This window comes from Pseudomonas syringae, assembly GCF_000737245.1.
Taxonomy (GTDB): domain Bacteria; phylum Pseudomonadota; class Gammaproteobacteria; order Pseudomonadales; family Pseudomonadaceae; genus Aquipseudomonas; species Aquipseudomonas syringae_J.
Map to the genome: position 1 here is coordinate 1 of NZ_JPQU01000015.1, position 57671 is coordinate 57671.

The window sequence follows — 57671 nt, forward strand, 5'->3', positions numbered from 1 at the left end:
CTTGCCCGCGATAAGGGCCGAAGGACCTTCGTTGCCTGACGCACCGCAATCGCGGGCAAGCGCGCTCCTACAAAATCAAAAGCAAAATGAGAACAGAAGACCCAGCATGCGCACACTAACCATCGAGCCGTTGACCAAGCAGGCGTTCGCCCCTTTCGGTGATGTCATCGAAACCGACGGCAGCGATCACTTCATGATCAATAACGGTTCGACCCAGCGCTTTCATCGTCTGGCCGAGGTGCAAACGGCGACGCCGGATGATAAGGCGATCATCAGTATTTTCCGCGCCGAGGCGCTGCAGATGCCGTTGATCATCAGCATGCTGGAGCGCCATCCGCTGGGGAGTCAGGCCTTCGTGCCGCTGCTCGGCAACCCCTTTCTGATCGTGGTTGCGCCCATTGGCGATGAACCCGAATCAGAGTTGGTCCGCGCCTTCCTCTCCAACGGCAGGCAGGGCGTAAATTACCATCGCGGCGTCTGGCACCACCCGGTGCTGACGATCGAAAAGCGGGATGACTTCCTGGTGGTTGATCGCAGTGGCGCAGGCCAAAACTGCGATGAGCATTTCTTCGCTGAGCACCAGAAACTGGTTCTCGATCCCCACCAGTAAGGACCTGAATGTCCGTGTAGTGACGACAGGTAAAAGGTAACAACCGTGGAAGCACATTTGATGGAATGGCTGAATCTCAGCGTGCGCTGGATTCACATGATTGTCGGCATCGCCTGGATCGGCGCCTCGTTTTACTTTGTCTGGCTGGAAAACAATCTCAACCGGGTTAACCCTCGTGATGGTTTGTCCGGGGATTTGTGGGCCATTCATGGCGGGGGCATTTACCACCTGGAGAAATACAAACTCGCCCCGCCGACCATGCCTGACAACCTGCACTGGTTCAAATGGGAAGCGTATTTCACCTGGCTGTCGGGAGTGGCGCTGCTGTGCGTGGTGTTCTACGCCAATCCGACCCTGTATCTGCTGGCGCCGGGCAGCAGCCTGTCGGGCGTTGAAGGGGTGGCACTGGGGTTTGGCTCGTTGTTCGTGGGCTGGTTTGTTTACAGTTTTCTTTGCGACTCGGCGCTGGGCAAACGTCCCGGGCTGTTGGGTTTGATCCTGTTCGTACTGGTCATCGCCGCGGCTTATGGCTTCAGCAAAGTGTTCAGCGGGCGCGGTGCGTATCTGCACGTCGGCGCAATCATCGGCACCATCATGGTCGGCAATGTCTTCCGCATCATCATGCCGGCGCAACGGGCACTGGTGGCCGCCATCGCCGAGAACCGCACACCGGACCCATCGCTGCCAGCCAAAGGCCTGCTGCGCTCGCGACATAACAACTACTTTACCCTGCCCGTGCTGTTCATCATGATCAGCAACCACTTCCCGAGCACTTATGGCAGCCCTTACAACTGGCTGATCCTGGCCGGAATCGGCGTATTGGCCGTGTTGGTCCGCCACTACTTCAATACCCGGCACAACAGCCATAAGTTTGCCTGGACGTTGCCCGTTGCGGCGCTGGGCATGATTTGCCTGGCCTACGTCACCGGCCCTGCCGCGCCGCCTGCGCCACCCGGCCCGGCGAAGATCGAATACCAGCCACTGCCGGGTACGGCGATTGGCGGCTATCGGCATGACGAAGCCAAACCAGCACACACGCCGGAGCCCGTCGTGGCGAAGGTAGATGCCGTTGATTTCGAGAAAGTCCACAACGTGATCCAGCAACGCTGTACGGTCTGTCATTCCGCCAGACCCACCAGCCAACTTTTCAGCACTGCGCCAGCTGGAGTGATGTTTGACACTGCAGAGCAGATCAAGCAACTGGCCCCGCGCATTCAGGCCCAGGCCGTCACCTCGCAAATCATGCCGCTGGGCAACATCACTCAGATGACTCAGCAGGAAAGAGAGCTGATTGGTGCCTGGGTAACCTCGGGCGCGCAGACTAACTAACACAGGTTGCTGGGGAAACGCCCTGTGGGAGCGAATTTATTCGCGAAGAGGCCGGTACATCCGATAGATCTTCTTTGTCAGAACTATCTATTCGCGAATGAATTCGCTCCCACAGGGTCAGCCCTCAAAGACGCACACTGCTAGACCACAATCACCTCCCCCTGCCCCGTCCCAGAGCACTTGAGCGAAGTAACTCAAGCCAGTATCCTCCGCCGCCGCAGTAAAACCCGTCTGTTTTGAATCCTGACTGACCGGCCAACTTGCTGACCGAGCAGTCAACTGTCGAGTTTCCGCAAAAAAACCCTCAATCGGCCGCGAAAAATCGTCGCCGATAGAACTTTCGTGTTTTTTTTAAGGCCTTGGCGCAGCTCTTGCTATGTAGATAAAGCTGACCAAACAGACATGTTTTAACTGCGCAAAAAAAAGTGCCCATAAAGAGCACCAGAACTAACCAAAAGTATCCATCAGGGGAGCAATGAATGAACCGTATTATTTCCAGCGCGATAGTTGCAGGCAGCCTTCTGGCATCCGGCCAAAGCATGGCCGACGGCCTGCTGCAATGGCAGAGCAACAGCCTGACTTACCTTAACGGTCGCGACTTCGCAGTCAACCCGTCAAATCAGCAGACGTTCACTTTCGAACACGCTGATGGCTGGAAATACGGCGATAACTTTGTATTCATCGACAAGATCTTCTACAACGGCAAAGGCGACGCCACCAACGGCGATAACACCTACTACGGTGAAATCTCCCCGCGTCTTTCCATGGGCAAGATATTCGGCCAGAAGTTTGAGTTCGGCCCGATCTCCGATGTATTGATCGCTGCCACCTATGAGTTTGGCGAAGGCGACAGCGAGTCGTACCTGATCGGCCCGGCTGTGGACCTGAAAATCCCCGGCTTCGACTACTTCCAGCTGAACTTCTACAAGCGCTACACCGATGGGCACCGTGCGGGCTACGGCGCTTGGCAGGTCACTCCAGTCTGGTCCTATACCATTCCAGTGGGCAAATCCGACATCCTGATCGACGGCTTTATCGACTGGGTCGTGGACAACAAATCCGATCGCAACGGCGACTACAAATCCAACGTGCACTTCAACCCACAAATCAAATACGACCTGGGTAAAGCCATCAACTTGCCTGAGCGACAGTTGTATGTAGGTATTGAGTACGATTACTGGTCCGACAAATACGGCATTGAAGACACCAAGTACTTCGATACCAACCAGAACACGGCGAGTTTGTTGGTGAAAGTGTTTTTCTGATTGCGTCGAGGCGTGTGGGACGCGGGCCAATTTGGCCCGCGCCTCAGAATGGCTTATACAGCGTACCGCTTATCGGATAAGAATTTTGGTTCTTTCCAGTTAGGTCCTTTTGCAGCGATTATATTGTCGCCAGGTGCCAATACCCCCTCATCAAATAACCGCCTGTAGACTCTTAAAAACTCACCACTAATAATCACTTCACGCCTATACCTACTGAACATCATATCCAGTGAAGGCAAACCTTTATTCAAGGCGAACAAGGTAAGGACGTCCTCCACGGACTCATTCTTAACTATCTGCTCGACAATACTCACTCGAATGCTCCTTTCAATAAATCGTTATAAAAATCTTCGTCCTGCTTATCGCGAGCTGCCATTGCTTCCGGCGAATATAACAACTCCTCAGTACTTTCAAGCTTATAGTCTTCAAGCGTCGCGGTGTGCGCATTATTCCACACAGTCTCCTTGAGATGCTCCGCCACGGGGCCATCCTGCATCCCAATCTCCCGATACCTCTCCAACTCTCGAATCTCGTGAGTGTAATAACGCTTGTCAGTATCGGTAATCACCAACTCGCCTTTCAAAATCTTCTCCAACCGTTCAATCATCACGTCGTTGGCCGCTGAATGGTCCAGGCGTCCGGTATGCAGTTTCACAAGGTCAATTCCCGCTTGTGTAATGGTCGTATCCTGCCAGCTCAGATCTTGTATCGGTCCGCCAGCCTTCTCTGGATTATAGTTCCGACCGCTGTGTTCGCCAGTGGTAGTGGCGTCCTCATAGGGGGTGCTATATACGGTAAAAATCGGCGCAATCCCTGAATCTGCCGGGAATACAGTGATCAAACCATGCAGTGAAGGCGGAGCTACCGGAGTGCTCGGGAGTTCGATTTCAACGGGTGCCGGGGCACTTCCCGTGTAGGTCTGTTCAATCGCAGGTTGAGCCGGTAGCGCTGTGGAACTGCTCTCGGGAATAGCGATCGGAGTCCAGGTCAAAATAATTGAGGGATTATTCGGCAATGTGACGCTGTAGACGTTTGTCTCTGCCACATACACAGCCTCCCTGACCTGAACGGGTGCCGCGGCTTCAATCACTAAAGGATCCAGTGGTACCAGTGAAGACAGATCAGCACCGTCCAGCAACGGTCCCCACCCCGGCAGAGCAACCTCGCCCTCGGCCCCAGCGATATTCGTTAAATCTTGACCGTTGCCCGGCAAAACATCTGCAGCGGGCACGCTGGCCGAAAAGAAGTCACTGTTAGCCAACGTCGAAGGTATCAACAGCGATGAAAAAACCTTGGCAACCTGGCTTGCCGCCTCGATACCAAATTGCCGTGAAGACTGGAGAAATGATTCAACAGCGCCTTTCAATGCTGACATCGCTCTGGCGGCCGCAGCACTGAGCTGCCCGGCGTTAGCAACGGCGGATACTGCACCAATCCGTCCAAACGACGCAGGACCAAAAGTCCCATGTACTTTCAAGTTAGAAACGGGAACTGAATTGGCACTCTCAGCGGCGGCGTCACTCTCAGCTTTCGCAGCGGCTTCAGCAACACGCTGGGCCTCCTGTTCTGCCGCTACTCGCTCCCGCTCCTTTGCCTCCCTTTCAGCCTGCTGCTGGGCTGCAAGACGCTGCTCTTCCGCAACTCGCTGAGCTTCGCGTTCAGCTTGCAAACGCTGCTGCTCTGCAACCGCCTGCTGTTGCTGCACATTTGCGTGCTCAACGTTGTAGCTGTGTTCAAACTCTCTCAGCTGTTGAGCAAGATGTTCTTTCGCCCGTTCAAGCAGGATGACATTATGAAATTCCACTACAGATTCGTGCCAAACTTGAAAGGGTGACCGCTCGCCGCTTTTGGGGTTATAGCGTTCCATCCTGTCCATGTAGTCAGAGAAGTTTTTCTGACTGTTATCGCTAAAAGCGGTGTTAGCGCGACTGCGCGCGTTTGTTTGCTCGTTATTTTTGTTCCAGTAAATCTGATGCACAGCCGATATTTTTGCACCCAGCCTCTGAAGCAAGCTTTGGTGATAGGCAGGGCTGCGTTGCGCGAAGCTTTCTACCTCCGCCTTCATCACGGTCGGGACATTTCGAAGATTAGTCTGGTGGGTGGCCTTTATAGTATCGACACTTTCATGAAAGCAGCCAATCAGCATATTCAAAGCAAACTGATTGGCTGGAGTATCTGGGCCGAATGGATCAATAACGTTCGTCATACCCATCCCTAGATTACTCAGCGGATACGCACCTCCGTCTGAATACGCTGTTATCGACAGCGGATCTCTTCGATCTGGCCACGTCTCACAAAGAAATGTGGGAGCAATTTCTAGATAACTCAAAATAACATCCTATTTTTTAGATTTATTTTTAGTTCAGATACAGCTGATAGCCTTTCGCCAATCAACTCCGAACTCATCCATGAGCACTACCGCTCACGGATAAAAATACAAAAATAAAAACCTAAATAGGACATACATAAATATATGCCTTTCTTTTTTAAATATGATTAACTAAAGTTGTCGAACACACACGTTATCGATGCGAACTCAAAGGCCAAAAGTCTTCGAGAAGCCTCGAAGAAATTTAGCCTCTAGGAGCCGCAGAAAAGCGGTGCAATAACGTTCGCGGGCAAGCCTCGCTCCAACAGACCGGAGCCGTGCCCCCTACTCCCAAGGCAACCGTTTACCCGACCGCACTTTCGCATTGATCAAACGCAATAATTGCAATGGATCACTGTCAGCGCGGGCGTGACTTTGTTCGTCGACCCAGGCCGATACCTGTTTACGATCCAGGTTGGGTCGCAAGTGCAGTATTTCTGCCAGCTGGCGCTCGCACTGTTGGGCGTAGGCGACCACGCTGGAAAACAGGGGACTGTTCATGAGGGTCAACTCGCCTGTCAGGCCTTGATGAGTTTCCAGATTTTGCCCGCTATCGTGACCACTAGCAGGACCAACGCACCGGCAATAATACCGGCGATGGCGTCCAGCAGTGTAGGCACGACCATCGAAAAACCGCCGACAGCTTGCGCCGCATGTTCAGTCACGCCTTCGATCCAGTGATGGATCAGTGGCACACCGTGGGTAAGAATCCCGCCGCCGACCATGAACATTGCCGCAGTCCCTACGATGGAAAGAATTTTCATCAACACTGGCGCCAACCACAACAAGCCTGAACCGATGCCCTGGGCCGCCGAGCTGGCGCTCTTTTTCAAGTACAGCCCCAAATCATCCAGCTTGACGATGCCGGCAACCAGACCATAAACGCCGATGGTGATCAGCACTGCGACGATCACCAGCACACCGACCTGATCCAGAAACGGCCGGGTGGCAACAACCCCCAACGCCAGCACAATAATCTCCGCCGAGAGAATGAAGTCGGTGCGAATGGCACCTTTGATGCGCTCTTTCTCGAAGGCCACCATGTCGACGTTCTGGTCACTGGCCGCGCGCTTGCGTTCCTGACGCTCCTGCTCGGTCTCCGGATGTAGCCATTTATGGGAGATTTTCTCAAAGCCCTCGAAACACAGAAATGCGCCGCCAATCATCAGCAGAGGCAGAATCGCCCAGTCCGCGAACGCACTGATCAACAGCGCCGCTGGCACCAGAATCGCTTTGTTGATCAGCGACCCTTTGGCCACCGCCCACACCACCGGCAGCTCGCGATCAGCCGAAACCCCTGTGACTTGCTGTGCATTGAGGGCCAGGTCGTCCCCTAGCACACCTGCGGTTTTCTTCGCCGCCAGCGATACGTCGTCGAGCAGTGTTGCGATGTCATCCAACAGGGTCAGCAAGCTTCCAGCAGCCACGGGCAATATCCTTGAGCAGTCGTACGGGTGGATTATCAGAGCACAGTAGATGCCGCGAAGCGTCATTGATTCCAGGCAGGCATCGCGGATGAGGGCAATCTTGAGCGGTTCGGGAGGCCGGTGCTACCATGCGCCACCGCCGACCGGGCAAGGAAACCTCTGGTTTATGAGCAGTATTCGCGAGCGCAATAAAGAGCTGATCCTGCGCGCAGCCAGTGAAGAATTCGCCTACAAAGGCTTTGCTGCGACCAAGACCAGTGACATCGCTGCCAAAGCAGGGGTGCCCAAGCCCAACGTCTATTACTACTTCAAGTCCAAGGAAGATCTCTATCGCGAGGTGCTTGAAAGCATCATCGAGCCGATCTTGCAGGCCTCGACGCCCTTCAATCGCGACGGCGTGCCCGCCGAGGTGCTCAGCGCTTACATTCGCTCGAAGATTGTCATTTCCCGGGATCTGCCGTTCGCGTCGAAAGTATTCGCCAGCGAAATCATGCACGGCGCGCCGCACCTCACGCCGGAGCAGGTCGATCAGCTCAACGCTCAGGCCCGGCACAACATCGAGTGCGTTCAGTCCTGGATCGACAGCGGCCAGATCGCCCCAATAGACCCCCACCATCTCATCTTCACCATCTGGGCGGCGACTCAGACCTATGCCGACTTCGACTGGCAGATTTCTACAGTGACCGGCAAGACGAAGCTGGACGACAGCGATTACGAAGCGGCGACCCAGACGATTATCCGGTTGGTGCTTAAAGGGTGTGCGCCGGATATTGCTTGACCACTGTAGGCGTAAATGGACCTGTGGGAGCGAGCTTGCTCGCGAAGGCAATGTTCCTGCCGGCAGAAATATATCGGATGTCCCGGCCCCTTCGCGAGCAAGCTCGCTCAAACAAGGTATCTCGATCTTTTCTAAAACAACAAAAAACCCGCCGAAGCGGGTTTTTTGTTGACCATCCGACATCCTGTCAGCAGCCGTCCTGGCGGTGGTCAATCATCCTTGATTCCGAAGCACTTCCTTTGCTGCGGGGTTGGATCCAATGTACTGAGCAAATGTGACAGAACATAGAGCGGATTTCTCCTCTCGGTGTAAGCCTTTGGCTATACCGCAAGATATTCCGAGAATCGTCCTACTGTGCCCTCAGGTTTATCCATTCAGCGCCGACATCCACTTTAGTAGCGTCAGGCTAGACGACTACCATCAAAGGGCTATTATCGGGGCGAGACTGAACCCGGTGGTGAATCCAGCGGCGCACAGCGCTCGGGACATAAAAAAAATAATACGGAGCAAGCAGTCATGACCATGCGCAGTTTTTCCATCAGCCGCCGCCTCTGGCTGATCCTCATCGTCTCCGTACTGATGCTGTTCATCCTCGCAGCTGCCATGCTCAAGCAGGTGAACACGGATCTCTATGCCGCCAAGGCCGAGAAAACCATGCACGTGGTGCAAAGCACCAGCGGCATTCTGGACTACTACCATGGCCTGGAGACCGCCGGCACGCTGACGACCGAACAGGCGCAAAAACAGGCGCTGGATACCATTCGCGGCCTGCGCTACAACCAGAGCGACTATTTCTGGATCAATGATTTGCGCCCGGTGATGATCATGCACCCGGTGAGCGTCAAGTTGAACGGCCAGGACCTCTCGGCCATCAAGGACCCGGACGGTTTCGCCGTCTTCAATGAAATGGTCACCCTGGCCAAGGCCAAAGGCGCCGGGATGGTTCAATACCGTTGGCCCAAACCAGGCGCGGCTGACCCGGTGCCGAAAATCTCCTACGTCCAGTTGTTCGCACCCTGGGGCTGGATTGTCGGCTCCGGCGTCTATGTGGACGACGTGCAGGCAGAGTTTAAGCAGCAGATGCTCAATGCGGCCCTGTTCAGCCTGGCAATCATCGCCGTCATGGCGCTGCTGGTGATTCTCATCGCTCGCAGTATCGTGCAGCCGCTGCGTGAGTCGGTGCAGGCCATGGCGGACATCGCCAGTGGTGAAAGCGATCTGACCCGCACCTTGCAAACCCACGGCAATGATGAAGTCACGCAACTGGCCCGGCACTTCAACGCCTTCACCGCCAAACTGCGCGGTGTCGTCACCCAACTGCAGGTCTCCGCGTCAGGCTTGGAAACAGCGTCTTCGGAGCTTGGCAGCAGCGCAGATCAGGCTCAGGCCCGCAGCCAGCAGCAGTCGCAGCAGATGGAATTGGTTGCCACCGCAGTCAACGAGGTGACTTACGGCGTGCAGGACGTGGCGAAAAACGCCGAGCATGCGGCCAAGGAAATGCGCGATGCCGAATCTCAGGCCCACCAGGGTCAGGCCAACATTGACAGCAGCCTGCGCCAGATTGATCACCTGTCTGGGACCATCGGCCAAGCGGTGGAAGTGATCCGCACGCTGGCAGCGGAAAGCACGCAGATTGGCGGCGTCCTCGAAGTGATCAGCTCCATCGCTGAACAGACCAACCTGCTGGCCCTCAATGCGGCCATTGAAGCGGCCCGGGCTGGAGAACAGGGTCGCGGATTTGCCGTGGTGGCCGATGAAGTCAGGCTGCTGGCGCAACGCACCCAGAAGTCCACGGCTGAAATCCAGGGCATGATCGAGCGCTTGCAAAAGCATTCCGATGCGGCCGTGAAAGTCATCGCCGACAGCAGCCACTCGTCGCAGTTGACCATTGAGCAAGCCAATCAGGCAGGGCAAAGCCTGACCTCAATCAGTCAGGCGTTGCGCAACCTCAACAGCCTCAACGCCTCGATTGCCAGCGCTACCCTGCAACAATCCCATGTGGTGGAAGATATCAACCAGAACGTCACCCAAGCCGCGCAACTGTCGCAAAGCACCGCGCTGGCTGCGGTGCATTCCAGCGAGGCCAGCCTGCATTTGCGCGGGTTGAGTGAACAGTTGAATGGGTTGTTGCGGCAGTTCAGGGTTTAGATCAGGAATAAAGCCCTGTGGGCGGCTTAGGTGGGAGCGAGCCTTATCGCGGGCAAGCCTCGCTCCCACAGGGTCCACGCTTGGCAGTCCTGCCGCCCAAACCTGCGTAAACTGTCCCGATCTTCGATCCGGATACCACCATGGACAGCAACATCAGCCGCCGCGAACAGTTACGCATCGTCATCTTTCAGACCGACACCCCCAAAGGCCGACGCTTCGACCAGATTCTGCTGGCGGTCATTCTGCTCAGCCTGATCGTGGTCATACTCGACAGCATCCCCTCGGTTCACATCAACTACGGTGATCTGCTGGCGTATATCGAATGGGGCTTCACGGCCATTTTCATCGTCGAATATGGCTTGCGCCTGTACTGTTCCCCTCGCCCACTGCAGTACGCCTTCAGCTTCTACGGCCTGGTAGATTTGCTGGCCATCGTGCCCAGCATACTGGGGATCTATTACAGCGATGCGCAGTACCTGTTGATCGTGCGGGTCATTCGCATGCTGCGGATTTTCCGGGTGCTCAAACTCAGCCCGTATCTCAAACAGGCCAATTACCTGCTGTCGGCACTGCGCGGCAGCAAACAGAAAATCATCGTGTTTCTGGTCAGCGTATCGACCCTGGTCGTGGTGTTTGGCACGCTGATGTACGTGATCGAAGGCCCGGAGCATGGTTTCACCAGCATCCCCACCGGTATCTATTGGGCAATCGTGACCCTCACCACCGTGGGTTTCGGCGACATCGTGCCCAAGACGCCGCTGGGGCAGATGCTCTCTTCGCTGGTGATGATTACCGGCTACTCGATCATTGCCGTGCCCACCGGGATTTTCACCGCTGAACTGGCCAACGCGATGCGCGGCGAACAGCTGCAACACGACTGCCCGGTCTGCTCGAAGAAGAATCACGAACATGGTGCAGCGTTCTGTTCGCGCTGCGGTAACGCGCTTTTTCCGCGAGTAGAAAATAAGGCATAAGCAAATGCCTTTTTAGTCTTTAAGCGCTTATCCCAGCCCGGCTATAGTCGCCAGCATTAAGCCATCAACTTTGAACCATGAGTCGCCCACAAAAAGGAATTGCGTAGTGAACAAACTTTTCGCCGCTTCGTTACTGGCCGCTGGCCTGGCTTTCGGCAGCGCGGCAAATGCCGCCCCGACCCTGCTCAACGTGTCGTATGACGTGATGCGTGACTTCTACAAGGATTACAACGCTGCGTTCCAGAAGCACTGGCAAGCCGAGCATAAAGAAAACATCACCGTGCAGATGTCATTCGGCGGCTCCAGCAAGCAAGCCCGTTCGGTCATCGACGGACTGCCTGCAGACGTGATCACCATGAACATGGCCACCGACATCAACGCCCTGGCGGATAACGGCAAACTGATCCCTGACAACTGGGTGACGCGTCTGCCAAACAACAGCGCTCCGTTCACTTCCGCGACCGTGTTCATTGTGCGCAAGGGCAACCCCAAGGCGCTGAAAGACTGGCCCGATCTGATCAAAGACGGCGTTGAAGTCATCGTGCCAAACCCGAAAACCTCGGGTAATGGCCGCTACACCTACCTCTCGGCCTGGGGATACACCCTGAAAAACGGTGGCGATGAAGCCGCTGCCAAGCAGTTCGTGGGCAGCCTGTTCAAACACGTACCCGTGCTGGATACCGGCGGCCGTGGCGCAACCACCACTTTCATGACCAACCAGATCGGCGACGTTTTGATCACCTTCGAGAACGAAGCGGAAATGATCGCCCGTGAGTTCGGCCGTGATCAGTTTGAAGTGGTCTACCCTACCGTATCCGCCGAAGCCGAGCCGCCAGTAAGCGTGGTCGACAAAGTCGTCGACAAGAAAAAAAGCCGCGCCGCCGCCGAGGAATACCTGAAATACCTGTGGTCCCCGGAAGGCCAGGAAATCGCCGCCGCCAACTATCTACGCCCGCGCGACCCGGCCATCCTGGCTAAATACACCGACCGCTTCCCGAAAGTAGATTTCCTTTCGGTAGAGAAAACCTTCGGCGACTGGCGCACCGTGCAGAAAACCCACTTCAATGATGGTGGGGTGTTTGATCAGATTTATCCGGGTAAGTGATTTGACCTGAGCAATACAAGACGGCGCCCGAGAGGTCGCCGTTTTTTATTGCCCATGAAAAACTTAATGCCCCTGCCCCAGCAAGCTTCCCAGCCGCTCACCAATGATCACGCACGGCGCCATGGTGTTGCCGGTCGTCACTCGGGGCATGATCGAGGCGTCTGCAATTCTGAGACCGTCGATGCCGTAGACGCGCAACTGGGCGTCCACCACTGACATGGCGTCCCTGCCCATTTTTGCAGTGCATGACTGGTGCCAGACTGTCGACGCCGTGTTGCGCACAAATGACTCCAGCGCCTCGCCGCGTAAGGGTCCGGGCATCACTTCTCGGCGCGCAAAGCTGCGCATGATCGAGCTGTTGCCGATTTCCCGACACAGCTGAACCGCTCGCACCAGTGCCTGCAAATCTTCGGGTTCCGCCAGGGCCGCGCTGTCGATGTTTAACGGGTCCATGGCACTGGCGCCGGTCAAGGTGATAGAACCTCGACTTTTGGGCCTCACCAGGCCTGGCAACAGTGACCATGCTGCTGCGGGGGGATTGAAGGTTGCTTGTGCCTCAGGCGTGGCGATAGGGATTTCCGCGAGAAAGGTCTGGATGTCGGGCAATTCGAGTGCCGGGTCGCTTTTCCAGAAAAATGTCGACTCCCCTGCGTTATTGCGAGGTGCCTGCGCCTGCTCGTATTCCCAGATGCACCCGGACACCATGATGTGGTCCTGATAATTCTGACCGACGCCGGGCAGATCCTGCACCACAGGGATGCCGTGCCTGACCAGCTGTCGCGCATCGCCGATTCCGGAAAGCATCAGGATTTTGGGCGTATTGATTGCGCCTGTCGAAAGCACCACCTCGTGCCGTGCTTTGAAATTCATGACCTTGCCGTCATGAATGACCTCGACACCGACAGCGCGCTTGCCCTCCAACAGAACCCGTAAAACATGGGTATCAGTCAGTACGGTGAGGTTGGGCTGGGCCATCACCGGATACACATAGCCGCGAAATATCGAGCGGCGGCGTCCATTGCTCAGGCAAACATTGGTCAGCGCCGCACCGCCGGGCCCTTCCATCAAGGCGCCGTTCTGATCATCGTAAACAGCCATGCCCTGCTCGGCGGCGGCGCGCAGCATGGCTGGCGCAACGGGGTTAGGGTCTGGGGCTGGCTGAACAAACACCGGCCCGCCAGTACCCCGGCGAACTGGATCCGGCGTACCGCGCCAGTTTTCTATGCGGCGATAGGTGGCCAGGGTGGATTGGTAATTCCAGGCCGGGTCGCCTGACTCACTGGCAAAAAAGTCCCAGTCGCTGCTATGTCCGCGAGACCAGACCATGACGTTGATTGATGATCCACCGCCTAGCACTTTGCCCATCGACAGCGGCATGATTCGATTGTTGAGGTGCGGGTTGGGCCGCGCCTGGAATTGCCAGTCACGTTCACTGCCCAGGTTGGTGAACCAGATGCTGGCATCGTCAACGCTGGGCACGTCATCACTGCCGCCCGCTTCCAGGAGCAGCACCCTTACATCCTGATTCTCCGCCAAGCGCCGGGCGACAACCGACCCGGACGTGCCTGAGCCACACACGATGAAGTCGTAGGAGCTCTGCAAATGGGTTCTCAGGTGCAGCTGGTTTTCTGCAACACGACGTGCAAAGTCTGCACCGTCAGTTGCGCCGATAAAGTTTTCCATAGAGATGCCTGTGCAAACTTCCGTACACCGCCAGCGCAATCAGCACGCACTAAGCGACGGAAATCGATAACGTTTGTGGTTTAACTGGCGCAAATAACTGCGCAGCAGTCATGGCGTGGATCAGTCAATGAATGACGTGATCAAGTCTATGGCGGGGGTTGGCGATAGCTGTTATCTGCAAGGCGCTTGCTGCATGTCCATAAGGCGCTATATCAGCCGGTTAAACTCGGACTTGCGAGGGGCAAATATCAAAGTGCGCTCGGTAGGCGCGACTGAAATGTGCCGCCGTGGCAAAACCGCATTGCCAGGCCACATCCTGAACACTCAGGCCTGGCCCACGGCCGGAACTGAGCAACTGTTGTGCGAGCTCAAGGCGCATGGTCCAGACATGGCGCATGACTGTCGTGTTACGCGCCCTGAACAGACGTTGCAGGTGCTTGACCGAGACATGCGCTGCGCCAGCCACCGCAGCACTGTCCAGATCGGAATTGCCCAGATTCAAGTGGATGTAACGCTTGGCACGCAACAGCACGACTTCAGCGCTGCGTGGCATTAACGTGTCACCGGCACCACCGAGTATGGCATCCACCAACTCCAGCAACTGCCGTCCCATCAAGTTACGAATAACCGGACTGGGCGCAACATGCTGCTGGGCGATGCAGTAAATCAGGTCACGGGTCGCGCACATATCGGGCGAGTTCATATCAGCAGTGACGAGATCGGCCAACGAATGCCTCAAACCACGATCACGTAATGCAGCCTTAGGAATACGCAGCACGGTCATCTGCCCGCGCTCCGTAAAAGACTCCTGAAATGACCAGGCCGGGTCGATCACGAACATGCTGCCGGCTTTAAAGCGGCGCTGCTGCCCGGCTTGGGAAATATCCACCTGTCCGCCGGTCATCAGTTTCAGGTAAAGCCATTCGCCTTGCCAGGAAGCGCGCTCTTCGCCGACAGGCGTCAACGCCAGAGACGACAGATCCGCCAAGGTCACGCCAACCTCCCCTAGACTCCAGCTTTGCGCGGTGGAGTTGATGGAGCGTGCTTCATCGAAATGACAGTACATCCCGTGATGCTCAAGCATCACATCGGACCAGACAGCACCAGAGTCAGAGGCGAGATCAAAATTTATACCGTGAGCGTCGAAACCCCGTGGCGTGACGATTGGCATTGCCGAATTGGCCGCACTGGAATGGCTCATGGACGATGGAGTCCTGCGCTACAGAAGTCAGAAGCCGGTGAGCGTACCCCGTTTCGGCGGGGTTTGTCGGTTGTCAGCGGCAAATCCGACGGATACCCAATTGTTTTTGCGCGTCACACCTGTTCGGAAGTCTCTATCGGTTTGCAGCCCATACTGCTATCCAGATTCTTCAGGCGACGCAATGAGGCTGGGCTGAAATGAAAAACGGCGACCCTTGGGTCGCCTTTATTGTGTGCGGTCATTTTTGTAGGAGCTGCCGAAGGCTGCGAAAACGGCGCATCTGACACACCGCTTCGTGACGGTCGTGACCTCCGATTGCTCCATCAAACACGAAATAACTCCCTGACCTGGAATGCTTTTTTGTAGGAGCGCGCTTGCCCGCGATAGCGTCAGGTCAGGCAACACATTTTTTGCTGAAATACCGCATCGCGGGCAAGCGCGCTCCTACGGGCTCCGTGTTCTCTGCACAACAGCGCGGCTTGCGCACGACGAGCACACTTCTACAGAATTCGAGCTACTTCAATCAATTCCCGAACTGCTTCCCCAGCCCAGCCGGCACACCACTGGAATCAGTCTCCTGCCAAGGCCCGTTACGGCTGGTGGACCAGGTCCAGCCGTTGTTCCAGCGGTAATAGGTGCGCTGGCGGTAGAAGGTGTCGGTCTGGTCGTCCAGCACGTGCACACCCAGTTTGGCGTCCCAGTGGCTATTGCCACCCGGTGGCGGCGCGAAGTTGGTGGAGGTTTTCGGGCCTGCTGCCGGGGCCTTCGGCGTAACCGGGGCTGAGGGTTTGCCCGGTGCGGGCTTGCCGGGCAGTGTCTGGATTGGCTCCTGGCTGCGCGGCCCGGTGGGCTGGACCGCACAAGCACTCAAGCCTAGAACCAGACCCAACAAGGTAATACGTGCGGCTGCGCGGTACATAAGCGTGCTCTCTACTGATCGGGGCTGTCGATGGTCAGCGCTTGCAAGGCCGTGGTGTTGCTCGCCAGCGGCTTGCTGCGGCCGATCCACTCGCCGGTGGTCGGCTGACCTGCGCGGGATATCCGCGCCACGAGTTGGACTTCCGGAAAGTTCGACAGTTTCAGTTGCGGCATCATTGCGTCGACATCGCCCAACTCGACCTCAGCGGGCAAGTCAGCCACGGTTAGCCGTTTGACCGCCAACGGCGCTGGCGGGCCGCCCACCGAACGGGCGAAGACAAATACGCTGTCGCCGGGTGCCACTTTGGCCTTGAGCTCAGCAGCCAGGTCCACCCGGACTTTGATCGTTGCGCCCTTGGTCACGACGGCTACAGGTTTTTCAGGACTGCCACCGAGTTTTTCGCTGGCTCGGGCAATGCCGCCCTCCAGCGCTGAACGGGAAGGATCCTGAGGCGGCAGCACGGCCAGCAAGCGCTTCCAGTACTCCACCGCTTGCTGATAACGCTCACTTTCAAATGCGGCAATGCCCAGCAGACCCAGGCTGGTGACTTCTTTCGGATCCCCTTGCAGGGCTTCGGCGGTCAACGCCTGGACTTGTGCGGTGAATTGCTTGTTGCTGGCGAAATACAACGCCTGGGCCCATTGGCCGAGCAACTCGGGCTGTCGTCCTGCCAGGGCAACCGCACGCTCGAACATCGCGGCCGCATCACGCGGGCGGTCCTGAGCCATGTAGGTACGCGCCAGAAAGTAGAAACCTTCCGCCGAGTCAGGCTGGGCTTTGACGGCACGCTCAAGGCGATCAGTCATCTCTGCGATAGAGCCCGGTGGTTGGGAAAATTCCCGGGTCAACTCGACCTTGTCACTGGCACCGAAATGCAGATACACGCCAAGGCCCAGCACTGGCACTAGAAGCGCCGCCAGCAATGGCAAGGTTTTGCCCAGCCTTGAAGTGCGCAATTGCCCGGCACCTTCAGTGTCGGCGAGCAATTCGCGGGCTGCTTCAGATCGGCCGCTGTCCAGTTGCTCGGCACTCAACACGCCTTCCGCCTGCTGGGTTTGCAGTTCGGCGACGCGCTCCTGATACAGCGCAACGTTGAGAGCGGTTCGGTCTTCTTCGCTTTGGGCACGACGACCGCGCAACACGGGGATCAGCAGGAAACTCATGGCCACTAGCAACAGCAGGCCGGCAGCTAGCCAGAAATCAATCATTCGCGGTTTTTATCCAGCAGATTTGCGAGGCGCTGACGCTCCTCGTCGGAAAGCGCATCGTTTTCCTCGCGACCCTGGCCACGACGACGCACGACAATCACACCAATCACCAACAGACCACCCACCAGCAGCCCGGCAGGGCCGAACCAGAGCAGCCAGGTCTTGGCGCTCAGAGCCGGCTTATAGCGCACGAAATCGCCGTAGCGATCGACCATGAAGTCGATGATCTGCTGATTGCTACGACCCTCGCCGAGCATGCGGAAAATCTCTTTGCGCAGGTCGGCTGCAATCGGCGCGTTGGAGTCGGCGATGTCCTGATTCTGACACTTGGGGCAACGTAGCTCTTTGGTCAGCTCCGCATAACGCGCCCGCTCGGCATCGTCGCGAAACTCGTAGGCGTCGATGGCGGCGTGGGCCAGCGTGGCAATGCCGAGAGTGAGAGCGACAGCGGCTAACAAACGTTTCATTGCTTCGCCTCGTCGACAAGACCCTGATACAACCCGGCTAATTGTTCGCGCCATACAGTCTCATCCACCACACCGACAAACTTGTGCCGGATGATGCCTTTGCTGTCGATCAGGAAGGTTTCCGGCGCGCCATAGACACCCAGGTTCAAGCCCAGGCTGCCTTCGTCGTCGCGGATATTGAGCTGATAAGGATTATGGAAATCCTTGAGCCACTTCAAGGCGTCAGCGTTGACGTCCTTGTAGTTGATGCCGTAGATCACCACACCCTGCTGGGCCAGCTTGTTCAGGACTGGATGTTCAACCCGGCAGGCCACGCACCAGGTACCCCAGACGTTGACCAGCGCCGGTTTGCCCAGCAGATCGGCCCGGGTAATGAGCCTGTCGCTTTGCACATCGCGCAGGGAAAATTCCGGGAACGGCTTGTCGATCAGCGCCGAAGGCAGTTCGGCCGGATCAAGGTACAAACCGCGATACAGGAACACCGCGACGCCCAGAAAAATCACCAGCGGCAGGAGCAGAATCCAGCGCTTCATACGGCAGCCTCCAGGCCCAAGGCATCACGCACCTTGCTTTTGACCTTGACCCGATAACGCTTGTCCAGCGCCGCCAGCACACCGCCAAGCGCAGTGATCAAGCCGCCGAACCAGATCCAGCGAACGAAGGGTTTGACGTGGACGCGCACCGCCCAGGCACCGTTGCCCAGGGGTTCACCCAGCGCGACATACAAATCACGGGTGAAACCGGCGTCGATACCCGCTTCGGTCATCATCGATTGCTGCACGGTGTACAGGCGTTTTTCCGGGTGCAGGATGGTCACTTGTTTGCCGTCTTCCAGAACGCGAACGGTGCCGCGATCAGAGGTAAAGTTCGGCCCCTGATAATGCTGCGCGCCTTCGAAAACGAACATGTAGCCGCCCAGCTCCATGGATTCGCCGGGGGCCAGACGCAGATCGCGCTCGGCGCTGTTCTGGCTGGACAACACCACACCCAGTGCGCAGACGGCTATGCCGATATGCGCCAGCTGCATGCCCCAGTAACTGCGGGTCATGCTTCGAGAACCCTTGATCAGGCCTTTGTGGCGTGTCTTGTCCAGCAAATCGCGAACGCCGGCCAGCAACACCCAGGCTGCCAGCATGAAGGTAGCCATGACTGCCCAATGGAAATCATTCATCGCCAGCCCGGCAACGACCGCCAGGACCGCACTGCCGATCAGCACCGGGGCAAGCATACCCGCCAGCCACTTCACGGGAGTGTCTTTCCAGCGCACCAGCACGCCAACGGCCATGACCGCCATGAGCAACGCCATCAAGGGCACGAACATGGCATTGAAGTACGGCGGGCCGACCGACATCTTCGCCCCGCTGAGGGCATCCAGCACCAGCGGATACAAGGTGCCCAGCAGGATCATCGAAGCCGCCACCACCAGCACCAGGTTGTTACCCAGCAGCAGGGTTTCACGAGACCACAAACCGAAGCCGACATGGCTCTTCACCACCGGCGCACGGAAGGCGAACAGGGTCAGGGAACCGCCGACCACGAACAGCAGAAAAATAAGGATGAACACGCCGCGCTCTGGATCGGAAGCGAACGCATGCACCGAAGTCAGCACGCCGGAACGCACCAGGAATGTACCCAGCAGGCTCAGGGAAAATGCGGCGATAGCCAGCAGCACTGTCCAGCTTTTGAACACGCCGCGTTTTTCGGTGACCGCCAGTGAGTGAATCAGCGCAGTGCCTACCAGCCATGGCATGAAGGATGCGTTTTCCACCGGGTCCCAGAACCACCAGCCGCCCCAGCCAAGCTCGTAATAGGCCCACCATGAGCCCAACGTGATGCCGACACCGAGAAACGCCCAGGCTGCGATGGTCCATGGACGCGACCAGCGTGCCCAAGCTGCATCAAGGCGCCCGCCCAACAGCGCCGCGATGGCAAAGGCGAAGGCTACCGAGAAGCCGACATAGCCCATGTACAGCATCGGCGGATGGACGATCAGACCGATGTCCTGCAACAGCGGATTGAGATCACGGCCGTTGGCGGGCACTTGGGGGAGAATGCGCGAGAACGGGTTGGACGTGAGGATCAGGAACAGCAAGAAGCCGACGCTGATCATGCCCATCACCGCCAGTACCCGGGCCAACATCACCTGGGGTAACTGCCGGGAAAAAATTGATACGGCGAAGGTCCAGGCGCCAAGAATCAAGGCCCAGAGCAGCAGCGAGCCTTCATGAGCACCCCATACCGCGCTGAACTTGTAATACCAGGGCAACGCACTGTTTGAGTTTCCGGCGACGTAGGCCACGGAAAAGTCGTCAGTCATGAAGGCGTAAGTCAGGCAGCCAAAGGCAAAAATCAGGAAGCTGAATTGCCCCCAGGCTGCCGGTTGCGCCAAGCCCATCCACATCCTGTCGCCACGCCAGGCGCCGACCAAGGGGACGGAGGCCTGCACGACAGCGAAGCACAGGGCCAGAATCATGGCCAGATGGCCGAGTTCAGGAATCATGGTTCAACCTTGCTTCGAGGGTGTTGAGGAAGGAGCCGGCGCGGCCTGACCACTTTCCTTGAGCGCCTTGGTGACTTCCGGCGGCATGTATTTTTCATCGTGCTTGGCCAGCACTTCATCGGCGACCACTACGCCGTCGGCGTTGAGCTTGCCGAGGGCGACGATGCCCTGCCCTTCGCGAAACAGGTCCGGGAGGATGCCGCGGTAGGTGATGGTCACGGACTTGTTGAAATCGGTGACGATGAATTTCACATCCAGAGAATCCGCCGAGCGCTGCAATGAGCCTTTCTCCACCATGCCACCGGCACGAATACGTGTGTCATGGGGCGCTTCGCCGCTGGCGATCTGGGTTGGGGTGTAAAACAGATTGATGTTTTCTTTGAGGGCGCTCAAGGCCAGAGTCACGGCGATGCTGACACCAGCGAGAATCGCCACGATGATCAACAGACGCTTCTTACGCAGCGGATTCACTTCTGGTTCTCCCAGCGCAGGCGTCGCGCCTCTTGTTGCAGGTAACGCCTGCGCGCCAGCAAAGGCAGCGCAACATTGATGGCCAGGCCCAGAAAACAGATCCCATAGGCCGACCAGACGAACAGGCCATGATGCCCCATGGCCAGAAAATCGCTGAATGAATCAAATTTCACTGTACGTTCTCCTTCGCGGGCACCTGACCGAGGCTTTTCAGCACTTCGGCCTTGACCCAACTGGCCCGTGCCTCACGCTTGAGTACTTCCAGACGCATGCGCAGCAGCAACACCGCGCCAAAGAAGCAGTAGAAACCCAGCACCGTGAACAGCAACGGCAGCCACATTTCAGCGGGCATGGCCGGTTTCTCGGTCAGGCTAAAGGTCGCGCCCTGATGCAGGGTGTTCCACCACTCCACCGAGTACTTGATGATCGGGATATTGATCACACCAACGATAGCCAATACCGCGCAGGCCTTGGCGGCGCTGTCGCGATTGCTGATGGCGTTGCCCAGAGCGATCAGACCGAAATACAGAAACAGCAGGATCAGCATCGACGTCAGCCGCGCATCCCAGACCCACCACGAACCCCAGGTGGGTTTGCCCCAGATGGCACCGCTGATCAAGGCAATCGCGGTCATCCAGGCACCGATGGGCGCGGCGCTTTGCAGGGCGACATCGGCCAGTTTCATTTTCCACACCAGGCCGACCACCCCACAGACCGCCAGCATCACGTAGCAGGACTGGGCGAGCATGGCGGCTGGCACATGGATATAAATGATCCGGAAGCTGTTGCCTTGCTGATAGTCCGGCGGCGCGAACGCCAGGCCCCAGACCACGCCGATGCCGATCAGCAAGACGGCCGCGATACTCAGCCATGGCAACAAGCGCCCGCTGATACCGTAAAACCATTTGGGTGAGCCAAGCTTGTGGAACCAGGCCCAACTCACCCCGCGTTTAGCGTTGTCTTTCATCACGCTGCCTTTCATCAAGCTGCCTTCTCACGGTGTAGCTCGGGTTTTGCCGCTGAGTGATCACAGTCAGTCGGACAGAACCTCATTTATTCGCCGACGCTGATCTTCAGGCCAGCTGCTATGGCAAAGGGTGTCAGGGTGACCGCAAGGGCGGTCAGGCTACCGAGCCAGAGCAAGTAGCCGGTGGCGGGCATGCCTTGCAGTGCTGCCTGCAACGCGCCACTGCCAAGGATCAATACCGGGATATACAACGGCAGGATCAACAAGGCCAGCAGCAAACCACCACGCTTCAAACCGACGGTCAATGCCGCGCCGACCGCGCCAAGCAGGCTCAATATCGGCGTACCCAGCAGCAAGGACAACAACAGCACGGGCAAGCAATGGCTCGGCAAACCGAGCATCAAGGCCAGAAGCGGCGCCAACAATACCAGTGCCAGTCCGGAAAAAGCCCAATGTGCCAGCACTTTGGCCAAAACCAGCAACGACAGCGGATGGGCTGACAATACCCACTGCTCCAGCGAGCCATCTTCGAAATCGCTGCGAAACAGGCCGTCGAGGGAGAGCAGGACCGACAACAAGGCTGCTACCCAGACTAACCCCGGCGACAGGGTTTGCAATAACTGCATCTCGGGGCCGACCGCCAGCGGGAACAGCGCGATGACGATCGCGAAGAACACCAGTGGGTTGGCCAGCTCCGCCGGACGCCGGAATAAAAGACGAGCCTCGCGGGCGACGAGCAGGGTAAACACATGACTCATACGGCCCATTGCCCCAGATCAATATCGCGATAACCGGCCGGTGTGCGGCTCAGGGTGTGGTGGGTGGTCAATACGATCATGCCACCCCGTTCGCAATGCTCCGCCAGATGAGACTCCAGCTGCGCGACGCCTTGCTTGTCCAGCGCCGTAAAGGGTTCATCGAGAATCCAGATCGGCGGGCTGTCCAGATACAACCGCGCCAAAGCGACCCTTCGTTGTTGCCCGGCCGACAACGTGTGGCACGGCACATCTTCAAAGCCGCGCAGGCCAACAGCTTGCAGGGCCTGCCAGATCGCCGAGGATTCAGCCGGACGGTGCAGCGCACACAGCCATGTGAGGTTTTCCAGGGGTGTCAGCAGGTCCTTGATGCCAGCGGCATGACCGATCCAGAGCAGATTGCGGGCAAGCTCCACCCGTTGTTCGCTCAGGGGCTGGCCGTTGATCAGCACCTGTCCGGCCGTGGGCTGCATGAGGCCCGACAACAAGCGCAACAGGCTGGTTTTACCGCTCCCGTTGGGCCCGCTGATCTGCAGCATGTCACCGGCGTGCAATTGCAGGTCGAGATGTTCGAAGAGCATCCGCCAATCGCGCTCGCACGCCAGGCCATCGGCTTGCAGAAGAGGTGTAGAACGAGTCATCCAGGGTTCCCAGTCGCATCAGAACACAGCCAACGAGGCATGGTCTGAAGAAATGGCAGTTCAAGTCAGCTTTAAAACAGCCGTTATATGGGTGCAACTTCACTGCTTTTATGGCCCCCTATGACGGGGCGGCATTATACATGTCATGTCCCGCTGCAAGAGGGCATTTTCAACAGGTCGCGATTCCATGACAGGTGACATCACCAACCTTCAACCGGTTGCCAATTCCGCAGCGCTGGCCCGAGTCGGGGTTTCCCCGGCGCAGGTGCTCAAAATGCTGCAAGCGGTGGACAACCTCGTGCCCCCCGGTGAAACCGTGGAAGCCGAGGTGGTCAGCCTCAAGCAGTTGCAGCAAAACTTTCAGTTGTTGATCAAGCTTGCCCTGAGCAATGGCGGCCAGACCAGCATCAACGTGACCACTCCCCTGCCCCTCACGCCGGGCACCACGGTGATGGTGTCGCAAGCATCGCCCAATACGCTGACCATGAGCCTGCAGCAGATCAATGCGGCGTTGAATAACGTGCAAACCAGCATCGACACGGAACAATTACCGGTTGGCACGATGCTGCAAGGGCGAGTATTGACCTCACAAGTGGTGGCCGATGTTCTGGATCAACTGACGGGTAAAGCCGCCTCGCAACCAGGCACAGGGGCAGGACAGCCGGCAGCACAACCAGCGCTCTACCGCTCGATCGTGATCCTGCTCAATACCGCGCTGGTCGGCACCAGCCTGACCATCGAAAGCCCGCAGCCGCTGAGCCCTGGCGCTCTACTCAGTGCCCAGGTGCAAGGCAAACAGGCGCTGAACTTCGTACCGCTGCCGAACAACCTGGACCAGTTGGCGGTTACCCAACAACTGACGACTCAGCAAAACCGTCAGGGCTCACTGGATGTGCTGATCAACGCCCTGCGCAATCTGCCCCAGAGCAGCCCGACGATTCCTGCGCCCTTGCAAGCCAGCATCAACCAGTTACTGGCAGACCTGCCCGACATCGCACAAATGACAACAGCTCGAGGAGTCGCCCAAGCGATCAACGGCAGCGGCCTGTTCCTGGAATCCAGGCTATTGACCGGCTTCAACCCGGCCACGATGCCCGACCTGAAAGCCAATCTGCTGCAAGTCATCGCGCAGCTGTTGCCGGGCTTGCCAACCAGCGCGAGTTACAACGCTGCGGCGGCCTCCAACATGCTGACCCGCACCATGCCCGGAGTTTTGCGCAGTGCGCTAGGCACGCTGGGACTGGTCGCGCCACCCGCGCTGCCGATCAACTTTCCCCTGCCTTCGCGCTCGGTGAAAGGCGGCGGCAAGGACGACGATCTGGAAATCCTGCTCAAGCTGGCAGCCGGTGCTATCTCCCGCTTGCAAAGCCATCAGCTCGGCAGCCTGGAACAGACCCGCAGCACGTCCGAAGGCAACCTGCAGACCACCTGGCAACTGGAAATACCGGTGCGTTACGGTCAGGACATCATGCCGCTGCAGGTCAAGGTGCAGCGCGAGGACACGCCTGAAGAGGACAAGGCTGAAGAAAATAACAGCAGCGAGATCAAAGAGAGCCGAGAGAAATTCTGGAAGATCGAGCTGGCCTTTGATATGGAGCCGCTGGGTGCCTTGCAGGTCCAGGCCCAGTTGATTCGTGGCAGCCTGTCGAGCCAACTCTGGGCCGAACGCCCGGAGAGCGCCGAGTTGATCAATCAGGAGCTGGATTACTTGCGCGAGCGACTGGTGGCGTCCGGCCTGGAAGTGGGCGAACTGGCCTGCAACCACGGCGCCCCGCCCCAGGGCAAGCGCACGACCCTTGAACAACGCTGGATAGACGAGAACGCCTGATGAGCCAAGCCGAGGAAACACCGCGTCAGGCGATTGCCCTGACCTACGATGGTCAGCACACACCGACCTTGAGCGCCAAAGGTGACGATCAACTGGCCGAGGCGATTCTAGCGATTGCCCGTGAGTATGAAGTGCCTATCTATGAAAACGCCGAGCTGGTGAAGCTGCTGGCGAGGATGGAGCTGGGCGATAGCATTCCAGAGCCGCTGTATCGGACGATTGCGGAGATCATTGCGTTTGCCTGGCATTTGAAGGGCAAGTTTCCGGTGGGTCAGGATCCGGATGCGCCGCCGGTGGAGCGGGATATTACGCCGAAGTGGTAAATGGGGTAATCATGGGCTCTGACTCCGTGTACATATCCGTTGCTGCGGTCACGGCCGCTATGGGTTGCGCCCTTACGGCGCCTCACTTTTGAGAAGCGCAAAAGTAAGCAAAACGCTCTTGCCCCACCACTCGGTCCCTCGCCTAGGCTCGGCATGCCCGCAATCCGACATTGATTCGGCGGGCCGCCGCGAAGGGCCATCCCTGGCCCAGCGCGGCTAAACCGGCATCCATGCCGGTTTGCCCGCCGCCTCAATGTCGAATTCCGGCCAGCGTGGTTTGACGGGGCGCCCAAGATCAAAAGCAGATCAAAAGCCAGATCAAAAGCAGATCAAAAGCAGATCAAAAGCCGGGACTTATTCTGTAAGCGCTGCATTGACTGCACTGACCTCATCGCGAGCAAGCTCGCTCCTACAGTTCACCGTATTCCCCTGTAGGAGCGAGCTTGCTCGCGATAGCGATGTCATGGTCACCAGGGATGAATCTGGCTTACCGCAATTTTGGACGAGTGCAGATGTGACTCAGCCAGGATCGGCGGTGAGTCAGAGGATTTGGTTTGTTTTAACCGACGCCTCGCGGGCAAGCGCGCTCCTACGTTTGAAATGCGATCCAACCGTAGAACAGGTCGGCTATCAGGCCGCCTCGTTCGCTTTTGATTTTGATCTTAGGCGCCCCGTTAAACCACGCTGGCCGAACGTAGGCCTTGAACCGTGGGCAACCCGGCAGGACGCCGGGTTAGCCGCGCTGGGCCAAGGATGGCCCTTCGCGGCGGCCCACGGTTCAAGGTCTGCGGGCGGGCACACCGAGCCAAGGCGAGGTGCCGAGTGGTGGGGCAAGAGCGTTTTGCTTACTTTTGCGCTTTTTTCAAAAGTGAGGCGCCGTAAGGGCGCAACCTGAAGTGGCCGTTACCGCAGCAATGGATATGTACACAACCCCATCACTGCCTCCCCTCACCCCTGATTATGCCCATGCAACTTGCTCATCAACTGAGCCTCTGCCTGGGTCAAACCACACGCTTGGGTGAGTTCGTCGACGCTGGCACCCATGCCGACCAAACGGGCGGCCTGGGCGAAGGACAGGCTGGCGGGGTCTCGCTGCTCAAGGGCAGTGAGTTTGTCAGGCAGCGGAGCAACAATCGCCCGCAGTTCATGCAACGCCTCCCCCATCTTGACGGTGCCGTTCTGAAAGTTATCCACCCGCCGAAGCAGCTCGCGGAGCCGCTGATCACGTACCTTGTCAGCGGCCTCTCGCTCCAGATCCAGCGCTCGCTGGCGCTTGGTATGCGCCAGGAACAGGCCCAGGGTCACCACCCAGGCAACTCCCAGGAAGGCGACTGCTACCTCAAAAATCAATCAGATGTTCTCCAGCTCGGACCACTCTTCTTCAGACATCATTTTGTCCAGCTCGACGAGGATCAACAATTCGCCGTTTTTGTTGCACACGCCTTGAATGAACTTGGCGGACTCGTCGTTACCAACGTTAGGCGCAGTTTCCACTTCCGACTGACGCAGGTAAACCACTTCAGCAACGCTGTCGACCAGAATCCCGACCACTTGCTTGTCGGCTTCGATGATGACGATACGCGTGTTATCGCTGACTTCCACCGGGTCCAGACCGAAGCGCTGACGGGTGTCGATCACCGTCACGACGTTGCCGCGCAGGTTGATGATCCCCAGCACATAGCTTGGCGCACCCGGGACCGGGGCGATTTCGGTGTAGCGCAGCACTTCCTGAACCTGCATCACGTTGATGCCGTAAGACTCGTTATCCAGGCGGAAAGTAACCCACTGCAGAATAGGATCTTCGGAACCTTGTGCGGACGACTTCTTCATAACCCCAACCCCTCGCGTGTGTGCTGTGCAGGGGGCGTGTTCCACGCCCCCTCATGATTATTTGGTTTTCTGCATCTGCTTGACCGCGCCACTGGCAATCAGCTCGGCCAACTCTGAAACATCCAGCAAGGCGCACATGTGTTCAATCACTGTGCCCGCCAACCAGGGACGCTGACCACGCTGGGTACGCCACTTGATCTCGTTGGGGTCAAGGCGCAGGGAACGGCTGACCTGATGCACCGCCAGCCCCCACTCGTAGCCTTGAACCGAAATTACATACTGCAACCCTTGTCGGAAATCATCGCGATAGCGATCCGGCATGATCCAGCGTGCCGTATCCAGCACCTTCAGGTTGCCGCTCTGGCTCGGCAGTATCCCGAGGAACCAGTCCGGCTGACCGAACAGCGGTGTCAGATCATGGCCTGCCAGTGGATAAATCGACCCAAGGCATACCAGCGGTACTGCCAGGGTCAGGCCCGCGACATCAAACAACAGGCACTCGAACGGTTCTTCTGCCCACGCTGGCCGACCGTCAGTGGCTGGTGGCGGTGTCGGATTGCGTTGCGCAGTCTGCAGGTGAACATCTGCGACCGACTCGACGAGATCCACAACGGGCACCGAAACTTCGGGCACTACCTCAACTTCAACCCGAGCCACCACCGGCGGAGCAACCACCGGAGCTGCTACGGCAACCGGTACAGCGACGGGCGCTGGCGCAGCGACTGCTACAGCAATCGGCGCCGCCGCTGCCAGCATCCGCGCGTCGTGAGCCTGCTCCTCAAGGACAGCTGCCTGGAAATCATCCAGAACCACTGGCTCCGGCTCAGACGCAAGAATCGTGGGCAAGACTTCGGGCAAATCTTCAGTGGCATCCTGAAGCAGCGCATCCAGATATGACTGCAGCGCCACTTGCGGTCGTGTTGCTATCTCTACAGGCCGATTCAGGTTCATACAGGTGCCACACAATGAATAACGCGATTACCGCTTGAAAGAGTTATCGGCCGCTGTGACGCCCGACTTGAGGGGTTCTGTGTGCCCATGGAAAATAAACCCGTCGCGCACATATCAGGCCACCTGCGCCACAAGCTGCTCGGACAGCAAATGCTTGAGCAGCGCCCGATAAGCGAGCACCGCCCGACTCTTGTTGTCGAACTGTGAAGGGGTCACCCCAGCCCGACTGGCGTCACGCAATCGCGTGTCCACCGGCACATAGGCCTTCCAGACATGCTCGGGAAAACTGTCGCGCAAAAGCTTCAAGGTGCCCATCGAAGCCTGGGTCCGGCGGTCGAACAGGGTCGGCACGATGGTGTAGGGCAATGGCACTTTACGCGAGCGGTTGATCATCGCCAGGGTGTTGACCATGCGCTCCAGGCCTTTGACCGCAAGGAACTCGGTCTGCACCGGGATCACTAGCTGCTGGCTTGCTGCCAACGCATTGACCATCAGCACACCCAACAAGGGCGGACTGTCGATCAGTGCGTAATCAAAATCCTGCCAGAGCTGCGCCAGGCTTTTGGCGATTACCAAGCCCAACCCGTTCTGACCAGGAGATTGACGCTCAAGGGTTGCCAGCGCGGTGCTCGACGGCAGCAGCGAAATACGCTGGTCGCTGGTAGGCAGCAGAAGTTGGCCGGGAAGTCCGTCCGGGATGCTGCCTTTGTGCAGGAACAGGTCAAAAACGCTGTGTTCGAGCAGATCCGGGTCATGCCCGAAATAGCTGGTCATCGAGCCATGGGGGTCGAGATCGACCACGACCACGCGCTTGCCCGCTTCGGCCAATAGCCCGGCTAACGCGATGGTGGAGGTGGTCTTACCGACGCCACCTTTTTGATTGGCTACTGCCCAGACTCTCATTGTGTTTTTTCCTCCCGCCATGGCGGTGGCCATACCGAGAAATGACTAACGTGCGGATGACGAAGAATTGACGCTATTACCCCGGGGAGCCGGGCTGACTGCCGACGGTGCAGTTTGTGTGCCAGCACGGCGCATGGCTGAATCCGGTTGTGCATTGGAAGTACCGGTCGCGGTGAGGCTGCGGCGCACATCCAGATTTCGAGAGATCACCAGCACCACTCGACGATTGCGCCCGCGGCCATCCGCCGTGGTGTTGGAAGCCACTGGCTGGAATTCGCCATAGCCCACCGAGGCCATGCGCGCCGGGTTGATACCTTCCATTGCGAGCATGCGCACGATACTCGCAGCACGGGCCGAGGACAGTTCCCAGTTGGTCGGGTACTGCGCGGTGCTGATCGGCTGGTCGTCGGTAAAGCCTTCAACATGGATCGGGTTGTCGAAGGGTTTGATGATGGTTGCGACTTTCTCGATGATGCTGAAGGCCTTGTCGCTTGGCATGGCGTCGCCGCTGCCGAACAACATGCTGGATTTCAGCTCGATTTCGATCCACAGTTCGTTGCCGCGTACCGTCATCTGGTTGGAACTGATCAGGTCGCCGAAGCCAGCACGCACGTCGTCGGCAATGGTCTTGAGCGGATCATTGACGTTCTGGCCGATGCCGGCATCGGTCTGGTCACTGTCCTTGACCAACGGCTGCGCAGGCTTGACGGTGACCGGGCGCTGTTCACCGATGGTGATGGGCTTCATGCTTTTTTCGGGGTCGTTGAACACCCCCACCAAGGCTTCGGACAGGATTTTGTACTTGCCTTCGTTCACGGAGGAAATGGAGTACATCACCACGAAGAAGGCGAACAGCAGCGTGATGAAGTCCGCGTAGGACACCAGCCAGCGTTCATGATTTTCGTGCTCTTCGGGTCGACGACGTCGAGCCATGGCGTATTACTCCATGAAGCCTTGCAGCTTGAGTTCGATGGAGCGCGGGTTTTCGCCCTCGGCGATGGACAGCAGACCTTCGAGAACCATTTCGCGATAACGCGATTGGCGCATCGCAATGCCCTTGAGCTTGTTGGCGACCGGCAGCAGGATCAGGTTGGCAGAGGCCACGCCGTAGATGGTCGCCACGAAAGCCACCGCGATGCCACTGCCCAACTGGCTCGGATCGGCCAGGTTGCCCATGACGTGAATCAGGCCCATGACCGCACCGATAATGCCCACCGTCGGCGCATAACCGCCCATGCTTTCGTAGACTTTGGCGGCCTGGATATCGCGGGTTTCCTGAGTCAGGAAATCCACCTCGAGAATGCTCCGGATGGCCTGGGGTTCAGCACCGTCGACCAGCAACTGCAAGCCTTTGCGGGAATAACTGTCCGGCTCGGAATCAGCCACGGTCTCAAGGCCCAGCAAGCCTTCTTTGCGGGCGATCATGCTCCAGTTGATGACCCGGTCGATGCCACCTGGCAGATCGATGCGCGGCGGAAACAAAATCCATCCGGCAATCTGTACAGCACGTTTGAAGGCACTCATCGGCGATTGCAGCATTGAAGCTGCCAAGGTGCCGCCAAGCACGATCAGGGCCGCAGGACCATTGAGCAGCGCGGCAAGATGCCCACCTTCCAGATAGTTACCACCGATGATCGCGACGAACGCGAGGATCAGACCAATCAGACTCAAAACATCCATCAGATGCACGCCTCCACCAGGTGCTTGCCGATGTCATCCAGACTGTAAATCGCGTCCGCCAGATCAGCCTTGACGATCGCCATGGGCATCCCGTAGATCACGCAACTGGCCTCATCCTGAGCCCAGATGTGGCTGCCGCCCTGCTTGAGCAGACGCGCACCTTCGCGACCGTCGGCACCCATGCCGGTCAACACCACGGCCAGCACTTTATCGCCATAGGATTTGGCCGCTGAACCGAAGGTGATGTCCACGCAAGGCTTGTAATTGAGGCGCTCGTCCCCCGGCAGAATCTTCACTGCACCGCGGCCGTCGACCATCATTTGCTTGCCGCCCGGTGCCAGCAACGCTAGGCCCGGACGCAAGATGTCACCGTCTTCGGCTTCCTTGACGCTGATCTGACACAGCTTATCCAGGCGCTCGGCGAACGCCTTGGTGAAAGCGGCGGGCATGTGCTGAACCAACACGATCGGTGCCGGAAAATTGGCAGGCAGTTGGGTCAATACCCGTTGCAAAGCGACCGGGCCGCCCGTGGATGTGCCAATGGCAACCAGCTTGTAGGCTTTGCGCTTCGGCGCAGGTGACAGTGCAGCGTGGGCGCTACGCTCGGCAGGTGCAGGCGTCGCACGAGGTGGCAAGCTGCGGGTCGGCGCTGGCGCCGGCGCGGGGCTCGTGGAACGACTGGACACTGGAGCCGCGCTGACTGCCGGAGTTGGCGCAGATGCAGGCGCGGGCGTACTGAAGCTGCCCATCCGGCGATTACTACGAGCAATGCTGTGGACTTTTTCGCACAGCAACTGCTTGACCTTGTCAGGGTTGCGCGAAATGTCTTCGAAATTCTTGGGCAGGAAGTCCACCGCGCCGGCGTCCAGTGCATCCAGCGTGACGCGGGCGCCTTCGTGTGTCAGCGAGGAGAACATCAGCACCGGAGTCGGGCTGCGCTGCATGATATGACGCACGGCCGTAATGCCGTCCATCATCGGCATTTCGTAGTCCATGGTAATGACATCTGGCTTGAGGGACAGCGCCAGATCAATTGCTTCCTTGCCATTGGTTGCGGTACCCACAACCTTGATGTTCGGATCTGAAGAAAGAATTTCCGTGACGCGACGGCGGAAGAAACCGGAGTCATCCACCACCAATACCTTGACTACCATAAACACTCCATTAGAGGCTGCACGCAAACCACTGAGCCCTGCAACGCCCGGGACTCATCGCTTTTTAACGCAGCCTGATCAGGCGCCGCAGGCAGCTGACTGCCCGCGGCACCAGGATCAAATACGCCGTGCGGCGTAGCGCTTGAGCATGCTCGGCACATCGAGAATCAATGCGATGCGACCGTCACCAGTGATGGTTGCGCCCGACATCCCTGGAGTACCTTGCAACATCTTGCCCAGCGGCTTGATGACCACTTCTTCCTGACCCACCAACTGGTCGACCACGAAGCCGATACGCTGGGTGCCTACGGAGAGAATCACTACATGCCCTTCGCGCTGTTCTTCATGCGCGGCAGAACTGACCAGCCAGCGCTTGAGGTAAAACAGCGGCAATGCCTTGTCCCGCACGATGACCACTTCCTGACCATCGACGACGTTGGTGGTCGACAGGTCCAGGTGGAAGATCTCGTTGACGTTGACCAGCGGGAAAGCAAAGGCCTGGTTGCCCAGCATGACCATCAAGGTCGGCATGATCGCCAGGGTCAAAGGCACCTTGATGACGATCTTCGAACCCTGGCCCTTGGTCGAGTAGATGTTGATCGTACCGTTGAGCTGGGCGATCTTGGTTTTCACCACGTCCATGCCCACACCACGACCCGACACATCGGAAATCTCGGTCTTGGTCGAGAACCCCGGTGCAAAGATCAGGTTATAGCAATCGGTGTCACTCAGACGGTCAGCGGCATCCTTGTCCATCACACCGCGTTTGACGGCAATGGAGCGCAGCACGTTAGGATCCATACCCTTGCCGTCATCGGAAATCGACAGCAGGATGTGGTCGCCTTCCTGTTCAGCAGACAGAATCACGCGCCCGCCACGGGACTTGCCCGTCGCCTCGCGCTCTTCCGGGGTTTCAATACCGTGGTCGACCGCGTTGCGCACCAAGTGGACCAGTGGATCGGCAAGCGCCTCTACGAGGTTTTTGTCGAGGTCGGTTTCTTCACCCACCAGCTCCAGGTTGATTTCTTTCTTGAGCTGACGCGCCAGGTCGCGAACCAGTCGCGGGAAGCGACCGAACACTTTCTTGATCGGCTGCATCCGGGTCTTCATCACCGCGGTCTGCAAGTCGGCTGTCACTACGTCAAGGTTTGAAACCGCCTTTGACATGGCTTCATCGCCGCTATTGAGACCCAGGCGCACCAGACGGTTACGCACCAATACCAGCTCGCCGACCATGTTCATGATCTCGTCCAGCCGTGCGGTATCAACCCGTACGGTGGTTTCTGCTTCTGAGGCAACAGGCTTCTCGCCCGTAGCAGCAGGGGCTTTGGCCGGCGCAGGTGCAGGTGCAGGCGCGGCAGGCTTGGCAGCTACCGGCGCCGCTGCCGGCTTGGCCACTGCGGCTGGTGCAGCTGCGGGCTTGCCGGCGGGCGCAGCTGCAGATTTTGCAACAGCAGCCGATGCGGCGGCAGCCACTTCAGGCTCGAATTTGCCTTTGCCATGCAGCTCATCCAGCAAGGCTTCAAATTCGTTATCGGTGATCTCGTCGCCCTTTCCAGCAGCAGCCGAGGCTGCCACGGGTGCTACCGCTGCAGGTGCCGCAGCTACAGGTGCTGCCGTGGCGTTGGCATCGAACGAGCCTTTGCCATGCAATTGATCCAGCAAAGCTTCGAATTCATCGTCGGTAATATCACCGCTTTCAGCCTTGCCAGCGGCAGCGACAGGCGCGGCTGCAGGCGCGGCTTTGGCATCGACAGCAAACTGCCCCTTGCCGTGCAACTGGTCGAGTAGCGATTCAAATTCCGAGTCGGTGATCTCATCGCTCGACGCGGCACTGGCCGCGGCTGCCACGGGAGCACTGGCAGGTGCTGCCTGTTCCTTCGCAGCATTGAGCGAGTCGAGCAGTGCTTCGAATTCGGTGTCGGTAATTTCATCGGACGCGGCTGTCGCCACGACTTCTGCAGGCGTCTCTTCGACAACAGCTTCTTCGACCACAACATCGGCCGAAGCAGGTTCCGCCAGACGGGCCAGTGCAGCCAGCAACTCAGGCGTAGCCGGAGTCACTTCACTGCGCTCACGCACCTGGGTGAACATGCCGTTAACCGCATCCAGCGCTTCCAGGACCACGTCCATCAATTCCGAATCAACGCGACGCTCACCCTTGCGCAGGATGTCGAAGACGTTCTCGGCGATGTGGCAGCACTCCACCAGCTCATGGAGCTGGAGGAAGCCGGCGCCCCCTTTTACAGTGTGAAAACCGCGAAAAATTGCATTGAGCAAGTCAGCATCATCAGGTCGGCTTTCTAGCTCGACCAGCTGTTCAGACAATTGCTCGAGAATTTCGCCGGCCTCTACCAGAAAATCCTGAAGGATTTCTTCATCGGCGCCGAAGCTCATTGGGGTGCTCCCTAAAATTAAACGTCAACAGACCTAGAAGCCCAGGCTCGATAGCAGATCGTCTACATCGTCCTGTCCGGACACAACGTCTTCACGTTTATCGGCATGAATCTGCGGACCTTCACCCTGCTTGACATGTTTTTCTGGATCTTTTTCTGCGCGGATGGATTCTTCGTCATGCTGGATGCCTGCAAAGCGGTCTACATGACTGGCCATGAGCACCAGTTTGAGCAAATTGCTCTCAACTTCCGTGACCAACTGCGTGACACGTTTGATCACCTGGCCGGTCAGATCCTGGAAGTCCTGCGCCAAAAGAATGTCGTTCAGATGGGTAGCAACCTGATGACTGTCTTTCTCGGTACGACTCAGAAAACCTTCGACGTTGCGGGCCAGCTCACGAAACTCATCAGCGCCCACTTCGCGACGCATGAAGCGTCCCCAGTCGGCGCTCAATGCTTTGGCATCGTTGCTCAAACCATTCATCAAAGGAGTGCTTTCTTCAACCAGGTCCATGGTGCGGTTCGCCGCACCTTCCGTGAGCCTGACAACATACGACAGGCGTTCGGTGGCATCGGTGATCTGGGACACTTCTTCAGCTTGTGGCATGTTCGGGTCAATCTGGAAGTTGACGATCGCGCTGTGTAACTCGCGGGTCAGCTTGCCGATTTCCTGATACAGGCCGCGATCCCGCGCCTGGTTGAGCTCATGAATCAATTGCACCGCATCGCCGAAACGACCTTTTTCAAGGCTCGCTACCAGCTCATTGGCATGTTTTTTCAGGGTCGATTCAAACTCGCCCATTGACGTATCGTCGTTCTCCATAGCGCCCTCACGGCATACATCAGCTATTGACGCGTTCAAAGATCTTTTCGATCTTTTCTTTCAGCGCCTGAGCCGTGAATGGCTTGACCACATAACCGTTAACCCCAGCTTGTGCAGCCTCGATGATCTGGTCACGTTTGGCTTCAGCGGTCACCATCAGCACCGGCAGGTGCTTAAGGCGCTCATCGGCGCGCACTTTGCGAAGCAGGTCGATACCGGTCATCCCGGGCATGTTCCAGTCCGTCACCAAAAAGTCAAAGGAGCCACTTTCCAGCATCGGCAACGCGGTAAGTCCGTCATCGGCTTCGGACGTGTTGGTGAAACCCAGATCACGCAGCAGGTTTTTAATGATCCGCCGCATCGTTGAGAAGTCATCAACGATGAGGATTTTCATGTTCTTGTCCAATTCGACCTCCAAGCAGTCTTTGACGCGTTCAGCACCTGAACGCGCTGTTCAATCAATACCGGCACAGCTCACATCGGCTGCACGAAAAACGACGACGGGCTTGGTAATCAACAGATATTGAAACCACACAGTAAATCCACAGACCGAATGAAAGTCATTTGCCCTTTCAACAGTCCGTGGAATAAATGCCCGTACGGCTCCAGCCTTGTCCACTGTCCCACGTAACGCTTTGCACAGCCGGCTTATACACGATCCCAACCAGCAACGGTTGCGCTTCGCATATCAACGCGCTCGCCACTCTCCCAAACGCCCTCGCAAACGAGCTGCGCACTGGCTGTGTAACTGGCTGACTCGCGACTCGCTGACCCCCAGGACCTCACCGATTTCCTTGAGGTTCAGCTCCTCGTCATAGTACAGCGCCAATACCAGACGCTCGCGCTCCGGCAAATTGGCAATGGCATCTGCCAACGCAGCCTGGAAACGCTCATCTTCCAGATCACGCGACGGCTCAAGCGAACCGCTTGCGCCATCCTCATGCAGCCCTTCATGTTCGCCGTCCTGTAAAAGGTCGTCAAAACTGAACAACCGGCTACCCAAGGTATCGTTCAAAATCCCGTAATAATCATCGAGACTCAATTGGAGTTCGGCCGCAACCTCGTGATCTTTAGCGTCACGGCCTGTTTTAGCTTCAATTGTTCGAATTGCGTCACTGACCATGCGCGTATTGCGGTGTACCGAACGGGGTGCCCAGTCGCCCTTGCGCACTTCGTCGAGCATCGCGCCTCGGATACGAATGCCAGCGTAAGTTTCGAAACTCGCGCCCTTGGTGCAATCGTACTTGGTAGAGACTTCGAGCAAGCCGATCATGCCCGCCTGGATCAGGTCTTCCACCTGAACACTGGCCGGCAGACGCGCCAGGAGGTGGTAGGCAATGCGCTTGACCAACGGCGCGTAGCGCTCGATCAACTCATACTGCGAGTTTCGGGAGGCCTTGCTGTACATCTGATAGCCGCTCGCCGTCATTGGACAGGCCCCGCGCTGGTCTGATAAACGAGTCGCTCGACAAAGAACTCCAGATGGCCACGGGGATTAGCAGGCAATGGCCAGGTGTCGACCTTTTGCGCAATGGCTTTGAATGCCAGGGAGCATTTGGAGCGAGGGAAGGCTTCGTAGACGGCACGCTGTTTCTGAACGGCCTTACGTACGCTTTCGTCGTAAGGCACAGCGCCAACGTACTGCAGAGCCACATCAAGGAAACGGTCAGTCACCTTGGTCAGCTTGGCGAACAGATTGCGGCCTTCCTGCGGGCTCTGGGCCATGTTGGCCAGCACGCGGAAGCGATTCATGCCGTAGTCGCGATTCAGCAGTTTGATCAAGGCGTAGGCGTCAGTGATCGAGGTCGGCTCATCGCAGACCACCAGCAACACTTCATGAGCGGCGCGCACGAAGCTGACCACCGACTCGCCAATACCGGCAGCGGTGTCGATAACCAGAACGTCGAGGTTGTCGCCAATGTCGCTGAATGCCTGAATCAGACCGGCATGCTGCGCAGGACTCAAATGGACCATGCTCTGGGTGCCGGAAGCCGCTGGCACGATGCGAATGCCGCCGGGGCCTTGCAGCAGGACGTCACGCAATTCGCAACGTCCCTCGATGACATCGGCAAGGGTGCGTTTGGGCGTCAACCCCAGTAAGACGTCTACGTTAGCCAGACCCAGGTCAGCATCCAGCAGCAAAACCCGACGGCCAAGCTCGGCCAGGGCCAGCGATAGATTCACTGACACGTTAGTCTTACCGACGCCACCCTTGCCGCCGGTCACCGCGATCACCTGTACGGGATGCATGCTGCCCATGTTATTTCATTACCTTGTCTTGCGTAGACCGAAGCCACATTGGGGGCTGCACGTTCACTGGGGAACAATGCCAGGCAGACCGTCGATGCAGGTAAATTCCAGTAGTTAGCTTCATTCAGCCCACCCGCTTGCTGGGGTTGTGATAAAGGTCGGCGAACATATCCGCCATCGCTTCCTCACTGGGCTCTTCTTGCATCTGGACATTGACAGCGCGGGTGACCAATTGGTGCCTGCGTGGCAAATGAAGATCGTCAGGAATACGTGGACCATCAGTAAGATAGGCCACCGGAAGCTCATGGCTGATCGCAAGGCTGAGCACTTCACCCAGGCTGGCGGTTTCGTCCAGTTTGGTCAGGATGCACCCGGCCAGACCGCAGCGTTTGTAACTGTGATAAGCGGCAGTCAACACCTGCTTCTGGCTGGTAGTCGCCAGCACCAGGTAATTGCGCGACTTGATCCCGCGCCCTGCAAGGCTCTCCAGTTGCATGCGCAACGCTGGATCACTGGCTTGCAGGCCGGCGGTATCGATCAGCACCACGCGCTTGCGCAACAGTGGCTCCAGGGCTTGCGCCAGGGACTGACCAGGATCCACATGAGTGACGGGGACATTCAGAATACGCCCCAGGGTCTTGAGTTGTTCCTGAGCACCAATCCGGAAGCTGTCCATGCTCACCAGCGCGATATTCTGCGCGCCGTACTTGAGTACATATCGCGCCGCCAGCTTGGCCAGAGTCGTGGTTTTACCCATACCGGCCGGGCCAACCATGGCAATCACGCCACCTTCTTCAAGGGGCTCGACTTCAGGGACGGAAATCATGCGGGCCAGATGCGCCAACAGCATGCGCCAGGCCTGACGAGGCTCGTCAATATCAGGAATCATGTCCAGCAGATCGCGGGACAACGGGCCGGACAAGCCGACACGTTGCAGGCGACGCCAGAGGTTGGCTTGCGCAGGACGGGTGCCCTGCAGCTGGCTCCAGGCCAGAGAACCGAGCTGGACTTCCAGCAGTTCGCGCAAACCATTCAATTCGAAACGCATCGAGTCATAGCCGCGCTGGTTGCCCGCAGGCGCTGCCGCTGGGGCATAAGCCTGCGCGAGGGGACGCGGCGGCTCTTCCAGGGTTGGCTCGATGTGGGTATCGGTCGCGTCCAGCGGCAGACCGGCAAACAACTGACGATTGATAGTGCCGTCGTTATCCCCGCGGTTATCGAGTTCAGCCTGAGCCGAAACAATCCGCGACTGGGTTTTGCGCAGCTCGTCTTCAAGCTCGATGTTCGGGACACGCGGGGCCAGGGCCGACAGCTTGTAATCCAGAGCGGCAGTCAGCTCAACGCCACCAGCAATGCGCCGGTTACCGATGATGGCCGCCTCGGCGCCCAGCTCATCGCGAACCAGCTTCATGGCTTGACGCATATCAGCGGCGAAAAATCGCTTAACTTGCATGACTCACTACCTCAGCCATTAGGCCCGACAGTCGCTACGATGGTTACTTGCTTGTTATCAGGAATTTCCTGATAAGCCAGAACATGCATATTCGGTACAGCCAGGCGTCCAAAGCGCGAGAGCATCGCGCGAATCGGACCTGCCACCAGCAGAATCACCGGCATGCCCTGCATTTCCTGACGCTGGGCGGCTTCGATCAGCGAACGCTGAAGTTTTTCCGCCATGCTCGGTTCAAGGAGAACGCCTTCTTCCTGACCTTGACCGGCCTTCTGAAGACTATTGAGCAATATCTGTTCCAACCTTGGCTCCAGGGTGATAACTGGCAGCTCCGGCTCAATGCCTACAATGCTTTGCACGATTGCGCGACTCAAACCAACCCGGACTGCGGCAACCAGAGCGGCGGTATCTTGACTCCGCATCGCGTTGTTCGCGATGGCCTCGGCAATGCTGCGGATATCCCGCACCGGGACCTGTTCAGCCAGTAATGCCTGCAACACTTTCAACAGCGCAGACAAAGAAAGAATGCCCGGCACCAGCTCTTCTGCCAGTTTAGGCGAGCTTTTGGCTAGCAATTGCATCAATTGCTGCACTTCTTCATGGCCGATCAGCTCATGAGAGTGCTTGTAAAGAATCTGGTTAAGGTGCGTAGCGACCACCGTACTGGCGTCAACCACGGTGTAACCCAAGGACTGTGCCTGGCTACGCTGGCTGATTTCGATCCAGACCGCTTCCAGGCCGAACGCCGGGTCCTTGGCGGTAATACCATTCAATGTACCGAACACTTGGCCCGGGTTGATCGCCAACTCACGGTCAGGGTAGATCTCGGCTTCCGCGAGGGTCACACCCATTAACGTCAAGCGGTAGGCGCTGGGCGCCAGGTCGAGGTTGTCACGAATATGCACGGTCGGCATGAGGAAGCCCAACTCCTGGGAAAGCTTCTTGCGCACGCCCTTGATCCGCGCCAGCAACTGGCCACCCTGATTGCGATCCACCAAGGGAATCAACCTATAACCCACCTCCAGGCCAATCATGTCGATAGGCGTTACATCGTCCCAGCCCAGCTCTTTAGAGTCCTGAATCCGGGTTGGCGACGGCAGCATCTCCTGCTGACGCTTGACCTCCTCAAGAGCCACGATCCTGGTCTGGTTTTCTTTTTTCCAGAGCAAGTAGGCAATACCGCAAGCGACGAGGCCAAGGCTGAGGAAGGAAAAGTGCGGCATTCCCGGCACCAGCCCCATGGCGATCATGATCGCACCTGAAACACCGAGGGCTTTCCAGGAAGTGAACATCTGGCGATTGATCATCTTGCCCATCTCTTCCGAACCGGAAGCACGGGTCACCATGATCGCCGCAGCCGTGGACAACAGCAGTGATGGCAATTGCGCCACCAAACCGTCACCAATGGTCAGCAGGGTGTAAATCTTGCCCGCGTCAGCGAAGGCCATGTTGTGTTGCAACATACCCACCAGTATGCCGCCGATGAGGTTGATGAACAGAATCAACAGACCCGCGATGGCGTCACCACGGACGAATTTGCTCGCACCGTCCATGGAGCCGTAGAACTCGGCCTCCTGAGCCACTTCAAGGCGGCGACGCTTGGCTTCAGGCTGATCGATGAGGCCGGCGTTAAGGTCGGCGTCGATCGCCATCTGTTTGCCTGGCATGGCGTCCAGGGTAAAACGCGCGCTCACCTCGGAGATACGCCCGGCACCCTTGGTGATAACCACGAAGTTGATGATCATGAGGATCGCGAACACCACGATACCGACCACGTAGTTCCCGCCGATCACCACCTCACCAAATGCCTGAATCACCTTACCGGCAGCGGCGTGACCGTCCTGACCGTGGAGCATCACCACCCGTGTAGACGCGACGTTCAGCGCCAGACGCAGCAACGTGGCAACCAGCAGGATGGTGGGGAAAACCGAGAAATCCAGCGGTCGCAGTGCGTAGACGCAGACCAGCAAAACCACAATCGACAGGGCGATGTTGAACGTGAAGAACACGTCCAGCAGGAACGGCGGGATGGGCAACATCATCATTGCCATCATGACCAGCAACAGCAACGGGACGCCCAGCTGACCTCGACCGAGACCTGCCAGACCGCTGCGTGCGTTGGTGACTAATTGAGAGCGATCCACCGATTTTTTACCTGCGAGCTAAATCAAAACTTTGACGCCGAAGGCGACCTGATTCGACCTATTGCAAGAAGCTTTCCAATTGTGGAAATGGTGGGGAAAATGTGGGGATTATTCTGTAGGAACGTACTTGGTCTGGGCCGCAATGGACGATGAACGATGGCGCGGTATGCCTGCCGTACCGAGGCGCCCTTATCGTCGGAATGCCGCCCAGACCAAGCACCGCTCTCACAAGAGTGATCTCAATATTGGCGCGAAGACGTGGGACCGGCTTTAGCCGGGAAGAGGCCAGTACATCCATCCGATATTTATCGTCTGAAATGCCGCCTTCCCGGCTAAAGCCGGTCCCACGTCACAACCCTTTGCGAGCAAACATAGGTTCTCTCACAGGTTCGGCGAGCATCTGTAGGAACCGGGCTTGCTTGCAATGAACGATGACGTCGTATGCCCGCCGAACCGAGGCGCCCTTATCGTCGGAATGCCGCCCAGACCAAGCACCGCTCTCACAAGAGTGATCCCAATATTGGCGCGACGACGTGGGACCGGCTTTAGCCGGGAAGAGGCCAGTACATCCATCCGATATTTATTGTCTGAAATGCCGCCTTCCCGGCTAAAGCCGGTCCCACGTCACAACCCTTTGCGAGCAAACATAGGATCTCTCACAGGTTCGGCGAGCATCTGTAGGAACCGGGCTTGCTTGCAATGAACGATGACGTCGTATGCCCGCCGAACCGAGGCGCCCTTATCGTCGGAATGCCGCCCAGACCAAGCACCGCTCTCACGGGTTTGGTGATCGCCGGCAGGAGCGCGCTTGCTCGCGATGAACGATGGCGCGGTATGCCTGCCAAACGGGGCGCCTGGATTCGCGGGCAAGTCGGAATGCCGCCCACACGCTCCAACGGATGAAGGTGGCATACCCACAAAACAGGTCGGCTCTCAGGCCGCCTCGCACGCTTTTGATTTTGGGCGCCCCGTCAAACCACGCTGGCCGGAATTCGATATTGATTTGCAGGGGCGCCCTTGATTGAGAAGCAGGGCATGGATGCCGGTTTAGCCGCGCAGGGCCAGGGATGGCCCTGCGGGGCGGCCCTGCGAATCAATATCGGATTACGGGCATGCCGAGTACCAGCGAGGGACCGAGTGGTGGGGCAAGGGCGCTTTGGTTACTTTCGTCTGGGCCGGCATTCCGGCTTTTCGAAAGTGACCCGCTGTAAGAGCGGAACCATAAGTGGCCGTTACCGTAGCAATGGATATACGGACAAAAAGCCCACCCTACTCATCCCTCCGCAAATCCGGCGGTATAGTGATATCCCCCAACGGATCAGGCCGCTTGCCGCCACCCGCATGGTACTGACGAATCTGATAGACATAAGCCAGCACCTGAGCCACCGCCAGGTACAACCCCGCCGGGATTTCCTGATCAAGTTCGGTGCTGTAATAAATCGACCGCGCCAGCCCCGGGGATTCCAGGATCAGAATTTGGTGGTGAGCACCAATCTCTCGGATCTTCAGTGCAACAAAATCCACCCCTTTGGCCACCAGCATCGGCGCCCCACCCTTCTCAGGGTCATATTTGAGCGCCACTGCAAAGTGTGTCGGGTTAGTGATGATGACATCCGCCTGGGGCACCGACTCCATCATTCGCCGCTGAGTCATCTCGAACTGCAACTGACGAATACGCTGCTTGACCTGAGGGTTGCCGTCGCTGTTCTTGTGCTCGTCACGAACCTCCTGCTTGGTCATCAGCAGTTTCTTGTGTGCCTCGTAAAGCTGCCAGGGCACATCAAGCGCCGCAATGATCATAAGACCGCAAGCCATCCACAACGTACTCCACCCAACCACCTGCAAGCAGTGGATGATGGCTTGCTCCAACGGTTCATGTGCGATGGACACAAGATCGTTGCGCTCCTTAATCAGCACGACTATCGCGACAACCAATACGATCAGAAATTTTGCAAAGGACTTGAGCAACTCAACCAGCGCGGTAGGCGAGAACATGCGCTTTAAGCCGCTAGCCGGGTTCATGCGACTGAACTTCGGTACCAGCGACTTTGCCGCAAACAGCCAGCCACCAAGGGAAATCGGACCTATTATGGCAGCCGCCAGCATCACAATTAAAAAGGGCAGCATTACCACAAGCGCGTATTTACCACTCGATAGCAGCATCCGCGCCATGTAGGTCTGATCCATCAAGACTTCACGGCTAATCGTAAAATTTGAAGTCATCAGATAAGACATCATCTGGGCAATGGCTGGCCCTTCAATGATCAGGCCGATAGCGCCAGCCATGGTGACCACCAAAGTGTTGAGCTCCTTGGATCGGGCAATCTGCCCCTCTTCCCGCGCACTACTGCGCTTTTTAGCCGTGGGCTCTTCGCTTTTTTCCGTGCCATTCTCGTCTTCAGCCATCTCAGCGGGCCCTGACCATATCGCGCAAGCTTTGGAAAGCATTGACAGCCAATGGCTGATATTGATTCAGGATGTCGGACAGGGTGATCCAGAGAATCCCCATCCCCATTACCAGCGTCAACGGAAAGCCAATGGAAAAGATATTCAGCTGTGGAGCGGCCCGGGTCATGATGCCAAACGCAATGTTGATGACCAGCAAGGCGGTGATCGCCGGCAATACAATCCTGAGCCCTGCACTCAGCACCCACCCCAAGCTGTTGGCCAACTCCCAGAAATTGGAAACCAGCAAACCACTGCCGACCGGCATAGTGGTGAAACTCTCCACTAGGGTTTCAATAACCACCAGATGACCATTCATCCCCAGAAATACCAGAGTGACCAGCATAGTGAAGAACTGGCCGATTACCGCTGAGGATACGCCGTTGGTGGGGTCAACCATCGAGGCGAAGCCCATCCCCATCTGGATCGACAAAATCTGCCCGGCAATCACAAATATCTGGAAGAACAACTGAAGGAACAACCCCAGGCTGGCACCAATAATGATTTGCTCGCCAATCAGCAGCAGGGCTGAAAGGTCTAACGCATTGACTTGCGGCATGGGAGGGAGAACCGGGGCGACGACGACCGTTATGGCCAACGCGAAATATAGCCGGACACGACTCGGCACCAGCGTGGTCCCAAACACCGGCATGGTCATCAGCATCGAGGTGATGCGAAACATGGGCAGCATGAAGCTGGCAACCCAAGTGCCGATCTGCCCATCGGTCAGGGCCAGAACCGGTTCCATGGGGTCAGCCGATCACTGTCGGAATGCTGCTGTACAAGTTCAGGATGTATTCCATGAACACTTTGAGCAGCCACGGACCGGCAGCAATGAGGGTAATGAGCATCACGATCAGACGCGGCAGAAAGCTCAGGGTCTGTTCGTTGATCTGCGTCGCGGCCTGGAACATCGCGACCAGCAAACCACAGAGCAGGCTGGGCACCACCAGGATCGCAACCAGCACAGTGGTTAGCCACAACGCTTCACGAAACAGATCGACCGCTACTTCTGGTGTCATCGCACGGACTCCCGATCAAAATGCGTCATACGCCACCGAAACTGCTGGCCAAGGTACCGACGATCAACGCCCAGCCATCCACCAGCACGAACAACATGATTTTGAACGGCAGGGAAATAATCAGAGGCGACAGCATCATCATACCCATGGCCATCAGCACGCTGGCGACCACCAGGTCGATGATCAGAAACGGGATGAAGATCATGAAGCCAATCTGGAAAGCGGTTTTAAGCTCGGAAATCACAAACGCCGGGACCAGAATGTTCAAAGGCGCCTGATCCGGCGAAGCAATGTCGGTGCGCTTGGAGAGCCGCATGAACAGCTCAAGGTCGCTGGTACGTGTCTGCGCCAGCATGAAATCCTTGATCGGCACTTGAGCCTTGGCGACCGCATCCTGAGCAGTAAGTGTCTCCGCCAGATACGGCTGCAATGCATCCTGGTTCACTCGATCAAAGACCGGCGCCATGATGAACATGGTCAAAAACAGCGCCATGCCGGTAAGAATCTGGTTCGACGGGGTCTGTTGCAAGCCAAGGGCCTGGCGCAAGATCGAGAAGACGATGATGATCCGGGTGAAACTGGTCATCAGCATGACAAACGCTGGAATGAAGCTCAGCGCCGTCATGATCAGCAGGATTTGCAGGCTGACCGAATATTCCTGCTGACCGTTGGCACCGTTGGACAAGGTGATCGCCGGAATGGACAACGGGTCGGCAGCAAACGCAACAGGCGCCGCCAGCACCAACAAAAGCGTCAACAGAATGCGCAGCATTACTTCTTATCCTTCTGAACCTTATTACCCATCAAGTCCATCAAACGCTGTGCAAATTCAGAGTTGACCGGTTGCCGCTCCGGCACTTGCACGGGCTCTTTGAGCACATGCAAGGGGGTGATCCGGCCTGGTGTGACGCCGAGCAGAATCTGCTCATCGCCCACTTGGACCAGCACCAGCCGGTCACGTGGCCCAATGGCCCGCGAACCGACCAGTTCGATCACTTGGCCGTTGCCCGGCACACCACGCTGAACCCGACGCATCAGCCAGGCCAAGGCGAAGATCAGCCCCACCACCAGCAGCAGACCGAACAGCAACTGCATCAACTGCCCGCCCATCCCGCTGGACAACGACACATTCGCCGCAGGTGCCACAGCCTGTGCGGCGGGTTCGGCGGCCAGCGCGTATAACGGCATGGCTAGCAGAACGACAAGGGATTTGAACATGTTCACTAGCGCAGCTTCTTGATACGTTCGCTCGGGCTGATCACGTCCGTCAGGCGAATGCCGAACTTCTCGTTGACCACGACCACTTCACCGTGAGCAATCAGCGTACCGTTGACCAGTACATCCAATGGCTCGCCGGCCAGACGATCGAGTTCGATCACCGACCCCTGGTTGAGCTGCAGCAGGTTGCGAATGTTGATATCCGTGCTGCCCACTTCCATAGAGATGGACACTGGAATATCCAGGATCACGTCAAGGTTCGGGCCTTCAAGACTGACCGGATTGTTGTTTTTTGGCATGCTGCCAAACTCTTCCATCGCCATGCGACTGGAAGCAGCCGAGTTGCCGGCGTCCGCTGCGAGCAGCGCGTCAATGTCGTCCTGATTACCGTCACCGGATTCGCCCAGTGCCGCAGCCCACTCATCGGCCAGCGCCTGATCATCAGCAGACGTCATATCGTTTTCATCAGCCATCGGTTGTCCTCGGTGCACATTGATTCAGTTACACAACAAAATGTCGGCGTCGACAAAAAACTCAACGCCGCTCGATCGGTTCGATCACTTGCAAGGCCAGGTGGCCCTGGTGCGAGCCCAGCTTGACCTTGAATGACGGTACGCCATTGGCGCGCATCACCAGTGTGTCATCCAGCTCCACGGGAATAATGTCCCCCGGCTGCATGTGCAAAATGTCTCGCAGTGGCAATTCTCGTCGAGCGACGACGGTACTGATCGGCACCGACACATCCAGCACGTCCTGCTTGAGGGCGTTGACCCAGCGTTCGTCCTGGTCGTCCAGATCGGACTGGAAGCCCGCATCCAGCATTTCCCGGATCGGCTCGATCATCGAATAAGGCATGGTCACGTGCAGATCGCCGCCCCCGCCATCCAGCTCGATGTGGAATGTCGAGACCACCACGGCCTCGCTTGGCCCGACGATGTTGGCCATCGCAGGGTTCACTTCCGAGTTGATGTACTCGAAGTTCACTTCCATGATCGCCTGCCAGGCTTCCTTCAGGTCGATGAAGGCCTGATCCAGCACGATACGCACCACCCGAAGCTCAGTGGGGGTGAACTCACGGCCTTCGATCTTGGCGTGACGCCCGTCGCCGCCAAAAAAGTTATCCACCAGTTTGAACACCAGCTTGGCGTCGAGAATGAACAACGCGGTGCCGCGCAAAGGCTTGAGCTTGACCAGATTGAGGCTGGTCGGCACATACAGCGAATGCACGTACTCGCCAAATTTCATGACCTGCACGCCACCTACCGCCACATCCGCCGAACGGCGCAGCAGGTTGAACATGCTGATACGGGTGTAACGGGCAAATCGCTCGTTGATCATTTCCAGGGTCGGCATGCGCCCGCGGACGATCCGGTCCTGACTCGTCAGGTCGTAACTCTTGATGGTGCCCGGCTCGGCCGGCCCATCGGTCTGCACCAACCCGTCGTCCACGCCATGCAATAGCGCGTCGATTTCATCCTGGGACAGCAGGTCTTGCACGGCCATGTCGTGGTCCTACTGCAGTACGAAGTTAGTAAAAAGCAGCTGCTCGATCACAGTCTTGCCGAGTTCTTTCTGAGCCACTTCCTGAACGCTGGCGGTCGCCTTCTGGCGCAGCATTTCCTGACCGATAGGCGTGGCCAGCGATTCGAAAGGAATACCGGCGAACAGCATGACCAGATTGTTGCGAATCACCGGCATGTGCACTTTCAGCGCTTCAAGATCAGGCTGATTGCGCGCCAGCATGGTGATGCTGACCTGCATATAGCGCTGGCGACCGTTGGAATTGAAATTGACCACGAACGCCGGCGTCAGCGGCTCGAAAATGGCCGGATGTTTGACGTTGGGATCAGCGACGGCTGCCGCAGCCGGGTCGACTTTGGGCGTCGCGTTGTGCATGAAGAACCATGTCGCACCGACCGACAGCCCTACGGCGAGCAATAACGCCACAACCGCAACGATGATGAGCTTGAGTTTGCCTTTCGAGGCGGGGTCTTTAACTTCGTCGCTCTTCGCCATGCCAATAATCCGTCACTATTCGGGGGGTTCGCTGATGCGTGACAGAGGGAGAGCAAGTGTTATGCCAGAGTTGCGGGGGATTTTGCGTGGGGCGGGTTTTGCGGGATCAAAGCTCGGCGCGGGTTTGACTGTGGGAGCGGATTCATCCGCGAAGACGGCAGCTCAGGCGCAGGATAATTTGCAGCCTTACAGACCCCTTCGCGAATGAATTCGCTCCCACATGTTGCCGCGCACAGAGAACCCAGCAGCTCATCAAGCGTAGTAGTCAATCTCGCTGGTGCCGATCACTCGTGCTGCCGGCTGGCTGACTGCGATTGCAGGATCGCTGCTGCTGCCGTCAGTTGCGCCGTCGACGCCGCCGTTGCTGCCAGAACCATTGTTGCCAGTACCACGAGTATTGCTCGCCTGCTGTTCAGCTTGACCCTGCTGATTGCGGGACTGATCGGAAACGTTCACGTCAACCTGACCCAGACCCTGCTGTGTGAAGGAATCACGCAGCCGAGACATCTGACTTTCCAACGCTTCACGCACGCCGATATGCGCACTCATGAAGGTCACTTGAGTCTGCTGGTCGGGTGCCATGTTGATGCGGATATCAAGTCGGCCCAGCTCGGCAGGCTCGAGTTGAATATCAGCGGACTTCAAATTCTGGCTGGACAGGTACATCACGCGGTCCACCACGCCCTCACTCCAGCCACTCTGATGCATCGCCAGTGGTTGATTGATCAACGGCACACTGGTCGGAGCGACGGTGTTACGAGCCTGTTGCGCGGCCTGACTCATGGCGGCCAGGCGATCGGCGAAGTTATCGACCCGGGTCTCGCCTGCTGCGGCTTTATTATCCTTGAGCCCACCATCGAGCAGGCCATCGAACGACTTGTCGCTGCTCTCGGTACTGGCCGGATCTACAACCGGAGCCTGATCATCGAGAGCCGCCAGGTTATTGGCGAGGTTCTGCGTCTGGTCGGTAGTCAGCTCACCCGCTTTGGCAGATTTGCCTGAATTACTCGCTGCATGGGCGTTCTGCGCCTTGGCGGCCTGGCTTTCCAGCGCGAACTGCAGAGCGGGCAGACCTTCCAGCGGGTCGGCATTGGGGTCGAAGGGTTCTTCGACGGCAACCGGTGCGCTCGGCGTAGTCGCTGGTGCGATCGCGGCCAGGGTCTTGGCGTCTGCAGGGGCTGCGTCTACAACCGGCTTTTCTAGCACGGGAGCGGCAGTGACCTGGCTCGCCAAGGCCTGCAAGGTCGGGTCCAGCGCCGGATCAACCGGCAACTCAGGCGTCGCCGCTTGCAGCATTGAAGCATCTGTTGCCTCATCGCTTGCCTTGTCAGCGTCGTCGCTGACAGCCGCCGCTGCCGGGTCTACGGGCAAAGAATTGCCGCTATCGGCAACGCTCGTCTGATCAGTGCCGGTCGTGTCGTCAGCGGATTTCGTGCCCTTGTCAGCTACTTGCTTGTCTTTATCGACAGCGGATCGCGACTTTACCGGCGCATCATCGCGAGCGGCTGATTTGGCTTCAGCCTGCTTGGCGTATACGTCAGAGAAGCTGGAACGGTCGTCCCCACGGTTATCCGCCGCCTTGGTCTGGTTACTGACGGAAGTGGTCTTCGTCGCAGCCGTGGCATTGGTTTGAAGAAGTGCATTAGGGGCAAGGGGCATGGCGCTCTCCGCGTAAACAGCTGAATACGCAGAAGGTAGCAAGATACGGGCCACATCGCTCAGCGTCGAACAGGGTCAATTGCCGGAGCGCTTATGCATCAGGGTTGCGCGATGAAGAGCTGGCGCTCAGCGTCGAATAACCGGCGCACCGTGGAATATTCCATATCGATACTGATCAGCAAGTCCTCGATCCCCACCACCTCTCCCCGACGACTGCGCTCTTCGAGCTGGTGACAAAGGGCTGCGAGCTGCAGAGCGCCCATGTTGCTACTACTGCCTTTGAAGCTGTGAGCCATCATGGAGAGCTCTTGCAGATCAAAGGCCGGGCCACACATGAATTGACGCATACGGGCAACGCGCAACTCAGAGTCGTTGAGGAACACGTCGAGCAGGGAGGGATATTCATCCTCCATCACCTCCTGCAATGCACTCAATACGCTGTAATCCAGATGAATGATCGACACGTGTCCACTCCTTGACCCAAGGGGCTGTCATCCCCAACTGAACTCCACGCAGGCGGTGCGCCCATCCGCTGACCACGTCGCCCGCTCACTCAACTCACGCACCAGCGCAAGACCGCGACCGTACAGCTCATTCACCACCTTCGGCAATGCAAGAATTGTATCAACTTTGAAACCGAGTCCGCTGTCCTCGACCTGTAACGTCAGCCGACCACCCTGCCCCTCGGGCGTGACCCGCACATGCACGCGAATAAAGCCGGTTTCCAGACTCGCCAGACGTTCACCGCGCTGTTGATAGTAGCGAGCGAACCCCGCCGCATCGTTCTTCAGGCTTGAGTCCAGCCCCAGCACGCCATGCTCCAGGGCATTGCTGTACAACTCGGTCAGCACACTGTAGAGCGCGCCGCTCTGATTGCGCAGGCCGTGCACCTCCAACAGTAACTGGAGCAGATAAGGCAGCGGATTGAAGCGTCTGAGTGTCGAACCGCGAAACTCGTAAATGGCCGACCAATCCAGCGGCGTCGAGGTGCCGCTGTCCGAATAGATCACTGGCTGGGTTTGCGGGTCAGCGGACTCCACCGCCAGAATCTCGACCATGCTGACATCATCACGGGCCTGCCCGCCAAACTCGGTCAAGGCCTGCTGTATTTCCCCGATCAACAATTCTGGCTGGCGATTGGCGGCAAATACCTCATGCAGGCGCTGCACACCAAACAACTGGTCGTGGCGGTTACTGGTGTCGATCACGCCGTCGGAGAGCAGGAAAATCCGGTCATTGCAGACAAACGGATAAACCTCAGTCTTGTCGTCGAAACGCGAGGAGTCCAGCACGCCCAATGGCAGATGCCGTGACACCAGGGCGGTCCGCTCGCCGGTTTCGGCACTCAATAGATAACCTTCGGGCAGCCCGCCATTCCAGACTTCGACCAGACGTTGCTTGAAGTTGACGCACAGCAGGGTGGCACAACAGAACATATCCACCGGCAGGATGCGCTTGAGCTTGGCATTCATCTCGCGCAAGGTTTCGGCAAGGCCGAAGCCCTTGGCAGTCATACCGTAAAACACTTCGGCCAGAGGCATGGCGCCAACGGCGGCAGGCAAACCATGCCCGGTGAAATCCCCAAGCAGCATATGCATGTGCCCGGCCGGGGTGTAGCTGGCCAGCAACAGATCACCATTGAACAGCGCGTAGGGGGATTGCAGATAGCGGATATTTGAGGCATTCAGGCAACCGGAATGGGCTACCTGATCAAAGACCTCCTTGGCCACGCGCTGCTCGTTGAGCAGGTATTCGTGATGTCGGGAAATCAAGTCACGCTGCTGCAGCACGGTTTCCTGCAACAGCCGCAGGCGATTCATGGCCTTGATCTTGGCAGTCAGCACCACCTCATTGTAGGGTTTGGCAATGAAGTCATCGCCGCCTGCATCGAGGCAACGAGCCAAGGCCGCGCCTTCGGTCAGGGAAGTCAGGAATATGATCGGCACCAGCGCCTCGCCAGCCATCTGCTTGATGCGCCGCGCGGCCTCGAAACCATCCATCACCGGCATCATCGCGTCCATGAGGATCAACTGAGGTCGGGCGGTCTCGAACAGTGCCACGGCTTCTGCACCGTTCGCCGCGCAGAGTACCTTGTGCCCCTGGCGACCGACGATAGTCGACAACAGGTATCGATCACTGGCGTTGTCGTCGGCGATCAGAATGCACAGGCGCTCGCTCATTGGCTGCAAGGGGTCAACCTATCTGGAACAGTTTCGAGAAGTTGGAAATGGTCAGGATGGTGATGACATCGGCCGTGCAGTTGACCAGCCGCACGGTCGCCCGCTCGCCCCCGGCGTGATCCCGCAACAACAGCAGCATGCCCAGCGCCGAGCTGTCCAGATAGTGAGTGCCACGCAGATCGACCACATATTTTTTCTCAGGGCCCAGCTGTTCATAGGCACTGCGAAAATCCTGATGAGAAGCGAAATCAAACCGCCCCGAAACAAAGATAGTCAGCTGCCGACCATCAGGGGAAAGCTCGGAAGTAACCGACATATGAAATTCCTGTTCAAGCCTCGGCACATACTCAAGGTGTAGCACCGCCGGGCAATGGGGGCAAATTGATTGGACAGAAGATCGTGGCGTTTCGGTTCTGACTTTGGTTCTGGTTTTGTAGGAGCGAGGCTTGCCCGCGAAGAACGATGACGCGGTATGCCTGACAAACCGTGCCGCCCAATTCGCGGGCAAGCCTCGCTCCAACGGGAAAAATGATTTTCTATGGGAGCGGTGATCGCTTCAGAACTGCGACTGCCTAGGCAAGCGCTGGGACAGTTCGTCCAACAGTTTCTGCTCACGCTTGTCTTCCAGCTGGCGGGCTTCGTCGATGTAGCGCTGGACCAGTTTGCGCAGCCCCTCGACCCGGGCGTAGGCCTGCTGCCAGGCACCACGCGCCTTTTCCAGATTGTCCTGGTGCCAGGCCAGGCTCTTGCGCTGCTGGCCGACGGCGGTTTCCAGCTGGTTGAGGAAGCGCTGATAGTTCATCAACCATTGGCCTGAGACACCACTGGAACCCTTGTCGATCCACTGCTGCTGATACGCCATGCGAAACTGCTCAAGCTCTTCGAGTTTGCCTTCGGCGATCCGCACTTGCCCCTGAAAATGCCCCAGTCGCTGCGCAGCCGAACGCTCCGTGCTTTCGGCCATGTCTACTACCGGTGCCAGACGTGCCGCACGACTCTTGGCCATGATCTATCAGCCACCCGCTGCCGGGTTGAATACCGCCGCGAGTTGGGCGCTGCTGTTTTCCATGCTCTGATTCTCGTTCAGCCCCTGACGCAGATACCGCACCAACACCGGCTGCAAGGCAATCGCCAGGTCAGTTTCCCGGTCACCACCGGCAACATAGGCACCGACACTGATAAGGTCGCGACTTTGCTGGTAGCGAGACCACAGCTGTTTGAAGTGTTGCGCCTGCTGCATGTGCTCGGGCGTGACCACCGACGGCATGACCCGACTGATAGACGCTTCGATATCAATAGCTGGGTAGTGCCCTTCCTCGGCCAGACGCCGGGACAATACGATGTGCCCATCAAGCACACCTCGAGCCGAATCCGCGATGGGATCCTGCTGGTCATCGCCTTCAGACAATACGGTATAAAACGCAGTGATCGACCCGCCGCCCGCCTCGGCGTTACCGGCCCGCTCCACCAACTTGGGCAGCTTGGCGAACACCGAAGGCGGATAGCCCTTGGTCGCGGGTGGCTCGCCGATAGCCAGAGCGATTTCCCGCTGGGCCTGGGCGAAACGGGTAAGGGAATCCATCAGCAACAGGACATTCTTGCCCTTGTCGCGAAAATACTCGGCGATGCGCGTGCAATACATGGCGGCCCGCAAACGCATCAGCGGTGCGTCATCCGCCGGCGAGGCAACCACCACCGAACGTTTGAGACCTTCTTCACCTAGGCTGTGCTCGATGAATTCCTTAACTTCGCGACCCCGCTCGCCGATCAGGCCAACCACAATAATGTCGGCTTCGGTAAAGCGCGTCATCATGCCCAGCAGCACGCTCTTGCCCACGCCGGTACCGGCAAACAGACCCAGACGTTGACCTCGGCCCACCGTCAATAATCCGTTGATACAACGAATGCCCACATCCAGCGGCTGGCTGATGGGGTTACGTTTGAGCGGGTTGATGGTCGGACCGTCCATGGGCACCCAGTCTTCGGCCTTCATGCCACCCTTGCCGTCCAACGCACGTCCGGCGCCATCCAGCACACGGCCCAACATGGCCATGCCCATGGGCAAGCGACCGGTGTCTACCAGCGGCACCACTCGCGCACCGGGCGCAATCCCCGCCACGCTGCCAACCGGCATAAGGAAAACTTTGCTGCCGGAAAAGCCCATGACCTCGGCTTCGACTTCCACCGGGTGGTGGCTGTCGTCGTTGATCACCACACAGCGGCTGCCCATGGCGGCGCGCAGACCCTCGGCTTCGAGGGTCAGTCCAACCATGCGCAACAGGCGGCCTTCAACCAGCGGCTGGGTCGGCAACTCGATGGTTTCGGCATACGAACCCAAGCGCTTGCCGAAGCTGGTGCGATCAAGGCGCATTGGGCTTCTCGGCTCCAGAAGAGGCGGCAGATTCCGGAACCTTATCCAGATCGAGGCTCATATCTGCAGCCGCCGGATGCAGCGCCTGCTCGTGCATCTGATCGTACATTTTGGCGACGGCTTGAGTGATCCGGGTTTCGATACTGGCATCGATGCGGCTGTGCTCGGTCTCGATCCGGCAACCACCGGCCTGCAAGGTGTCGTCCTCGACGATCCGCCAGGTTTCCTCATGGCGCTCGCGAAGGGTCTTGATCTGTTCGAAATCCTGCGGATTGATGAAAATCCGCACATTGGTTGCCCCCATAGGCAGCAGTTTCAAGGCGTCGCGCAGGACATTGCCAATCTGCCGGGAATCGGTGGTCAGCTCCCGCTGAATGACTTTGCGGGCGATGTGCTCGGCCAGCAGAATCATCGCCCTCTCGATCTGCGTGTCTTGCTCGGCGACGGGATCGAGGAATTGCTCCATCAATCTTTCAAGGCTTTCCAGCTTGGCGGCAAGGGCCACTTCGGCTTCCTGGCGCACCTTGAGCTGAGTGCTGTGGAAGCCCTCTTTTTCGCCCGTGGCGAAGCCCTCGTTGTAGGCTTCCTGACGGATGCTTTCCAGTTCTTCGAGGGTGATCGGCTGGACTTCCTCCAGCGGCACCTCTTCAATGACCTCGACCGGCTCTTCAACCTCCGGCTCAGGCTCGGGTGCAGGCTCTACATGGGGGTCGAAACTGGGCAGCGACCAGACGTCAAAACCACCGACATCCTTGGCGCGAATCAGGTCGCTGGCCGGTTCTTTGTTGGAGCTGGACATTGATAGCGCCTTAAATCATTTCCTCGCCACCTTTGCCGCCGAGAACGATCTCCCCGGCCTCGGCCATACGGCGAGCGATGGTGAGGATTTCTTTCTGTGCAGTTTCCACGTCGCTGACACGTACCGGACCTTTGGCTTCCAGGTCGTCACGCAGCAGCTCGGCGGCACGCTTGGACATGTTCTTGAAGATTTTTTCCTTGATCGCCTCGTCGGAACCCTTGAGCGCAAGCACCAGTACGTCCGAAGACACTTCGCGCAACAGCGCCTGGATACCGCGGTCGTCGACGTCCGCAAGGTTGTTGAAGACAAACATGAGGTCTTCGATCTGGGTCGACAAATCTTCGTCGACTTCGCGGATCGAATCCATGAGCGTGCCCTCGATGGAGCTGTCGAGGAAGTTCATGATATCGGCAGCACGCTTGATACCACCCAGGGTAGTACGCGACGTGTTGGCGTTACCGGAGAACTGCTTCTCGAGAATCTGGTTCAATTCTTTCAGCGCTGCCGGCTGCACCGTGTTCAACGAAGAGACACGCAGGATAATGTCCAGCCGGACCTTGTGATCAAAATGGCCCAGCACTTCACCGGCCTGATCGGCGTCCAGATAAGCGACCACGATGGCCTGGATCTGCGGGTGCTCAAAGCGGATAACGTCAGCAACCGCGCGCGGCTCCATCCATTTCAGGCTGTCCAGGCCGCTGGTGTTGCCGCCCAGCAGGATTCGGTCGATGAGCCCGTTGGCCTTGTCTTCACCCAGTGCCTGGGTGAGCATTTTACGGATGTAGCCGTCTGAGCCGACACCGAGGCTGGTCTGATCGCCAACGGTTTCGACGAACTCGGTCATGACCTCTTCGACCTGCTCGCGGTGCACATTGCGCATCTGCGCCATGGCCACACCCACGCGCTGGACCTCCTTTGGGCCCATGTGCCGCAGCACTTGGGCTGCGTCTGTTTCGCCCAGGGAAAGCAGCAGTACAGCGGCTTTCTCGACCTTGCTGAGTTTGGTTACGACGGCTCGATCATTCATCAGTGTTAATCCACTCTTTCACAACCTGGGCCACACGACCCGGGTCTTCGGCCACCAGGCTCTTGATCGCGTTCAACTGTGCGTCATAACCCTCGGTCGGGCTAGGCAGCAAAATGCTCTGCGGACCGCCCAGGCTGACACGGTCGTTGGACAGTTCGTCGCCGCCCATGCCACCGAAGCCGCCAGTGCCATCGTCGAAGCCTGCCAGCTCTTTGCTTTTGCCATTGGTGATGTTGTTCAACACCGGGCGCAGCACACCGAACACCAGAATCAGGATGAAGATGATGCCGACGGCTTGTTTGACGATATCCCAGAACCAGGGTTGCGAGTAGAACGGAATCTCAGCAATCACCTCGCCCTTCTCGGCCGAGAACGGCACGTTGACGACGCTGACGCTGTCGCCACGGCTGGCATCGAAACCGACGGCATTCTGGACCAGACGGGTGAAGCGATTCAGATCCTCAGCGCTCCACGGGGAACGGGTCACTTCACCGTTTGCCGCGTTAACCTTGACCTGATCATCAACCACTACTGCAACCGACAGGCGGGTCAGACGGCCCTGCTGCTGCTTGGTGTGGCTGATGGAACGGTCCAGCTCGAAGTTCTTGGTCGATTGCACGCGTTTGTCTGCCGGATACGGCGCCAACGCAGGCTGGCCGGTCGCCGGGTCCATGATTTGCTGACCGTTTGCATCCAGCAGCGGCTGGCCCGGTGCAATGGCGGCAGCAGCGCCAGCGGCACCGCCTGCGGCCTGCGGCGCAGTAGCCGGGCCTGGGGGCTGGTTGCTCAATGCACCCGGCACCCCTTGAGGGCCGGAACTGCTGGAGCGTTGTTCGTTGACCGACTGCTCGCTACGCAAGGCAGGCTGGTCCGGGTTGAAGCTTTCAGCGGTGGATTCCACGGCGCTAAAGTCAACGTTGGCCGAAACTTCAGCCTTGTAGCGGTCGTTGCCCAGCACCGGTTGCAGAATGTTCTGCACACGCTGAGTGAGCATGCTTTCCATGCGGCGGGAATAATCGTACTGCTTACCGGCCATGGTCAGCTCGGAGTTTTCCGCCTGATCCGACAGCAGATTGCCCTTTTGATCGACCACGCTGATCTGTGACTTGCTCAGCTCCGGCACGCTGGTCGAAACCAGATTGACGATCGCCAGAACCTGACTTGGCTCCAGCGTACGTCCGGCGTACAGCTCCACCAGAATCGACGCGCTTGGCTTGCGGTCATCACGAACGAAGACCGAGCTCTTCGGAATTGCCAGGTGAACGCGAGCCGCCTTGATGTTATTCAGGGACGAAATCGTACGTGCCAGCTCGCCTTCCAGACCTCGGCGATAACGGGTGGCTTCCATGAACTGGCTGGTACCCAGGCCCTGGTCCTTGTCGAGAATTTCAAAGCCGACATTGCCGTCATGCTGGGTAACACCCGCCGACGCCAGCTGAATCCGCGCGCGCTGCACGTCTTCTGCCTTGACCAGCAAGGCGCCGGAATTGGGCTCGATGGTGTAAGGAATATTGGCGGTGGTCAGCGTATCCATGACCTGCTTGCCGTCCATACCGGCCAGGCTACCGTACAGCGGCCGGTAATCAGGCTGCTGGGACCAGAGCACGACGGCAAAACCGATTGCCACGCTGGCAGCCAGCCCGACCATCAGGCCGACCTGACGCAACATGGTCATCTCGGAAAGGTTTTCCAGAAAAGCCAGGCCCATCAACGGCTTTTTCCCGGAAGCGCTTGTCTTGGCCGGAACGCTATCGGCGAGTGTTTCTGCCATGACTCAATACGTCCTTAAACCGGCATCTGCATGATGTCTTGATAAGCCTGAACCAGTTTGTTCCGAACCTGGGTCAAGGCCTGGAAAGACACGGAGGCTTTCTGCGACGAAATCATCACATCGGTGAGATCCACGCCGGACTTGCCGATTTCAAAGGCGCTCGCGAGCTGATTGGAGGCCTGTTGGGTCTCACTGACCTTGTTCACGGCCTGACCAAGCATGTCGGCAAAGCTGCTGGAGCCGATTTCCGGCGTGGCGGCGGCTTTCGGCGCGGCCATGGCATCCATTTGCATGGAGCGCATATCCAACATCAAGCGATTAAATTCAACACCTTGGCTCATGGACATATCTCTCGTAAGTGCCACTCTCGTGAGTGCCGCAAATTTTTGACACTGATTCAGCGGTCATGCATGACAAAGCAACAAGGGTGCCAGTTACATGACGGCAAATAGCCACCACTATAACGTATTTTATATAGTTCCCTTCCAAAACCTTGTACTTGCTCGGTTTTGAGCCTTTCACAGCTATCGACGGACAACGACTAAAACCTGGCTGCGACAAATCGCCGCACCACAGTATTGACTACTGCAACCCTCGATAACTACTCAGGTGGCA

General features: G+C 57.8%; 57 protein-coding genes (1 of these 57 running past the window's edge). 9 read left to right on the forward strand and 48 right to left on the reverse strand.

Annotation, left to right across the window (positions count from 1 at the left end; all coding sequences use genetic code 11):
• Nucleotides 1-106 precede the first annotated feature (106 nt).
• The 3 genes from IV01_RS23115 to IV01_RS23105 all read left to right on the forward strand — a co-directional run bounded on the left by IV01_RS23115 (nt 107) and on the right by IV01_RS23105 (nt 3204).
• Nucleotides 107-610 carry an ureidoglycolate lyase gene (locus tag IV01_RS23115; protein ID WP_032625307.1) on the forward strand — a complete coding sequence of 168 codons (504 nt, stop codon included), beginning with the start codon at nt 107-109 and terminating at the stop codon, nt 608-610.
• A 45-nt stretch (nt 611-655) separates the two neighbouring features.
• Nucleotides 656-1939 carry a urate hydroxylase PuuD gene (locus IV01_RS23110; protein WP_032625309.1) on the forward strand — a complete coding sequence of 428 codons (1284 nt, stop codon included), beginning with the start codon at nt 656-658 and terminating at the stop codon, nt 1937-1939.
• A gap of 479 nt (nt 1940-2418) precedes the next feature.
• On the forward strand, nt 2419-3204 hold the full coding sequence (locus tag IV01_RS23105; protein WP_032625312.1) for an outer membrane protein OmpK: 786 nt from the start codon (nt 2419-2421) through the stop codon (nt 3202-3204).
• A gap of 310 nt (nt 3205-3514) precedes the next feature.
• Here IV01_RS23105 and IV01_RS0124500 read toward each other — a convergent pair whose 3' ends face one another.
• The 3 genes from IV01_RS0124500 to IV01_RS23090 all read right to left on the reverse strand — a co-directional run bounded on the left by IV01_RS0124500 (nt 3515) and on the right by IV01_RS23090 (nt 6999).
• Nucleotides 3515-5410: an S-type pyocin domain-containing protein gene (locus IV01_RS0124500; RefSeq protein WP_195758735.1), complete on the reverse strand. Its 1896-nt coding sequence runs from the start codon at nt 5408-5410 to the stop codon at nt 3515-3517.
• 447 nt (nt 5411-5857) lie between these two features.
• Nucleotides 5858-6073, reverse strand: coding sequence for a hypothetical protein (locus IV01_RS23095; RefSeq protein WP_032625315.1), 216 nt, complete (start codon nt 6071-6073; stop codon nt 5858-5860).
• Between the two features lie 17 nt (nt 6074-6090).
• Complete coding sequence (locus IV01_RS23090) at nt 6091-6999, reverse strand: DUF808 domain-containing protein (protein WP_032625318.1); 909 nt, start codon at nt 6997-6999, stop codon at nt 6091-6093.
• Nucleotides 7000-7165: 166 nt separating this feature from the next.
• On the opposite strand from IV01_RS23090, the gene IV01_RS23085 reads away from it, so the two are divergent.
• The 4 genes from IV01_RS23085 (at nt 7166) to IV01_RS23070 (ending at nt 12004) form a co-directional block, all read left to right on the forward strand.
• The gene (locus tag IV01_RS23085) at nt 7166-7777 is read left to right on the forward strand and encodes a TetR/AcrR family transcriptional regulator (RefSeq protein WP_032625320.1); all 612 of its coding nucleotides are present in this window, start codon (nt 7166-7168) and stop codon (nt 7775-7777) included.
• Nucleotides 7778-8293: 516 nt separating this feature from the next.
• The gene (locus IV01_RS23080) at nt 8294-9925 is read left to right on the forward strand and encodes a methyl-accepting chemotaxis protein (protein WP_032625322.1); all 1632 of its coding nucleotides are present in this window, start codon (nt 8294-8296) and stop codon (nt 9923-9925) included.
• Nucleotides 9926-10065: 140 nt separating this feature from the next.
• Nucleotides 10066-10899 carry an ion transporter gene (locus tag IV01_RS23075; RefSeq protein WP_032625324.1) on the forward strand — a complete coding sequence of 278 codons (834 nt, stop codon included), beginning with the start codon at nt 10066-10068 and terminating at the stop codon, nt 10897-10899.
• A gap of 106 nt (nt 10900-11005) precedes the next feature.
• Nucleotides 11006-12004, forward strand: a complete 999-nt coding sequence (locus IV01_RS23070) for a sulfate ABC transporter substrate-binding protein (protein WP_032625326.1) — start codon at nt 11006-11008, stop codon at nt 12002-12004.
• Nucleotides 12005-12067: 63 nt separating this feature from the next.
• Here the strand turns inward: IV01_RS23070 and IV01_RS23065 are convergent, their stop codons facing one another.
• The 12 genes from IV01_RS23065 to ccmA all read right to left on the reverse strand — a co-directional run bounded on the left by IV01_RS23065 (nt 12068) and on the right by ccmA (nt 22816).
• Nucleotides 12068-13687: a GMC family oxidoreductase gene (locus IV01_RS23065; protein WP_032625328.1), complete on the reverse strand. Its 1620-nt coding sequence runs from the start codon at nt 13685-13687 to the stop codon at nt 12068-12070.
• A gap of 220 nt (nt 13688-13907) precedes the next feature.
• On the reverse strand, nt 13908-14888 hold the full coding sequence (locus IV01_RS23060; protein ID WP_229636073.1) for an AraC family transcriptional regulator: 981 nt from the start codon (nt 14886-14888) through the stop codon (nt 13908-13910).
• Between the two features lie 523 nt (nt 14889-15411).
• The gene (locus IV01_RS23055; RefSeq protein WP_032625330.1) at nt 15412-15807 is read right to left on the reverse strand and encodes a hypothetical protein; all 396 of its coding nucleotides are present in this window, start codon (nt 15805-15807) and stop codon (nt 15412-15414) included.
• A gap of 11 nt (nt 15808-15818) precedes the next feature.
• Nucleotides 15819-17015, reverse strand: coding sequence for a c-type cytochrome biogenesis protein CcmI (gene ccmI / locus IV01_RS23050; RefSeq protein ID WP_032625332.1), 1197 nt, complete (start codon nt 17013-17015; stop codon nt 15819-15821).
• Nucleotides 17012-17482 carry a cytochrome c-type biogenesis protein gene (locus IV01_RS23045; RefSeq protein WP_032625333.1) on the reverse strand — a complete coding sequence of 157 codons (471 nt, stop codon included), beginning with the start codon at nt 17480-17482 and terminating at the stop codon, nt 17012-17014. Before IV01_RS23045 ends, ccmI begins: the two co-directional genes overlap by 4 nt.
• On the reverse strand, nt 17479-18015 hold the full coding sequence (locus tag IV01_RS23040; RefSeq protein ID WP_032625335.1) for a DsbE family thiol:disulfide interchange protein: 537 nt from the start codon (nt 18013-18015) through the stop codon (nt 17479-17481). Before IV01_RS23040 ends, IV01_RS23045 begins: the two co-directional genes overlap by 4 nt.
• Nucleotides 18012-19982, reverse strand: coding sequence for a heme lyase CcmF/NrfE family subunit (locus IV01_RS23035; RefSeq protein WP_032625337.1), 1971 nt, complete (start codon nt 19980-19982; stop codon nt 18012-18014). Before IV01_RS23035 ends, IV01_RS23040 begins: the two co-directional genes overlap by 4 nt.
• A 3-nt stretch (nt 19983-19985) precedes the next feature.
• Nucleotides 19986-20453, reverse strand: coding sequence for a cytochrome c maturation protein CcmE (gene ccmE / locus IV01_RS23030; RefSeq protein WP_032625339.1), 468 nt, complete (start codon nt 20451-20453; stop codon nt 19986-19988).
• Nucleotides 20450-20626 carry a heme exporter protein CcmD gene (ccmD, locus tag IV01_RS23025; RefSeq protein WP_032625341.1) on the reverse strand — a complete coding sequence of 59 codons (177 nt, stop codon included), beginning with the start codon at nt 20624-20626 and terminating at the stop codon, nt 20450-20452. The genes ccmE and ccmD overlap by 4 nt, the downstream gene beginning before the upstream one ends.
• A complete protein-coding gene (locus tag IV01_RS23020) occupies nt 20623-21420 on the reverse strand; it encodes a heme ABC transporter permease (protein WP_080290191.1) in 798 nt (265 codons plus the stop codon). Before IV01_RS23020 ends, ccmD begins: the two co-directional genes overlap by 4 nt.
• Before the next feature lie 86 nt (nt 21421-21506).
• Nucleotides 21507-22178, reverse strand: coding sequence for a heme exporter protein CcmB (gene ccmB / locus IV01_RS23015; RefSeq protein ID WP_032625555.1), 672 nt, complete (start codon nt 22176-22178; stop codon nt 21507-21509).
• Nucleotides 22175-22816 (reverse strand): cytochrome c biogenesis heme-transporting ATPase CcmA, encoded by a 642-nt coding sequence (gene ccmA, locus IV01_RS23010; protein WP_032625343.1) that lies wholly within the window; start codon nt 22814-22816, stop codon nt 22175-22177. The genes ccmB and ccmA overlap by 4 nt, the downstream gene beginning before the upstream one ends.
• A 187-nt stretch (nt 22817-23003) precedes the next feature.
• Here ccmA and IV01_RS23005 point away from each other — a divergent pair, with 187 nt between their 5' ends.
• Nucleotides 23004-24644 (forward strand): flagellar hook-length control protein FliK, encoded by a 1641-nt coding sequence (locus IV01_RS23005; protein ID WP_032625345.1) that lies wholly within the window; start codon nt 23004-23006, stop codon nt 24642-24644.
• Nucleotides 24644-24967, forward strand: coding sequence for an EscU/YscU/HrcU family type III secretion system export apparatus switch protein (locus IV01_RS23000; protein ID WP_032625347.1), 324 nt, complete (start codon nt 24644-24646; stop codon nt 24965-24967). Before IV01_RS23005 ends, IV01_RS23000 begins: the two co-directional genes overlap by 1 nt.
• Before the next feature lie 948 nt (nt 24968-25915).
• On the opposite strand, the gene IV01_RS22995 is transcribed toward IV01_RS23000, so the two are convergent.
• From IV01_RS22995 to IV01_RS22835, 33 genes are all read right to left on the reverse strand, one after another.
• Nucleotides 25916-26317, reverse strand: a complete 402-nt coding sequence (locus IV01_RS22995; RefSeq protein WP_032625352.1) for a DUF2802 domain-containing protein — start codon at nt 26315-26317, stop codon at nt 25916-25918.
• The gene (locus IV01_RS22990; protein WP_027898780.1) at nt 26318-26797 is read right to left on the reverse strand and encodes a chemotaxis protein CheW; all 480 of its coding nucleotides are present in this window, start codon (nt 26795-26797) and stop codon (nt 26318-26320) included. It abuts the gene before it with no gap.
• A gap of 57 nt (nt 26798-26854) precedes the next feature.
• Nucleotides 26855-27748, reverse strand: a complete 894-nt coding sequence (locus IV01_RS22985) for a CheW domain-containing protein (protein WP_032625357.1) — start codon at nt 27746-27748, stop codon at nt 26855-26857.
• A 114-nt stretch (nt 27749-27862) separates the two neighbouring features.
• Nucleotides 27863-28651: a ParA family protein gene (locus IV01_RS22980; RefSeq protein ID WP_032625359.1), complete on the reverse strand. Its 789-nt coding sequence runs from the start codon at nt 28649-28651 to the stop codon at nt 27863-27865.
• Between the two features lie 45 nt (nt 28652-28696).
• Complete coding sequence (gene motD / locus IV01_RS22975) at nt 28697-29584, reverse strand: flagellar motor protein MotD (RefSeq protein WP_032625362.1); 888 nt, start codon at nt 29582-29584, stop codon at nt 28697-28699.
• 6 nt (nt 29585-29590) lie between these two features.
• Nucleotides 29591-30331: a flagellar motor protein gene (locus tag IV01_RS22970; protein ID WP_032625364.1), complete on the reverse strand. Its 741-nt coding sequence runs from the start codon at nt 30329-30331 to the stop codon at nt 29591-29593.
• On the reverse strand, nt 30331-31485 hold the full coding sequence (locus tag IV01_RS22965; protein ID WP_032625366.1) for a protein-glutamate methylesterase/protein-glutamine glutaminase: 1155 nt from the start codon (nt 31483-31485) through the stop codon (nt 30331-30333). Before IV01_RS22965 ends, IV01_RS22970 begins: the two co-directional genes overlap by 1 nt.
• 117 nt (nt 31486-31602) lie before the next feature.
• Entirely contained in the window at nt 31603-33882 is a 2280-nt protein-coding gene (locus IV01_RS22960) for a chemotaxis protein CheA (RefSeq protein ID WP_032625369.1), read from the reverse strand.
• A gap of 33 nt (nt 33883-33915) precedes the next feature.
• Nucleotides 33916-34704 carry a protein phosphatase CheZ gene (locus IV01_RS22955; RefSeq protein ID WP_032625372.1) on the reverse strand — a complete coding sequence of 263 codons (789 nt, stop codon included), beginning with the start codon at nt 34702-34704 and terminating at the stop codon, nt 33916-33918.
• Between the two features lie 19 nt (nt 34705-34723).
• Nucleotides 34724-35098, reverse strand: a complete 375-nt coding sequence (locus IV01_RS22950; protein WP_195758736.1) for a chemotaxis response regulator CheY — start codon at nt 35096-35098, stop codon at nt 34724-34726.
• Nucleotides 35099-35392: 294 nt separating this feature from the next.
• Complete coding sequence (gene fliA / locus IV01_RS22945) at nt 35393-36133, reverse strand: RNA polymerase sigma factor FliA (protein WP_032625376.1); 741 nt, start codon at nt 36131-36133, stop codon at nt 35393-35395.
• Entirely contained in the window at nt 36130-36963 is an 834-nt protein-coding gene (gene fleN / locus IV01_RS22940) for a flagellar synthesis regulator FleN (RefSeq protein ID WP_032625378.1), read from the reverse strand. Before fleN ends, fliA begins: the two co-directional genes overlap by 4 nt.
• Nucleotides 36964-37078: 115 nt before the next feature.
• Nucleotides 37079-38407 (reverse strand): flagellar biosynthesis protein FlhF, encoded by a 1329-nt coding sequence (flhF, locus tag IV01_RS22935; protein WP_032625380.1) that lies wholly within the window; start codon nt 38405-38407, stop codon nt 37079-37081.
• 11 nt (nt 38408-38418) lie between these two features.
• Nucleotides 38419-40548 (reverse strand): flagellar biosynthesis protein FlhA, encoded by a 2130-nt coding sequence (gene flhA / locus IV01_RS22930; protein ID WP_032625382.1) that lies wholly within the window; start codon nt 40546-40548, stop codon nt 38419-38421.
• Between the two features lie 1269 nt (nt 40549-41817).
• Nucleotides 41818-42954: a flagellar biosynthesis protein FlhB gene (gene flhB / locus IV01_RS22925; protein ID WP_032625383.1), complete on the reverse strand. Its 1137-nt coding sequence runs from the start codon at nt 42952-42954 to the stop codon at nt 41818-41820.
• Nucleotide 42955: 1 nt separating this feature from the next.
• On the reverse strand, nt 42956-43741 hold the full coding sequence (fliR, locus tag IV01_RS22920; RefSeq protein ID WP_032625385.1) for a flagellar biosynthetic protein FliR: 786 nt from the start codon (nt 43739-43741) through the stop codon (nt 42956-42958).
• A 4-nt stretch (nt 43742-43745) separates the two neighbouring features.
• A complete protein-coding gene (fliQ, locus tag IV01_RS22915) occupies nt 43746-44015 on the reverse strand; it encodes a flagellar biosynthesis protein FliQ (RefSeq protein WP_032625387.1) in 270 nt (89 codons plus the stop codon).
• A gap of 25 nt (nt 44016-44040) precedes the next feature.
• Entirely contained in the window at nt 44041-44787 is a 747-nt protein-coding gene (gene fliP / locus IV01_RS22910; RefSeq protein WP_032625388.1) for a flagellar type III secretion system pore protein FliP, read from the reverse strand.
• Nucleotides 44787-45233 (reverse strand): flagellar biosynthetic protein FliO, encoded by a 447-nt coding sequence (gene fliO / locus IV01_RS22905; RefSeq protein WP_032625557.1) that lies wholly within the window; start codon nt 45231-45233, stop codon nt 44787-44789. The genes fliP and fliO overlap by 1 nt, the downstream gene beginning before the upstream one ends.
• Before the next feature lie 5 nt (nt 45234-45238).
• Complete coding sequence (gene fliN / locus IV01_RS22900) at nt 45239-45706, reverse strand: flagellar motor switch protein FliN (protein WP_032625391.1); 468 nt, start codon at nt 45704-45706, stop codon at nt 45239-45241.
• Between the two features lie 61 nt (nt 45707-45767).
• Nucleotides 45768-46736, reverse strand: coding sequence for a flagellar motor switch protein FliM (gene fliM / locus IV01_RS22895; protein WP_032625393.1), 969 nt, complete (start codon nt 46734-46736; stop codon nt 45768-45770).
• Between the two features lie 9 nt (nt 46737-46745).
• Nucleotides 46746-47249: a flagellar basal body-associated protein FliL gene (gene fliL, locus IV01_RS22890; RefSeq protein WP_032625394.1), complete on the reverse strand. Its 504-nt coding sequence runs from the start codon at nt 47247-47249 to the stop codon at nt 46746-46748.
• A gap of 252 nt (nt 47250-47501) precedes the next feature.
• Complete coding sequence (locus tag IV01_RS22885) at nt 47502-48908, reverse strand: flagellar hook-length control protein FliK (protein ID WP_032625396.1); 1407 nt, start codon at nt 48906-48908, stop codon at nt 47502-47504.
• A 98-nt stretch (nt 48909-49006) separates the two neighbouring features.
• A complete protein-coding gene (locus IV01_RS22880) occupies nt 49007-49321 on the reverse strand; it encodes an Hpt domain-containing protein (RefSeq protein WP_050507266.1) in 315 nt (104 codons plus the stop codon).
• A 78-nt stretch (nt 49322-49399) separates the two neighbouring features.
• Nucleotides 49400-51088, reverse strand: coding sequence for a fused response regulator/phosphatase (locus tag IV01_RS22875; protein WP_195758738.1), 1689 nt, complete (start codon nt 51086-51088; stop codon nt 49400-49402).
• Nucleotides 51089-51101: 13 nt separating this feature from the next.
• On the reverse strand, nt 51102-51404 hold the full coding sequence (locus tag IV01_RS22870; protein WP_032625402.1) for an STAS domain-containing protein: 303 nt from the start codon (nt 51402-51404) through the stop codon (nt 51102-51104).
• Nucleotides 51405-51644: 240 nt separating this feature from the next.
• Nucleotides 51645-52094 carry a flagellar export protein FliJ gene (fliJ, locus tag IV01_RS22865; RefSeq protein WP_032625403.1) on the reverse strand — a complete coding sequence of 150 codons (450 nt, stop codon included), beginning with the start codon at nt 52092-52094 and terminating at the stop codon, nt 51645-51647.
• A 6-nt stretch (nt 52095-52100) separates the two neighbouring features.
• Nucleotides 52101-53459, reverse strand: a complete 1359-nt coding sequence (gene fliI, locus IV01_RS22860) for a flagellar protein export ATPase FliI (RefSeq protein WP_032625405.1) — start codon at nt 53457-53459, stop codon at nt 52101-52103.
• Nucleotides 53449-54258 carry a flagellar assembly protein FliH gene (gene fliH, locus IV01_RS22855; RefSeq protein ID WP_032625406.1) on the reverse strand — a complete coding sequence of 270 codons (810 nt, stop codon included), beginning with the start codon at nt 54256-54258 and terminating at the stop codon, nt 53449-53451. Before fliH ends, fliI begins: the two co-directional genes overlap by 11 nt.
• Nucleotides 54259-54268: 10 nt before the next feature.
• Complete coding sequence (gene fliG / locus IV01_RS22850; RefSeq protein ID WP_032625408.1) at nt 54269-55285, reverse strand: flagellar motor switch protein FliG; 1017 nt, start codon at nt 55283-55285, stop codon at nt 54269-54271.
• Nucleotides 55278-57056 (reverse strand): flagellar basal-body MS-ring/collar protein FliF, encoded by a 1779-nt coding sequence (gene fliF / locus IV01_RS22845; protein ID WP_032625410.1) that lies wholly within the window; start codon nt 57054-57056, stop codon nt 55278-55280. The genes fliG and fliF overlap by 8 nt, the downstream gene beginning before the upstream one ends.
• Before the next feature lie 14 nt (nt 57057-57070).
• Nucleotides 57071-57397 (reverse strand): flagellar hook-basal body complex protein FliE, encoded by a 327-nt coding sequence (gene fliE / locus IV01_RS22840; RefSeq protein ID WP_032625412.1) that lies wholly within the window; start codon nt 57395-57397, stop codon nt 57071-57073.
• A gap of 264 nt (nt 57398-57661) precedes the next feature.
• Nucleotides 57662-57671, reverse strand: partial view of a sigma-54-dependent transcriptional regulator gene (locus tag IV01_RS22835; protein WP_032625414.1) — the 3' end only. The gene runs 1415 nt beyond the window's last position; the window shows 10 of its 1425 coding nt (coding positions 1416-1425); its start codon lies off the right edge, out of view; the stop codon is at nt 57662-57664.

What these genes read in the sequence shown, in the direction of transcription:
- flhB (WP_032625383.1), bottom strand. Translation starts at nt 42,954, where the DNA reads ATGGCTGAAGACGAGAATGGCACGGAAAAAAGCGAAGAGCCCACGGCT.
- fliL (WP_032625394.1), bottom strand. Translation starts at nt 47,249, where the DNA reads ATGGCGAAGAGCGACGAAGTTAAAGACCCCGCCTCGAAAGGCAAACTC.
- motD (WP_032625362.1), bottom strand. Translation starts at nt 29,584, where the DNA reads ATGGCTCGACGTCGTCGACCCGAAGAGCACGAAAATCATGAACGCTGG.
- IV01_RS0124500 (WP_195758735.1), bottom strand. Translation starts at nt 5,410, where the DNA reads ATGACGAACGTTATTGATCCATTCGGCCCAGATACTCCAGCCAATCAG.
- IV01_RS23105 (WP_032625312.1), top strand. Translation starts at nt 2,419, where the DNA reads ATGAACCGTATTATTTCCAGCGCGATAGTTGCAGGCAGCCTTCTGGCA.
- IV01_RS22980 (WP_032625359.1), bottom strand. Translation starts at nt 28,651, where the DNA reads ATGAGAGTCTGGGCAGTAGCCAATCAAAAAGGTGGCGTCGGTAAGACC.
- fliI (WP_032625405.1), bottom strand. Translation starts at nt 53,459, where the DNA reads ATGCGCCTTGATCGCACCAGCTTCGGCAAGCGCTTGGGTTCGTATGCC.
- IV01_RS22965 (WP_032625366.1), bottom strand. Translation starts at nt 31,485, where the DNA reads ATGGTAGTCAAGGTATTGGTGGTGGATGACTCCGGTTTCTTCCGCCGT.
- IV01_RS22950 (WP_195758736.1), bottom strand. Translation starts at nt 35,098, where the DNA reads ATGAAAATCCTCATCGTTGATGACTTCTCAACGATGCGGCGGATCATT.
- IV01_RS23095 (WP_032625315.1), bottom strand. Translation starts at nt 6,073, where the DNA reads ATGAACAGTCCCCTGTTTTCCAGCGTGGTCGCCTACGCCCAACAGTGC.
- fliH (WP_032625406.1), bottom strand. Translation starts at nt 54,258, where the DNA reads ATGTCCAGCTCCAACAAAGAACCGGCCAGCGACCTGATTCGCGCCAAG.
- IV01_RS23005 (WP_032625345.1), top strand. Translation starts at nt 23,004, where the DNA reads ATGACAGGTGACATCACCAACCTTCAACCGGTTGCCAATTCCGCAGCG.
- IV01_RS22885 (WP_032625396.1), bottom strand. Translation starts at nt 48,908, where the DNA reads ATGCCCCTTGCCCCTAATGCACTTCTTCAAACCAATGCCACGGCTGCG.
- fliF (WP_032625410.1), bottom strand. Translation starts at nt 57,056, where the DNA reads ATGGCAGAAACACTCGCCGATAGCGTTCCGGCCAAGACAAGCGCTTCC.
- IV01_RS23060 (WP_229636073.1), bottom strand. Translation starts at nt 14,888, where the DNA reads ATGAGCCATTCCAGTGCGGCCAATTCGGCAATGCCAATCGTCACGCCA.
- ccmB (WP_032625555.1), bottom strand. Translation starts at nt 22,178, where the DNA reads ATGAGTCATGTGTTTACCCTGCTCGTCGCCCGCGAGGCTCGTCTTTTA.
- flhF (WP_032625380.1), bottom strand. Translation starts at nt 38,407, where the DNA reads ATGCAAGTTAAGCGATTTTTCGCCGCTGATATGCGTCAAGCCATGAAG.
- IV01_RS22875 (WP_195758738.1), bottom strand. Translation starts at nt 51,088, where the DNA reads ATGAGCGAGCGCCTGTGCATTCTGATCGCCGACGACAACGCCAGTGAT.
- IV01_RS22960 (WP_032625369.1), bottom strand. Translation starts at nt 33,882, where the DNA reads ATGAGCTTCGGCGCCGATGAAGAAATCCTTCAGGATTTTCTGGTAGAG.
- IV01_RS22990 (WP_027898780.1), bottom strand. Translation starts at nt 26,797, where the DNA reads ATGAAGAAGTCGTCCGCACAAGGTTCCGAAGATCCTATTCTGCAGTGG.
- IV01_RS22955 (WP_032625372.1), bottom strand. Translation starts at nt 34,704, where the DNA reads ATGGAGAACGACGATACGTCAATGGGCGAGTTTGAATCGACCCTGAAA.
- IV01_RS23020 (WP_080290191.1), bottom strand. Translation starts at nt 21,420, where the DNA reads ATGAAAGACAACGCTAAACGCGGGGTGAGTTGGGCCTGGTTCCACAAG.
- IV01_RS23055 (WP_032625330.1), bottom strand. Translation starts at nt 15,807, where the DNA reads ATGTACCGCGCAGCCGCACGTATTACCTTGTTGGGTCTGGTTCTAGGC.
- fliO (WP_032625557.1), bottom strand. Translation starts at nt 45,233, where the DNA reads ATGTTCAAATCCCTTGTCGTTCTGCTAGCCATGCCGTTATACGCGCTG.
- fliE (WP_032625412.1), bottom strand. Translation starts at nt 57,397, where the DNA reads ATGAGCCAAGGTGTTGAATTTAATCGCTTGATGTTGGATATGCGCTCC.
- fliR (WP_032625385.1), bottom strand. Translation starts at nt 43,741, where the DNA reads ATGGAACCGGTTCTGGCCCTGACCGATGGGCAGATCGGCACTTGGGTT.
- ccmI (WP_032625332.1), bottom strand. Translation starts at nt 17,015, where the DNA reads ATGATTGATTTCTGGCTAGCTGCCGGCCTGCTGTTGCTAGTGGCCATG.
- ccmA (WP_032625343.1), bottom strand. Translation starts at nt 22,816, where the DNA reads ATGACTCGTTCTACACCTCTTCTGCAAGCCGATGGCCTGGCGTGCGAG.
- fliJ (WP_032625403.1), bottom strand. Translation starts at nt 52,094, where the DNA reads ATGGCCAAGAGTCGTGCGGCACGTCTGGCACCGGTAGTAGACATGGCC.
- IV01_RS23035 (WP_032625337.1), bottom strand. Translation starts at nt 19,982, where the DNA reads ATGATTCCTGAACTCGGCCATCTGGCCATGATTCTGGCCCTGTGCTTC.
- IV01_RS23045 (WP_032625333.1), bottom strand. Translation starts at nt 17,482, where the DNA reads ATGAAACGTTTGTTAGCCGCTGTCGCTCTCACTCTCGGCATTGCCACG.
- IV01_RS23085 (WP_032625320.1), top strand. Translation starts at nt 7,166, where the DNA reads ATGAGCAGTATTCGCGAGCGCAATAAAGAGCTGATCCTGCGCGCAGCC.
- fliP (WP_032625388.1), bottom strand. Translation starts at nt 44,787, where the DNA reads ATGCTGCGCATTCTGTTGACGCTTTTGTTGGTGCTGGCGGCGCCTGTT.
- IV01_RS22880 (WP_050507266.1), bottom strand. Translation starts at nt 49,321, where the DNA reads ATGGAGGATGAATATCCCTCCCTGCTCGACGTGTTCCTCAACGACTCT.
- IV01_RS22970 (WP_032625364.1), bottom strand. Translation starts at nt 30,331, where the DNA reads ATGGATGTTTTGAGTCTGATTGGTCTGATCCTCGCGTTCGTCGCGATC.
- IV01_RS22985 (WP_032625357.1), bottom strand. Translation starts at nt 27,748, where the DNA reads ATGAACCTGAATCGGCCTGTAGAGATAGCAACACGACCGCAAGTGGCG.
- fliA (WP_032625376.1), bottom strand. Translation starts at nt 36,133, where the DNA reads ATGACGGCGAGCGGCTATCAGATGTACAGCAAGGCCTCCCGAAACTCG.
- fliN (WP_032625391.1), bottom strand. Translation starts at nt 45,706, where the DNA reads ATGGCTGATGAAAACGATATGACGTCTGCTGATGATCAGGCGCTGGCC.
- fleN (WP_032625378.1), bottom strand. Translation starts at nt 36,963, where the DNA reads ATGGGCAGCATGCATCCCGTACAGGTGATCGCGGTGACCGGCGGCAAG.
- IV01_RS22870 (WP_032625402.1), bottom strand. Translation starts at nt 51,404, where the DNA reads ATGTCGGTTACTTCCGAGCTTTCCCCTGATGGTCGGCAGCTGACTATC.
- IV01_RS23000 (WP_032625347.1), top strand. Translation starts at nt 24,644, where the DNA reads ATGAGCCAAGCCGAGGAAACACCGCGTCAGGCGATTGCCCTGACCTAC.
- IV01_RS23115 (WP_032625307.1), top strand. Translation starts at nt 107, where the DNA reads ATGCGCACACTAACCATCGAGCCGTTGACCAAGCAGGCGTTCGCCCCT.
- fliG (WP_032625408.1), bottom strand. Translation starts at nt 55,285, where the DNA reads ATGAATGATCGAGCCGTCGTAACCAAACTCAGCAAGGTCGAGAAAGCC.
- IV01_RS23040 (WP_032625335.1), bottom strand. Translation starts at nt 18,015, where the DNA reads ATGAAGCGCTGGATTCTGCTCCTGCCGCTGGTGATTTTTCTGGGCGTC.
- fliM (WP_032625393.1), bottom strand. Translation starts at nt 46,736, where the DNA reads ATGGCCGTGCAAGACCTGCTGTCCCAGGATGAAATCGACGCGCTATTG.
- fliQ (WP_032625387.1), bottom strand. Translation starts at nt 44,015, where the DNA reads ATGACACCAGAAGTAGCGGTCGATCTGTTTCGTGAAGCGTTGTGGCTA.
- IV01_RS23065 (WP_032625328.1), bottom strand. Translation starts at nt 13,687, where the DNA reads ATGGAAAACTTTATCGGCGCAACTGACGGTGCAGACTTTGCACGTCGT.
- IV01_RS23075 (WP_032625324.1), top strand. Translation starts at nt 10,066, where the DNA reads ATGGACAGCAACATCAGCCGCCGCGAACAGTTACGCATCGTCATCTTT.
- IV01_RS23080 (WP_032625322.1), top strand. Translation starts at nt 8,294, where the DNA reads ATGACCATGCGCAGTTTTTCCATCAGCCGCCGCCTCTGGCTGATCCTC.